At 70.9% G+C, this 57,671-nt stretch carries 41 protein-coding genes and 2 pseudogenes (1 of these 43 running past the window's edge); 21 read left to right on the plus strand and 22 right to left on the minus strand.

Translation table 11 applies throughout. From position 1 onward, the window contains the following. A partial coding sequence (locus tag ACTT8P_RS14880; protein WP_442832150.1) for an MFS transporter occupies window positions 1-1,532 on the minus strand: 1,532 nt, incomplete at its 3' end. Between the two features lie 337 nt (window positions 1,533-1,869). Between ACTT8P_RS14880 and ACTT8P_RS14885 the strand changes: the two genes are divergently transcribed. Continuing rightward, window positions 1,870-2,802 carry a LacI family DNA-binding transcriptional regulator gene (locus tag ACTT8P_RS14885; protein ID WP_442832099.1) on the plus strand — a complete coding sequence of 311 codons (933 nt, stop codon included), beginning with the start codon at window positions 1,870-1,872 and terminating at the stop codon, window positions 2,800-2,802. A gap of 234 nt (window positions 2,803-3,036) precedes the next feature. Here ACTT8P_RS14885 and ACTT8P_RS14890 read toward each other — a convergent pair whose 3' ends face one another. Next, entirely contained in the window at window positions 3,037-3,990 is a 954-nt protein-coding gene (locus ACTT8P_RS14890; RefSeq protein ID WP_442832100.1) for a LysR family transcriptional regulator, read from the minus strand. Window positions 3,991-4,189: 199 nt separating this feature from the next. Between ACTT8P_RS14890 and ACTT8P_RS14895 the strand changes: the two genes are divergently transcribed. Together ACTT8P_RS14895 and ACTT8P_RS14900 are read left to right on the plus strand one after the other, a co-directional pair. Next, window positions 4,190-6,526 carry an FdhF/YdeP family oxidoreductase gene (locus ACTT8P_RS14895; RefSeq protein ID WP_442832101.1) on the plus strand — a complete coding sequence of 779 codons (2,337 nt, stop codon included), beginning with the start codon at window positions 4,190-4,192 and terminating at the stop codon, window positions 6,524-6,526. A gap of 565 nt (window positions 6,527-7,091) precedes the next feature. Further along, complete coding sequence (locus tag ACTT8P_RS14900) at window positions 7,092-8,348, plus strand: NAD(P)/FAD-dependent oxidoreductase (RefSeq protein ID WP_442832102.1); 1,257 nt, start codon at window positions 7,092-7,094, stop codon at window positions 8,346-8,348. An 84-nt stretch (window positions 8,349-8,432) separates the two neighbouring features. Here ACTT8P_RS14900 and ACTT8P_RS14905 read toward each other — a convergent pair whose 3' ends face one another. From ACTT8P_RS14905 to ACTT8P_RS14920, 4 genes are all read right to left on the minus strand, one after another. Then, window positions 8,433-9,173: an SDR family NAD(P)-dependent oxidoreductase gene (locus ACTT8P_RS14905; protein WP_442832103.1), complete on the minus strand. Its 741-nt coding sequence runs from the start codon at window positions 9,171-9,173 to the stop codon at window positions 8,433-8,435. A gap of 219 nt (window positions 9,174-9,392) precedes the next feature. Continuing rightward, window positions 9,393-10,094: a Clp protease N-terminal domain-containing protein gene (locus tag ACTT8P_RS14910; RefSeq protein WP_442832104.1), complete on the minus strand. Its 702-nt coding sequence runs from the start codon at window positions 10,092-10,094 to the stop codon at window positions 9,393-9,395. A gap of 4 nt (window positions 10,095-10,098) precedes the next feature. Continuing rightward, window positions 10,099-11,301: a cytochrome P450 gene (locus tag ACTT8P_RS14915; RefSeq protein WP_442832105.1), complete on the minus strand. Its 1,203-nt coding sequence runs from the start codon at window positions 11,299-11,301 to the stop codon at window positions 10,099-10,101. Beyond that, window positions 11,298-11,975, minus strand: coding sequence for a TcmI family type II polyketide cyclase (locus tag ACTT8P_RS14920; RefSeq protein ID WP_442832106.1), 678 nt, complete (start codon window positions 11,973-11,975; stop codon window positions 11,298-11,300). The genes ACTT8P_RS14915 and ACTT8P_RS14920 overlap by 4 nt, the downstream gene beginning before the upstream one ends. Before the next feature lie 256 nt (window positions 11,976-12,231). On the opposite strand from ACTT8P_RS14920, the gene ACTT8P_RS14925 reads away from it, so the two are divergent. Together ACTT8P_RS14925 and ACTT8P_RS14930 are read left to right on the plus strand one after the other, a co-directional pair. Then, window positions 12,232-13,173 carry an aromatase/cyclase gene (locus tag ACTT8P_RS14925; RefSeq protein WP_442832107.1) on the plus strand — a complete coding sequence of 314 codons (942 nt, stop codon included), beginning with the start codon at window positions 12,232-12,234 and terminating at the stop codon, window positions 13,171-13,173. Between the two features lie 51 nt (window positions 13,174-13,224). Then, window positions 13,225-14,229 (plus strand): methyltransferase, encoded by a 1,005-nt coding sequence (locus tag ACTT8P_RS14930; RefSeq protein ID WP_442832108.1) that lies wholly within the window; start codon window positions 13,225-13,227, stop codon window positions 14,227-14,229. A gap of 51 nt (window positions 14,230-14,280) precedes the next feature. Here the strand turns inward: ACTT8P_RS14930 and ACTT8P_RS14935 are convergent, their stop codons facing one another. Beyond that, window positions 14,281-15,018, minus strand: coding sequence for a TetR/AcrR family transcriptional regulator (locus ACTT8P_RS14935; RefSeq protein WP_442832109.1), 738 nt, complete (start codon window positions 15,016-15,018; stop codon window positions 14,281-14,283). Window positions 15,019-15,233: 215 nt separating this feature from the next. Here ACTT8P_RS14935 and ACTT8P_RS14940 point away from each other — a divergent pair, with 215 nt between their 5' ends. The 7 genes from ACTT8P_RS14940 to ACTT8P_RS14970 all read left to right on the plus strand — a co-directional run bounded on the left by ACTT8P_RS14940 (window position 15,234) and on the right by ACTT8P_RS14970 (window position 25,027). After that, window positions 15,234-16,676, plus strand: a complete 1,443-nt coding sequence (locus tag ACTT8P_RS14940; protein WP_442832110.1) for an FAD-dependent oxidoreductase — start codon at window positions 15,234-15,236, stop codon at window positions 16,674-16,676. 195 nt (window positions 16,677-16,871) lie between these two features. Next, window positions 16,872-18,092 carry a cytochrome P450 family protein gene (locus tag ACTT8P_RS14945; RefSeq protein ID WP_442832111.1) on the plus strand — a complete coding sequence of 407 codons (1,221 nt, stop codon included), beginning with the start codon at window positions 16,872-16,874 and terminating at the stop codon, window positions 18,090-18,092. A 51-nt stretch (window positions 18,093-18,143) separates the two neighbouring features. Further along, window positions 18,144-19,403 carry a beta-ketoacyl-[acyl-carrier-protein] synthase family protein gene (locus ACTT8P_RS14950; RefSeq protein WP_442832112.1) on the plus strand — a complete coding sequence of 420 codons (1,260 nt, stop codon included), beginning with the start codon at window positions 18,144-18,146 and terminating at the stop codon, window positions 19,401-19,403. Continuing rightward, the gene (locus ACTT8P_RS14955) at window positions 19,403-20,653 is read left to right on the plus strand and encodes a ketosynthase chain-length factor (protein ID WP_442832113.1); all 1,251 of its coding nucleotides are present in this window, start codon (window positions 19,403-19,405) and stop codon (window positions 20,651-20,653) included. The genes ACTT8P_RS14950 and ACTT8P_RS14955 overlap by 1 nt, the downstream gene beginning before the upstream one ends. 203 nt (window positions 20,654-20,856) lie before the next feature. Continuing rightward, the gene (locus ACTT8P_RS14960; RefSeq protein WP_442832114.1) at window positions 20,857-21,321 is read left to right on the plus strand and encodes a MarR family winged helix-turn-helix transcriptional regulator; all 465 of its coding nucleotides are present in this window, start codon (window positions 20,857-20,859) and stop codon (window positions 21,319-21,321) included. Beyond that, on the plus strand, window positions 21,318-23,111 hold the full coding sequence (locus ACTT8P_RS14965; RefSeq protein ID WP_442832115.1) for an ABC transporter ATP-binding protein: 1,794 nt from the start codon (window positions 21,318-21,320) through the stop codon (window positions 23,109-23,111). Before ACTT8P_RS14960 ends, ACTT8P_RS14965 begins: the two co-directional genes overlap by 4 nt. Further along, window positions 23,108-25,027: an ABC transporter ATP-binding protein gene (locus ACTT8P_RS14970; RefSeq protein ID WP_442832116.1), complete on the plus strand. Its 1,920-nt coding sequence runs from the start codon at window positions 23,108-23,110 to the stop codon at window positions 25,025-25,027. Before ACTT8P_RS14965 ends, ACTT8P_RS14970 begins: the two co-directional genes overlap by 4 nt. Before the next feature lie 88 nt (window positions 25,028-25,115). Here the strand turns inward: ACTT8P_RS14970 and fabV are convergent, their stop codons facing one another. Both fabV and ACTT8P_RS14980 read right to left on the minus strand, forming a co-directional pair. Continuing rightward, the gene (fabV, locus tag ACTT8P_RS14975) at window positions 25,116-26,312 is read right to left on the minus strand and encodes an enoyl-[acyl-carrier-protein] reductase FabV (protein WP_442832117.1); all 1,197 of its coding nucleotides are present in this window, start codon (window positions 26,310-26,312) and stop codon (window positions 25,116-25,118) included. An 80-nt stretch (window positions 26,313-26,392) separates the two neighbouring features. After that, a complete protein-coding gene (locus ACTT8P_RS14980) occupies window positions 26,393-40,120 on the minus strand; it encodes an SDR family NAD(P)-dependent oxidoreductase (protein WP_442832118.1) in 13,728 nt (4,575 codons plus the stop codon). A 216-nt stretch (window positions 40,121-40,336) separates the two neighbouring features. Here ACTT8P_RS14980 and ACTT8P_RS14985 point away from each other — a divergent pair, with 216 nt between their 5' ends. Next, a complete protein-coding gene (locus tag ACTT8P_RS14985; RefSeq protein ID WP_442832119.1) occupies window positions 40,337-41,131 on the plus strand; it encodes an AfsR/SARP family transcriptional regulator in 795 nt (264 codons plus the stop codon). Window positions 41,132-41,198: 67 nt separating this feature from the next. Here ACTT8P_RS14985 and ACTT8P_RS14990 read toward each other — a convergent pair whose 3' ends face one another. From ACTT8P_RS14990 to ACTT8P_RS15005, 4 genes are all read right to left on the minus strand, one after another. Beyond that, window positions 41,199-41,948 carry an SDR family oxidoreductase gene (locus tag ACTT8P_RS14990; RefSeq protein ID WP_442832120.1) on the minus strand — a complete coding sequence of 250 codons (750 nt, stop codon included), beginning with the start codon at window positions 41,946-41,948 and terminating at the stop codon, window positions 41,199-41,201. A gap of 107 nt (window positions 41,949-42,055) precedes the next feature. Next, window positions 42,056-42,676 carry a response regulator gene (locus ACTT8P_RS14995; protein ID WP_442832121.1) on the minus strand — a complete coding sequence of 207 codons (621 nt, stop codon included), beginning with the start codon at window positions 42,674-42,676 and terminating at the stop codon, window positions 42,056-42,058. A 759-nt stretch (window positions 42,677-43,435) separates the two neighbouring features. Beyond that, a complete protein-coding gene (locus ACTT8P_RS15000) occupies window positions 43,436-44,245 on the minus strand; it encodes a methyltransferase domain-containing protein (RefSeq protein WP_442832122.1) in 810 nt (269 codons plus the stop codon). A gap of 69 nt (window positions 44,246-44,314) precedes the next feature. After that, window positions 44,315-44,578, minus strand: a complete 264-nt coding sequence (locus ACTT8P_RS15005; RefSeq protein ID WP_442832123.1) for a phosphopantetheine-binding protein — start codon at window positions 44,576-44,578, stop codon at window positions 44,315-44,317. A 176-nt stretch (window positions 44,579-44,754) separates the two neighbouring features. Between ACTT8P_RS15005 and ACTT8P_RS15010 the strand changes: the two genes are divergently transcribed. Next, window positions 44,755-45,762, plus strand: a complete 1,008-nt coding sequence (locus tag ACTT8P_RS15010; RefSeq protein WP_442832124.1) for a ketoacyl-ACP synthase III family protein — start codon at window positions 44,755-44,757, stop codon at window positions 45,760-45,762. Between the two features lie 305 nt (window positions 45,763-46,067). On the opposite strand, the pseudogene ACTT8P_RS15015 reads toward ACTT8P_RS15010, so the two are convergent. After that, window positions 46,068-46,208, minus strand: a pseudogene (locus ACTT8P_RS15015) (SDR family NAD(P)-dependent oxidoreductase); the annotation flags it as partial. A gap of 129 nt (window positions 46,209-46,337) precedes the next feature. Between ACTT8P_RS15015 and ACTT8P_RS15020 the strand changes: the two are divergent. The 3 genes and pseudogenes from ACTT8P_RS15020 to ACTT8P_RS15030 all read left to right on the plus strand — a co-directional run bounded on the left by ACTT8P_RS15020 (window position 46,338) and on the right by ACTT8P_RS15030 (window position 48,269). Next, window positions 46,338-46,637: a TetR-like C-terminal domain-containing protein gene (locus tag ACTT8P_RS15020; RefSeq protein ID WP_442832151.1), complete on the plus strand. Its 300-nt coding sequence runs from the start codon at window positions 46,338-46,340 to the stop codon at window positions 46,635-46,637. Between the two features lie 47 nt (window positions 46,638-46,684). Next, window positions 46,685-47,541 (plus strand): annotated as a pseudogene (locus ACTT8P_RS15025) (NmrA family NAD(P)-binding protein). Window positions 47,542-47,771: 230 nt separating this feature from the next. After that, window positions 47,772-48,269: an NUDIX domain-containing protein gene (locus tag ACTT8P_RS15030; protein ID WP_442832125.1), complete on the plus strand. Its 498-nt coding sequence runs from the start codon at window positions 47,772-47,774 to the stop codon at window positions 48,267-48,269. 306 nt (window positions 48,270-48,575) lie between these two features. Here ACTT8P_RS15030 and ACTT8P_RS15035 read toward each other — a convergent pair whose 3' ends face one another. Then, a complete protein-coding gene (locus ACTT8P_RS15035) occupies window positions 48,576-49,556 on the minus strand; it encodes a pirin family protein (protein WP_442832126.1) in 981 nt (326 codons plus the stop codon). 93 nt (window positions 49,557-49,649) lie between these two features. On the opposite strand from ACTT8P_RS15035, the gene ACTT8P_RS15040 reads away from it, so the two are divergent. Continuing rightward, on the plus strand, window positions 49,650-50,108 hold the full coding sequence (locus ACTT8P_RS15040) for a carboxymuconolactone decarboxylase family protein (protein ID WP_361165469.1): 459 nt from the start codon (window positions 49,650-49,652) through the stop codon (window positions 50,106-50,108). A gap of 31 nt (window positions 50,109-50,139) precedes the next feature. Here ACTT8P_RS15040 and pdxR read toward each other — a convergent pair whose 3' ends face one another. The 3 genes from pdxR to ACTT8P_RS15055 form a co-directional block, all read right to left on the minus strand. Further along, window positions 50,140-51,528 (minus strand): MocR-like pyridoxine biosynthesis transcription factor PdxR, encoded by a 1,389-nt coding sequence (gene pdxR, locus ACTT8P_RS15045; protein ID WP_442832152.1) that lies wholly within the window; start codon window positions 51,526-51,528, stop codon window positions 50,140-50,142. 300 nt (window positions 51,529-51,828) lie between these two features. Beyond that, window positions 51,829-52,431 (minus strand): LysE family translocator, encoded by a 603-nt coding sequence (locus tag ACTT8P_RS15050; RefSeq protein WP_442832127.1) that lies wholly within the window; start codon window positions 52,429-52,431, stop codon window positions 51,829-51,831. A 135-nt stretch (window positions 52,432-52,566) separates the two neighbouring features. Then, window positions 52,567-54,045 carry a glutamate--cysteine ligase gene (locus ACTT8P_RS15055; protein WP_442832128.1) on the minus strand — a complete coding sequence of 493 codons (1,479 nt, stop codon included), beginning with the start codon at window positions 54,043-54,045 and terminating at the stop codon, window positions 52,567-52,569. Window positions 54,046-54,307: 262 nt separating this feature from the next. Here ACTT8P_RS15055 and ACTT8P_RS15060 point away from each other — a divergent pair, with 262 nt between their 5' ends. Beyond that, complete coding sequence (locus tag ACTT8P_RS15060; protein ID WP_442832129.1) at window positions 54,308-54,658, plus strand: hypothetical protein; 351 nt, start codon at window positions 54,308-54,310, stop codon at window positions 54,656-54,658. A 49-nt stretch (window positions 54,659-54,707) separates the two neighbouring features. On the opposite strand, the gene ACTT8P_RS15065 is transcribed toward ACTT8P_RS15060, so the two are convergent. The 4 genes from ACTT8P_RS15065 to rpmG all read right to left on the minus strand — a co-directional run bounded on the left by ACTT8P_RS15065 (window position 54,708) and on the right by rpmG (window position 56,646). Then, the gene (locus ACTT8P_RS15065; protein WP_442832130.1) at window positions 54,708-55,151 is read right to left on the minus strand and encodes a DUF3093 domain-containing protein; all 444 of its coding nucleotides are present in this window, start codon (window positions 55,149-55,151) and stop codon (window positions 54,708-54,710) included. A 94-nt stretch (window positions 55,152-55,245) separates the two neighbouring features. After that, window positions 55,246-56,175: a GNAT family N-acetyltransferase gene (locus ACTT8P_RS15070; protein ID WP_442832131.1), complete on the minus strand. Its 930-nt coding sequence runs from the start codon at window positions 56,173-56,175 to the stop codon at window positions 55,246-55,248. Window positions 56,176-56,236: 61 nt separating this feature from the next. Beyond that, the gene (gene ykgO, locus ACTT8P_RS15075) at window positions 56,237-56,359 is read right to left on the minus strand and encodes a type B 50S ribosomal protein L36 (RefSeq protein ID WP_442832132.1); all 123 of its coding nucleotides are present in this window, start codon (window positions 56,357-56,359) and stop codon (window positions 56,237-56,239) included. 122 nt (window positions 56,360-56,481) lie between these two features. Continuing rightward, window positions 56,482-56,646 (minus strand): 50S ribosomal protein L33, encoded by a 165-nt coding sequence (gene rpmG / locus ACTT8P_RS15080; RefSeq protein ID WP_442832133.1) that lies wholly within the window; start codon window positions 56,644-56,646, stop codon window positions 56,482-56,484. A gap of 148 nt (window positions 56,647-56,794) precedes the next feature. Between rpmG and ACTT8P_RS15085 the strand changes: the two genes are divergently transcribed. Both ACTT8P_RS15085 and ACTT8P_RS15090 read left to right on the plus strand, forming a co-directional pair. Next, window positions 56,795-57,262: a MarR family winged helix-turn-helix transcriptional regulator gene (locus ACTT8P_RS15085; RefSeq protein ID WP_442832134.1), complete on the plus strand. Its 468-nt coding sequence runs from the start codon at window positions 56,795-56,797 to the stop codon at window positions 57,260-57,262. A 66-nt stretch (window positions 57,263-57,328) separates the two neighbouring features. Continuing rightward, window positions 57,329-57,671: the 5' end (the start) of an MFS transporter gene (locus ACTT8P_RS15090; protein WP_442832135.1), read on the plus strand. The gene runs 1,382 nt beyond the window's last position; 343 of the gene's 1,725 nt are visible here — the first part of the coding sequence; the start codon lies at window positions 57,329-57,331; the stop codon falls past the right edge of the window.

Here is a 57,671-nt window from a genome sequence, read left to right on the forward strand (position 1 = left end):
GTGCCGGCTCCGGGCCGGTCCGCCGCGGCCGGGTGGCCGCCGCCCGAGGCGACCGCGCGGCCGCCTGTCGTGGGCCGCAGCAGCAGGGCCGCCACCGCGGCGCCGCACAGCATGACGACGCCCGACACCACCAGGCACAGCTGGAGTCCGTCCAGGAAGGACTGGGAGAGCGCGTTCAGGGCCGGCCCGGTGGCCTCGCCCAGCGGCAGACCCGCGACGGCCCCGAGACCGTCGGCGTCCACCGCGTGCAGGATCGCGGCGTCGGTCGAGTCGGGCAGCCGCGCGGCGGCGAGGTGCTCGGGCAGGGTGCCGACCGCCCTCCCGGTCAGCAGCGCGCCCAGGATGGCGGGACCGAGGGCGCCGCCGACCTGCCGGAAGGCGTTGTTGCCGGCCGCCGCCATGCCCGCCTGGTGGTGCGGCACCGAGGAGACGGCGGTCGCGGTGATGCAGGGGAAGGCCAGTCCGAGGCCGAGGCCGAGCAGGGCCAGGCGCCAGGCGAGCGAGCCGAAGGACGTGTCGGTTCCGACGTTCGTCAGCGTGAAGAGGGCCACGGCCGTGAGGAGCAGACCGCCGGTGATCAGCACCCGCGGCGACAGGTACCGCATCAGCCGGCCCACGGCGGTGCCCAGGACCATCGGCAGGACGGTGACCATCAGCAGCCGCAGCCCCGCGTCCAGGGTGCTGAGCCGCTGCACCATGCCCAGGTACAGGCTGAGGACGAAGAAGAACCCGATCAGGCCGAGGAAGCTGATCATGACGACCAGCGCGGAGCCGGTGAACGCGGCGCTGCGGAACAGCGTCAGGTCCAGCATCGGGCTCGCGCTGCGCCGCTCGGACACGACGAACGCCACCCCGGCACAGACCGCGACGGCCAGGGCGACGAGCACCCGGGCGTCCCCGAAGGAGGCGGCCCCGCCCTCGATGACGCCGTAGACCAGCGCGGTGATCGCGAGCGCGGCGGTGAGCTGTCCCGGCCAGTCCAGCTTCCGTCCCGCCTCGGAGGTGGACTCCTTGAGCACGTGGGCCGCGACGGCCATCGTGCCGATCGACAACGGGATGGGCAGCAGGTAGATCCACCGCCAAGCGGCATGCTGCACGATGACGCCCGCGACGAGCGGGCCGACGGCCAGGGAAGCCATCATGGAGGTCGTCCACAGGCCGATGTACTTGCCCCGCTCCCGCGGATCGGGGACGGCGTGGCTGATGAGGGCCAGGGTCATCGGCAGCAGCGCGGCGGCGCCCACCCCCAGCAGCGCCTGGCCGATCCACACCTGGGCGATGGACTGCGCGCAGAGGGCGACCGCGGCGCCGGCCACGCAGAACCCGAGGCCGGCCTGGAAGACCTTCTTGCGTCCGTGGACGTCGCCGAAGACCCCGGCGGTCAGGATCAGTGCGGCCACCGGCAGCACGAACGCGTCGGACACCCACGCCAGGTCGGCCGTCGACGCGCCGAGGGCCTGCTGGATCACCGGCAGGCTGACCGAGACCGTGGTCACCGGGAGATAGCCGACGAACACCCCCAGACAGGCCATGACCAGCGTCGCCGTACGCCGGTCCCGGCGTTGTTCCACCACTGCTGTACTCACCCGGACTCCTTCGCGACCACGGACCTGCTTCCGCCGGTCGAACGACTCCGGAACTATGGAGTGCGCTCGGAGCGAGAAGCGAGCCGGAGGCCGTCGCGGGCCCGAATCCGACAGAAGCCGCGCCTTGCGGAGCGATAAATGCCACGGGTACGCGCCGGGCCGGACCGGGCTCGGGCCGCGCGCCGCGCGGTGGCTCGTGCGCCGGCGTCGGCCGGGTTCCCTAGAATGGCGGTGCGCCGCCCGCAGGGGTGTGCGGCGCACCGACCGCATCGGAGCAGGGGTGATGGGCAGTTCCGGCAGAGTCACGCTGAACGACGTGGCGGCGGCCAGCGGTGTCTCCCGCGCCACGGTGAGCTTCGTCCTCAACGACGACCCCCACCAGACGATCTCCGCCGCCACCCGGGACCGGGTCAAGCAGGCTGCCCGGGAGCTGGGTTACGTACCGCACGGGGTGGCCCGCGCGTTGCGCGAGGGCTCGTCCCGCGTGGTCGTTCTGAACATCGGCGCGGGTATGGAGGGGCACTACTCCCGCACCTACATCCAGGGCCTGGACGCCGAACTCGCCGCCCACGACCACGTGCTGCTCGTCCGGCACGGCCGGCACACCCCGCAGTCCACCCAGCAGATCCTCGACGTCATCGCGCCCCGCGCGGTCATCCACTTCGGCGAGACCTACCTCACCGGCCGCGAGCTCGACGACCTGGGCGGCGGCTGGCGCGACGGTCTGGCCGCCCACTCGGCGATGCAGTTGCGTCACCTGGTGGAGCACGGCCATGAGCACGTCGCCGTGGCCCTGCCCGAGACCGGGTCCCCGCTGGCCGCGGCCCGGCTGAAGTTCACCGGCCAGGCCGCCCGCGACCTGGGGGTGCCGGTGCCGGACCCCTTCGTCATGCCGCTCGACCGCACGGCCTGCGCCGAAGCCGTCGAGGCCGTCCTCGGCGGCGGGCCCGGGGTGACCGCGATCGCCGGGTTCAACGACGACGTCGCGCTGCGCGTCCTCACGGCGCTGCGCGACCTGGGCCGCCGGGTGCCGGACGACGTCGCCGTCATCGGCTTCGACGACAACGGTTACGGCGCCCACACCACCCCCGCGCTGACCACCGTCCACGTCGACGCCGAGGCACACGGCCGGCTCAGCGCCCGTCTCGCCCTGAACCTCGACACCGGCGGGCTGCGCCCACCGCCCGCGCACGTCGTCGTCCGCCAGTCGGTCTGACCCGCGGCACCCGGGGTGAGCCGTGCGGGTTCCTGAAGCCGGCGCCCGGCCGCACCTGGAGAGCGGTACGGCGATGGCGGCTCGCGGTGCGGGGCCGGACCCGCGTCTCCCCCGACGGCCCGGCCACCGCGCCCCGGTGTGAACCGGCCAACGGCCGCCGGTCCGCCGGCTACCCCGCGTACCGGCCGGCGGGGAACCGCGGGCGCGTGGCCCCGCCGGGACCGGCAGGCGGGGCTACCCCTCGACCGCCCCGGCGGCGGCCGTGGTTCCCGGTACTCGTTCCAGTTCACCGGCCATGTCCGTCCGGGCCGCGGCCGCGAGCAGTGCCTGCGCGGCGACGGCGGCGGGTTCGCGCCGCAGGAGCAGTACGCCGATCTGCTCGGTGTGCACGGGGTTCACCAGCGGCAGTGCCCGCATGCCCGCCGGGACCCCGAAGACGTGCAGCCAGGCGTGCGGCACCACACTGGCGAAGTGCCCGGTGCGCACGTGCGCGAAGAGCGAGGCCACGGAGTCCGTCTCCACGCGCGGCCGCACGGCGGCGCCGGCCCGGGCGAACACCGCGTCCAGCACCCGGCGTCCGAACATCCTGGAGTGCAGCAGGCACAACGGCTGCCGGGCCGCCTCCGCCCACGTCGCCTGCGCGCGCTGCCCCTGACCGACGCCGGAGCCGGCCCGGACGAGCAGCACGAAACGCTCCCGGTACAGCGGTACGAATGTGAAGGCGTCCGCGTCGTCCCCGGCCGGCCGGTACGTGACCGCCGCGTCCAGCTCGTACGCCTTCAGCCGGGCCGTGATGTCGTCGGTCTGGAGGTCGGCGAGCACCTCCACCCGGGCCAGCGGGTTCTCCGCGCAGAACACCTGGGTCAGCAGGGAGACGGCGGTGGACGCGGTCGGCACCGAGCCGAGGCGGAGCTGCCCGGTCATGCCGCCGCGCAGGGCCCGGACCTCCTCCTCCAGCGCCTCGCGGTCGGCGAGGATGCGCTTGGCCCACAGGACGATCCGCTCGCCCTCCGGGGTGAGCCCCTCGTACTTGCGGCTGCGGCGCACCAACGGCACCCGCAGTTCCTCCTCCAGCTTGCGGATCGCGCCGGACAGGGCGGGCTGCGAGACGTAGCACTCCTCGGCGGCCCGGGCGAAATGGCGGGTGCGGGAGAGGGCGACCAGGTACTCCAGTTGGCGAAACAGCACGTCTCATTGTGGCGGCACGCCCGGCGAGCGGATAAGCCGCGGTTATCAAGTGATCGGCAAGAGGTCTTTGACCGCCGGGCCGGACCGGCCGGAAGGTGGTACGTCGGGTGACGCGGCACGCCCGCCCTGTCATCCGGTGGCCGCGTCCCCGCCCGAGCGGGCCCGTTTCTCATGGGCGACCGAAGCACTGAGGGGAATCATGGGCACGATCGAGGAGCCGACCGAGGACGACCTGTCGGTGTCGTCCCCGAAAACCTGGGCCACCGGTGCGCCCGCCGTCGCCCACGCCCTGCGGTACGCGCTGGGGCAGACCTCGCCGCGCCGCACGGCGCTCACCCTGCTCAACATCAACCAGCCGAAGGGCTTCGACTGCCCCGGCTGCGCCTGGCCGGAGCCGGCGCCGGGCAAGCGGCACGCCAACGAGTACTGCGAGAACGGCGCCAAGCACATCAGCGACGAGGCCACCTCGCGGCGGGTGACGGCGGACTTCTTCCGTACGCACCCGGTGTCCGAGCTGGCCGGCCGGTCGGACTACTGGCTGAACCAGCAGGGCCGGCTGACCGAGCCCATGGTCAAGCGGCCCGGCAGCGATCACTACGAGCCGATCGGCTGGGACGAGGCGCTCGGTCTGCTGGCGGACGGGCTGCGCGCCCTGGACCACCCCGACGAGGCCCTCTTCTACACCTCCGGCCGGCTCGCCAACGAACCGGCGTTCCTGCTCCAGCTGTTCGCCCGCGCCTTCGGCACCAACAACCTGCCGGACTGCTCGAACATGTGCCACGAGTCGAGCGGCTCGGCGCTCGGCGAGACGCTGGGCATCGGCAAGGGCAGTGTCAGCCTGGACGACCTCTACGACGCCGATCTGGTCTTCGTCGTCGGTCAGAACCCGGGCACCAACCACCCGCGCATGCTGTCCGCGCTGGAGGAGACCAAGCGGCGCGGCGGACAGGTGGTCGCGGTCAATCCGCTGCCGGAGGCCGGGCTGCTGCGGTTCAAGCATCCACAGAAGGCGCGCGGCATCGTGGGCCGTGGCACGGCCATCGCCGACCAGTTCCTCCAGATCCGGCCCGGCGGGGACCTGGCCCTGTTCCAGGCCCTGAACCGGCTGCTGCTCGAGGCGGAGGACGCGGCGCCCGGCACCGTGCTGGACCGCGAGTTCATCGCCGCGCACACCACCGGCTTCGACGACTTCGCCGCGCATGCCCGGACCATCGGCTGGGCGGCGGTGACGGAGGCCACCGGACTGACCCGCGAGGAGATCGAGCAGGTGCACCGGCGCGTGCTCGGCGCCGGGCGGGTCATCGTGTGCTGGGCGATGGGCCTGACCCAGCACAAGCACGGGGTGCCCACCATCCGCGAGGTGGTCAACTTCCTGCTGCTGCGCGGCAACATCGGCCGCCCGGGCGCGGGTGTCTGCCCGGTGCGCGGACACAGCAACGTCCAGGGCGACCGCACCATGGGCATCTGGGAGCGGATGCCGCAGGCGTTCCTCGACGCGCTGGAGAAGGAGTTCTCCTTCACTCCGCCCACCGCGCCGGGCCTGGACTCGGTGGACGCGATCCGGGCCATGCGGGACGGCCACGCGCGGGTCTTCCTCGGGGTGGCCGGCAACTTCGTGCGGGCCACCCCCGACAGCGAGGTCACCGAGCGGGCGATGCGCAACTGCCGTCTCACCGCGCACATCTCCACCAAGCTGAACCGCTCCCACACCGTGTGCGGCGAGACTGCGCTCATCCTGCCGACGCTGGGCCGCAGCGACCGCGACGTCCAGGCGGGCGGGGAGCAGTTCATGTCGGTGGAGGACTCGATGAGCGAGGTGCACGCCACCCGCGGCCGGCTGGCCCCGGCCGCGCCGCGGCTCCTGAGCGAGGTGGCCATCATCGGCCGCCTGGCCCGCCGCACCCTCGGCGACAAGCCGGACATCCCGTGGGAGGACTTCACCTCCGACTACGACGCCGTGCGCGACCGGATCGCCCGCGTCGTGCCCGGGTTCGAGGACTACAACGTCCGGGTACGGCAGCCGGGCGGGTTCCGCCTGCCCAACCCGGTCAACCGGCGCGAGTTCCGCACGCCCAGCGGCAAGGCGGTCTTCACCCGCAACGACTTCACGGCCCTGCGCGCCCCGGACGGACACCTGATCCTCCAGACGCTCCGCTCCCACGACCAGTGGAACACCGTCCCGTACGCCATGGACGACCGCTACCGCGGCATCACCGGCGGGCGGCGCGTGGTGCTGGTCAACGGCGCCGACCTGACCCGGCTGGGGCTGGCGGAGCGGGATCTGGTCGACCTGGTGAGTGTCTGGGAGGACGGAAGGGAGCGGCGGGCCCCCGGCTTCCGGGTCGTGTCCTATCCGACCCCGGTGGGGTCGGCCGCCGCGTACTACCCGGAGACCAACGTCCTGGTGCCCCTGGACAGTGTCGCCGACATCAGTAACACCCCGACCTCCAAGTCCGTCGTGGTACGGCTGGAGCCGGCCCGGGACAGGACGGCCGACGGGCAAGTCACGGCCCGCGGCTCGCAGCCGAAGAGCTAGACGCCGCCCTCTCCCCCGGGCCCTTCGCCACCGACGGACACTGCCGACTGCCGACTGCGCCCCGGTCGAAGCAGGTCGGGCCGGCCGACAGCCGGCCCGCCCGGTGAACTCGGCCGTGCCGAGCCGGTCCGCGTCCGCGTTCCCGGACGCCACGTCACGAGGTGGAGAACAGCCGCGCTCGACCCGGTCCCGACCGGCTCCCGACGACGGGACCGCAAGGTGAGACGCATGACCGACACCAGCGCGGACATCCCGCCGGGCCACCTGCCGCGGCGCTCGCCTCCTGACGCGGTCCCGGGCGGGTACCGGCCGGTCCGGACGTGCGGCCGCTCTGTCCCGAGCGGTGCCGGCAGGGCGCCGCGGCCGGTGCTCGCCGACCGGGACGGCAGCGTGTCCGCGCGCCGACGAGCCGCGCCCGCCGCGCGACGGCCCGGCGTCCGCTCAACGCTGTCGGCGGGCTCCCGTCCCCGCGGCTTGCCGTGGACGAGGAGTACCTGAGCCGCGTCACTCACCGCGGGCCATCGGCTCGGCGGAGCTGTCGCCGTCCATCGAGGAGGGATTTCGCATGTCCGACATCCGGGATTACGACGTTGTGGTGGTCGGCGGCGGGCCGGCGGGTTCGACCACCGCCGCCCTGCTGGGCAAGAACGGCCGGAACGTCCTGCTGCTGGAGCGGGAGAAGTTCCCCCGCTACCACATCGGCGAGTCGATGATCACCGGGGTGATCCCGACCCTGGAACAGCTCGGCCTGGTCGACGAACTGGACAAGCGCTTCCAGCCGAAGTACGGCATCAGCCTGGTGTGGGGCCTCGACGCGGAGCCGTGGCGTGCCTCGTTCGACCAGACCGGCCGATACGACCACTCGTGGCACGTGGTCCGCAGCGAGTTCGACGAGTTGCTGCTGAACACCGCGCGCGGATTCGGCGTGCAGGTCGAGGAGCAGGCCCACGTCACCGCGGTGCTGTCCGACGACAACGGCAAGGTCACCGGTGTGACGTACCGCCGAGGCGGCGAGACGCACCACGTCACCGCCCGTTTCGTGGTGGACGCGTCGGGGCAGGCCCGGGCCATCTCGCGGAAGCTGACCGAGGTGTCCTGGCAGGAGGACCTGCGCAACGTCGCCATCTGGAACTACTTCACACCGTACGAGCCGCTCTCCGACGGCCGGCAGGGCGGCGACATCCTGGTGGAGTCGGTCAGGACCGGCGGCTGGATCTGGGGCATTCCGGTGACCGAGGACAACGTCAGCCTGGGCCATGTGCTCCCGGCCGCGATGGTGGCGGAGGCGACCGCCCAGGGCCTTTCGCACCAGGACGTCTTCGACCGGGCGGTGGCGAACAGCGTGGTCGCCAAGACCATGATCGCCAAGGGTGCCCCGGTGGACCAACTGCACACCGCCCGTGACTGGTCGCACGTGTGCAAGAGTTTCCACGGTCCGGGCTGGCTGTCGGTGGGCGACGCGGCCGGGTTCATCGACCCGCTGTTCTCGCAGGGCGTGTGGCTGGGCACCTCGGGCGCTTCGATGGCCGCCCGGGCTCTGGAGGCCGCGCTGAAGAACCCGGCCGACACCGAGCGCGCGCTGGACCGGTACGAGCTGGTCTACCGCGTGCTGTACGACGAGTTCCTGTCCTTCATCCGGTTCTTCTACGACCCGAACAAGCTGCGGGAGATCTACTTGGAGCGGGCGCAGCAGGATGTCTGGCATCCGGACGGCAACCTGAAGGTCGGCTTCATCACGCTGATCTCCGGCATCAAGGCGCTCCCGAACATCACCGGCTTCGACCCGCTCGCCACCGACCTCCCCAAGACCGTCCGGATGTGACGGGCATCCGGCCCTTCCTGCTGTGCGGTCGGGCCGGGCCGCGGCTCGGTGACTTCGTGGGTACGGATGCGGCTGCCGGCCGGGTTACGAGATCGACATCCCGCCGTCGACGCACAGCACCTGGCCGGTCATGTAGTCGGCGTCCAGCAGCAGTTCGATGCCGCGGGCCACCTCGTCGGGGGTGCCCATGCGGCCGAACGCGGTCCGGGCCACGAGCGCGGCGCTGACCTCGGCCGGCACCTGCTCGGTGAGGGTGGAGGCCATGAGCCCGGGTGACAGCGCGTTGACCGTCACTTTGTACCGCCCGCATTCCAGGGCCAGGCTTCTCGTCATCCCCATCACGCCGGCTTTGGCCGCCGAGTACGCCGTCTGCCCCCGGCTGCCGATGAGACCGGCGGGTGAGACGACGTTGACCACACGCCCCCATCGGGCCCGCACCATGTCCGGGAGCACCGCGCGGCAGGTGTGGTAAGTGCCGATGAGATTGACGGCGATGGTCCGTGTCCAGTCGTCGACGGACTGGGTGGCCATGAGTCCGTCGCGGCGGATCGCGCCCGCGTTGACGAGCACGCTGACGGCGCCCAGTTCGGCGTGCACCCGGTCCACCATGGACTGGGTGGCGGTCCAGTCCGCGACATCGGCCCGCACGACGGCACTGGGCCGGCTGAGTTCGGCCGCGACCTGGCGGGCCCGGTCCTCACCGGTGGCGCAGTGCAGGGCCAGCCGGTAGCCCCGCTGGTCGAGGACGCGTGCCACGGCGGCGCCGAGCGCCCCCGAGGCGCCGGTGACCAGGGCGACCGGGCCGGCGGTGTCCGGCGCCGCCATCAGGCCCGCGCTCCCTCAGTCTGGTACCGGCCGTGCGCGTACCGCGCCGGGGGGAAGCACTCGACAGCCATGGCAGCTCTCTCTCCGCATCCGCGGCGTAGGGGAAGGTCGGGACCGGCCCGGTCCCCGGCAGGCCGGGCCGGCGTCGATCCGGAGCCGCACGGAACCTCCTGACGCGGCGGGTGACCTCGCCTGGTCGGGAGGTTCCGTGCGGCTTCGCTACCGACTGACGGGCGGTTCCTCGCCGGCGTCCGTGACGAACCGTTCGGTCGTCTCCCTGTCGGCCCCGAGCGAGTGCAGCAGCCCGGTGCCGTTCTCCTCCTCCAGCAGTCCAAGCAGCACGTGGCCGGTGCCGACACCGTCGTCGTCGAGCAGCACAGCCGCCTGGAAGGTCCGTTCGAGCGCCGTCTTCGCGCGGGCATTGTACGGAACCGTCGCCGGATGGGCGTCGCCGCGCGCCGGCAGGGCCGTCACCGCCGCGTCTCGCAGCCGACCGAGGTCGACACCCTGCGTCCGCAGCGCGGCGACCGCGGTGCCATCGGCGCCGAGCAGCCCGAGGACGAGGTGCGCGGGCTCGATCTCCGCGCTGCCGCCCTGCTTGGCCTCGTTCATGGCCGCGACGACCGCGTTGTGGGCGGGCTGGGTGAGCTTGTCGAAAGCGGGGCGCGCGGCGGCCGGCCCGCCGACGAATTTCGTGCGCGCGGCCTGCTCGGTGGCGCCCGTCCTGCGGCCGATGTCGGTCCAGGACGCCCCGGAGTGCCGGGCCCTGTCGACGAAGTGACCGATGAGCTGGTCGGCGGCCGCTCCGATGCGGTCGGCCGTCGCCACGGCCTCGGTCAGCTGGTCGAGGGCGTCGGTGCGGCGCCCGGTGATCGCCGCGATCAGGTCGTCGAGCCCGACCGGTGGCGTCGGCCGGGTCATGTCGTCACCAGGTCACCGGCAGTTCGGCCGGACCGAACGCCTGGATGGAGTGGTATTTGTAGGTCAGCTCCGCCTCGGGCACGGCCAGCGTCAGCGAGGGAGCCCGCTCGAACAGAGTCGTGTACACCATTTTCAGCAGCTCCGGCACCAGGCGCTCCGCCGGGCACTTGTGCGGCCCGTGGCCGAACGCCATGTGTCGGGGGGCCTTCTCCCGCTGGAGATCGAGCTCGTTGGGGAAAGGACACACCGCCGGGTCGCGGTTGACGGGCATCGTCGGCACTGCCATGCCGTCACCGGCCTGCACCAGCGTGTCGCCGATCCGTACGTCTTCCAGGGCCAGCCGCATGGGGGTGCCGTCGTTGATCGAGAAGTACCGGAGCATCTCCTCCACCGCGACGGCCAGCCGGTCGGGCCGGGCCAGCAGCGCCGCCCGCTGCTGCGGACGGCTCAGCAGAGTGAGTACGCCCAACGAGATCATCGTGCCCGAGGTGTTGTGGGTGCCCTGGGCGTTCGACATCATCAGGGGCGCCAGCTTGAACCAGTCGACCTCGCCGTGCTCCTCGCGTTCGTGCAGGATCAGGTGGCTCATCAAGTCGTCGCCGAGGTTGTCCGCCTTCTCCTTCAGGAGCTGTATCGCGTGGCCGTTCATCACCGCGGCCGCTTCCTTTTCCTCCTCCTCTCCCTTGGAAAGCATCAAGTTCCATACGTTGTCCCGCAGTTGCTGCAACTCGGTCTCGGGGACGCCGATGAACATCGACTGCAACCGCCGGCCGATCGGGTACGACAGTCGCGACGCCAGGTCGACCGGCCGCACCGCCGAGCCCAGCATCGCGTCGATCTTCTCGTGCACGGCGACCCGCAGCCGTGGCAGCAGCCGGGCCAGTGCTTCCGGGGTGAACTCCCGCAGCACCAGCTTCTTCCGCGCCATGTGTTCCGGGCCGTCGAGATTGATCATGAACGGGGCGCAGTACTTCAGTTTGTCCATCCCGGTCGGCGTCAACCTGGGGAACGCGGCGTTCGTCTTGTCCGAGCTGAACCGGGGATCGGAGAGTACGAACCGGGCGTACTCGGGCCGCACCACCATCCAGGCCAATACGCCGGTGGGCAGTGTCACCCGGCCGATGCCGCGCTCCCGCAGGGTCTCGTACTCGGCCGGCAGCACGCCGGGCAGCTGTCGCCGGATCGGGAAGGTCGGTAGCTCGGTCATGCTGACACCTCCGCGGCCCAGTGGTAAAAGCGGTGGGCCAATGAATGGCCGTTCGGGTCGTACGGCGGAATGATCCGCGTCAGGTCGTCTACGAGCTGGAGGAAGCGGGGATCGCCGTCCGCCCACACCTTGCTGATCGCCTTGCTGGGGTCGGCGTCGGCGAAGTCCTGGATGTGCAGGTAGATCCCGCGCCAGAGATAGATCTGGCGGCGCAGTGTGCCCATGCTCTGCGGGATGTCGGTCGCATCAGAGGCGGCGAACAGCCGCGCCGCTTCGGGGATGTGCTCCTGGCGCTGGGTGTTCACGATCACCGCGCTGTACGTCCGCTCCAGGTTCTCCAACTGCTCGGCCGGCCACAGGTAGAAGCGCTCGGCCGCCGGCCGGTCGACCGGGCCGTCCCAGCCCTCGGCCGCGGTGTACTCACCGAAGTAGGCCGCGAGGCGTTCGTTCAGGCGTACACAGCGGGGGTCGGTGGTCGCCGTCCGGTGGGCCTCGGCCGCGTCCGCGACGTCCCAGTCCTGCATGTGCACGTAGAGATCGCTGTAACTGAAGACCTGTCTGCGGCGCAGCCGGGGCAGCTCGGGCGCAACCTCGCCGTCGAACTCCCGGAAGATCTTCGTGACGTCCGCGATGTCATCACTGTCGAACGTGCCGACGGTGACGGTGCTCGGCATGTGCCTCTCCTTACGGTTGGCGGTCAGGAACTGTGCCGCGCCACCGACGGATCCTCAACGGATGTCGGTTCGGGGTCGCACCCGAAGGCTGCGCGCTCGCCTTCGACGTCGGTTCGACGACGAGTAGACGACCGGCCGTCACCGCGGGCGGCCCGGTGTGGCGGACTCGACGGGTTCTCGAATCGAGGTCGAAGGACGGCGGACATGGTCGACTTCGATGGTCCGGAACACTACGGCGCTTGCGAGGTGTCTGATTGTGTCGAGCACGCAGCAGCGAGTTGATCACAGCGTGGACGTCGACGCCGACTACGGGACGGTGTTCGACCTGGTCGCGGATGTCGCGCGGCGGCCGCGGTTCCAATGGTCAGCCGTGCACGCGGAGGTGCTGCACAGCAACGAGAAGGGCGACCTGGTCCAGCACTGGTCGCTGGCCGGTGACTGTGCCGTCCGCACCTGGCGCAGTGTGCGCCGCGCCGACCGGCCGGGACACCGCATCACGTTCGCGGACCTGGACGTCGACCCGCCGGCCACCAGGATCCGCGCCGACTGGGTGTTCACCGAACTGGCACCCGGCCGGACCCGGATCGAGCTGAGCAACGTCGTCGAGGCGCCGAGCGACGCCGACCTCGGTCCGCTGCTGGACAGGCTCCGTCTGGAAGGCAAGGAACACCTCGACACGCTGCGTGACACGGCGGAACGGCGGGCCGAACTGGACGACCTCGTCGTGTCCTTCACCGACTCGCTGTTCGTCGCGGGTTCCGTCGAGGACGCCTACGACTATCTCTACCGGGCCGACCTGTGGCCCGAGCGCATCCCGCACGTGGTGGGACTCGCCTTGACCGAGGACGTGCCGAACATCCAGTTCTTCGACATGGACACCCAGGGCCCGGACGGCAGTACGCACTCCGTCCGCTCGGTGCGGATCTGCCGGCCGCCGCACCTGATCGTCTACAAGCAGATCACGTTGCCCACCATGCTGGACGCGCACACCGGCCACTGGCGGTTCACCGAGACGCGGGAAGGCGTCGTCGTCGAAGCCCGGCACACCAGCACGATCAAGCGCTCGGCGCTGTCGCAGTTCGGCGGCGCGACGACCATCGACGAGGCACGCCGGTACCTGCGGCGGCTGCTGAGCGGCCACAGCATGATCAACCTTCGCCTTGCCAAGACCTTCGCGGAGGAGCGCGCCGGTTTCTGAGCCGGGCACGCGTCGTCGAGTGAGCAGAGAACCGTCGAGTCAGGAGGAGCCATGGCCGAGGTGAAGCCCGCCAGGGGCGGGGGAATATGGGCAGCTGCCGATCTGCTGACGCCGATGGCCATTCGGGTGGCGGCGACGTTGCGGCTGGCCGACCACATCGCCGCGGGCACCCGGACGACCAAAGCGCTGGCCGCGGCCGTGCTCGCCGACCAGGACGTGCTGGGACGGCTGCTGGACCATCTGGTGAGCGCCGGTGTGCTGTCGCGCACCGGGACCGCCGGCTACGACCTGACGGACATGGGACGCCATCTGTGCGACGGGGAGCCCGAAGGGATGCGAGCGGTGCTCGACATCGAGGGTGCCCTCGGGCACGCGGAGCTGAGCCTCGTCCACCTGTTGCACACGGTGCGCACCGGCGAGCCGGCCTTCGCGCAGCAGTACGGCCTGACGTTCTGGGACGACCTGTCCGCCAACGACGGGCGCGCCGAGTCGTTCGACGCGTTGATGGGCGCCCGGCTGCGGGCGCACGCACCCGCCGTGGCCGCCGCCTACCCGTGGGGACAGCTGCGGCACCTCGTCGATGTCGGCGGTGGCGACGGCAGCATGCTGATCACCATCCTCCAGGACCACGGCGAGCTGCGCGGGACGGTCGTCGACCTGCCCGGCCCGGTGCGCCGGGCCGGGAAAGCGATCGCCGCGGCCGGTCTCGACCACCGGGCGGGCGCCGTGGCCGGCAGCTTCTTCGACGAGCTGCCGGCCGGAGCGGACGCCTATCTGCTGTCGAGCATCCTGCACAACTGGGACGACTCGGCGGCCGCTCGCATCATGCGGCGCTGCGCCGAGGCGGCGTCGACCACCGGACGGGTGCTCGTCGTCGACTACTTCACGGACCAGAGCATCATGACCGAAGGCGACCTCCGCATGCTCTGCTACTTCGGAGGCCGGCAGCACAGCCTCGAGCAGCTGGGCGAAATGGCCGGATCGGCCGGCTTCGAGATCACCTCGGTCACGCCGGCCGGCCGGCTCGCCGTCGTCGAACTGCGCGCGTCCCAGTAGGCGCAGCAAGGGAAGGGCATTGCCGTCGAAAGCGGTCCGCCGTCGGTGCGGTTACTGGACCGGGCCCGAGCCGTCGTCGGCGGTGTCCGCCAGGAACCGGGCCGTGATGCCGTCCAGGATGGTCGTCAGGCCGTTCTCGAACCGTTCGTCGCCTTCGCCGATCTCGGACACCTGGATCATCTTGCTCAGATACGGGAATTCACCGGTCGCGAGCATGGACATCAGATACGGCTGCATGTGCCGCCGCCAGGCGTCACGATCGACGCCGGAGCGCTGGGCGACCGCCCGCTCGGTCAGCTCGGCCTGCACGGTGCCGCTGACCCAGGAGTGGATCAGGTCGAGTACGGCCAGTGTCTCCTCCATGTCGAGGTCGCAGCCGGCCAGCAGGGCGAGATCGCGTTCCATGCCGCGCAGGAAGTTGGGGCCCATGACCGGGCGGGTGCCGAGCAGCGGAGCGAGCCAGGGGTGCCGCAGGAAGATCTGCCTGCGGCGGCGCGCCAAGGTCGTCAGGTCGGCGCGCACGTCACCGGTCGGCTCCTGCGGCTCGAAGCCGGTCGCCTGGTCGATCATCACCGCGTACAGGTCTTCCTTGGTGGGCAGGTACCGGTACGGGGTCATCGTGCCGGTGCCCAGTCGCTTGGCGATGTTCCGCACCGACGCGGCTTCGATGCCTTCGGCGTCCGCGATCTCGATCGCCACCTCGGCGATCTGTTCTCGACTGTACTGCGGAGCCGGACCTCGGGTGGATTTCTCCGCTCGCATCCAGATGACGGGTTTCGGTTTCGGCACGCCGACCATCGTACGCGCGTACCCTGGCCAGGCGCGTACGCCGCCCGAGGTTGGTCACGCGTGAAATCGCGTACGCCGTACTCGGTGGGGAGGTGTGTCGGTGAGGTGTGTCACCGCGGGACCGGACGTGCCGAGCCTCGGATCGGACAAGGGAGGACGACGATGGACGGACGGACGTTGCGGGGAGCACTGTTCCCGGTGTCGGAGGGACCGTCATGCGAGTGGTGATCATCGGGGGCGGCACCGTCGGGCTGTGCACCGCCGTCCTGCTCGCTCGGCACGGGGTTTCGGTCCAGGTACTGGAGCGCAGGACGCGGGTCAACGACCATCCGAGGGCGTTCGGCCTCACCGACAGATCGGCGGAGATCCTGCGCGAGGCCGGCCTCGCCATCGAGACGGAAGACCGCGCCAGGGGCCTGATGTCGGGGCCCAGCCTGGCCGAACTGAACACCGTCACCTCCCGGTTCGAGCCACCGGAGATCGGTCCGGCCAAGCTGGGCAGCTGCCCGCAGGACCGGATCGACCGGGCCGCGCTGGCACGGCTGCGGGAGCTGGGCGGTGAGGTGGACTTCGACAGCGAGGTGGTCGCGGTGGCCGACGGCGGTGTCACGACCGCGGACGGCAGGACCGTCACGGGGGATTACGTGATCGCCGCCGACGGCGGCCGCGGCCGGACCCGGGAACTACTGGGTATCGGCGTGACCGGCCCGGGGCGCATCGGCACCAACCACATGCTCAACGTGTTGTTCCGCGCCGAACTGCCGACCCCGCCGCTCTCCATGACGTTCCTGCGCAACGACCGGGCGTCCGGCACCCTGTTGAAGGTCGACACGGACCGCTGGCTCTTCCTCATCCCGAACGGCGATCCGAGCGCCCCCGCCGAGCGGATCCAGCAGCAGATCAGGGACGCCACCGGAGTCAGTGGCATCGAGCCGGAGATCATCAGCCTGCTGCCCTGGGCGCCCAGGGCACAGGTGGCCGACAGGTTCCGGCAGGGAAACGTCTTCCTCGTCGGTGACGCGGCACACGTGGTGCCGCCGGTCGGCGGTCAGGGACTGAACATGGGGATCGCCGACGCCCACAACCTGGCGTGGAAACTGGCCGCGGGGGGTGACACCCTGCTCGACACCTACGAGGTCGAGCGCCGGGCCGTCGCGCTGTTCACCATGGAACAGATCGTGCTCCGTACCCAGAACCGGGACCTGCACTGGGACCACGGTCCGAGCCGGGCCGCCGACCGCGCGGCCGTCGGCATGGCGGACATCATGATCCCCGTGATCGGGTACCGGTACGCATCGCGCGCGGTGGTCGACCCGGAACCGTTGGCGGACTTGCAGCATCTCAGGCTGGACGGCGCGCCGGGCAGCCGTCTGCCCCATCGGTGGCTGCCGGACGGACGGTCCACCGTGGACCTGGTGGACGGCTTCACGCTGCTCACCGGGACCGCGGCCGGTCACTGGCTGGACGCCGCGCGGAAACTGGGGATCACGGCCCACGCGGTCGAGGGGTGGGCCGAGGCGGCCCACATCAAGGAGGACGGCGCCGTGCTCGTCCGTCCGGACGGCTTCGTCGGCTTCCGCGCGGTCACCCGCGAGGCCGTGGCGAGCAGCGAACAGCGGCTGCGGGACGCTCTCGACCAGATCCTGGGCCGGCGGTAGCGGAGCCGGCGCCGGACAGCGGAAGCCGGCGCGGCGCGCCCCTCGGTCGAACCGGACGCGAATCCACCTCGAACCGGTGCCGCGAAGATCGGCGCAGCGTCTCTCGCCCCGCACCTCGCGAAGACACCTCGCGAAGCCGACGGACACCGTCACCGCGGCGGGGGGACGGGACGCTCACCGAAGCGGAGGAGGCGCATGGTGGACTTCGGCGACGATCCCTATCCCGAGTACGCGTGCCTGCGTGCGAAAGAGCCGGTCCGGCACGTCCTGGAGGGCGAAGGTCTGTACGGCGTGCTGGTGACCCGGGACGAGGACGTGCGCATGCTGCTGTCCGATCCCCGGATGAGCAAGGACCCGCGCACCGCACCGGCCGACTGGCAGGAGGCGGGCCGGGGACGGCCGCTGGAGGACCGGACGGGGCTCGGGACACATCTGCTGACCACGGACGGGGCCGAACACGCGCGGCTGCGCCGGCTGGTCTCGACCGCGTTCACCGCCCGCCGGATCGAGGGCCTGCGTGGCCAGGTGCAGCGGATCACGGACGGACTGCTGGACGAGATCGTGCCGCGCGGCCGGGTCGACCTGGTCACCGAGTTCGGGTTCCCGTTGGCGATCACGGTGATCTGCGAGCTGCTGGGAGTGCCGGCGGCGGACCAGGAGGTGTTCCTCCGCTGGACCAGGGATTTCCGCCGGTGGACGAACAAGACCGCCGCCGACCCCGGCGGCGAGGAAGGCGCGCGGCCGGTCGGGCTGCGCGACCTCCTCGGATATCTGACCGAGCTGGTCGCGAGGCGCCGCCGTGAGCCGGCCGACGGTCTGGTCGACGCCCTGATCGCGGCCCGGGACGCCGGCGACAGGCTGGACGAGACAGAGCTGCTGTCCATGCTGTCCCTGCTGCTGGTCGGGGGGTTCGAGACGACGGTCAATCTGATCGGCAACGGCATCCTCACGCTGCTGCGCCACCCCGGCCAACTGGCGCTGCTGCGGGAGCGGCCGGAGCTGCTGGACTCGGCGCTGGAGGAGATGATCCGGTATGACGGATCGTTCGAGACGGCGACGTGGCGCTTCCCGCTGGAACCCATCGAGATCGCCGGCACCCGCATCGAGAAGGGCTACCCGGTGCTCCTGTCACTGGCGTCGGCCAACCGGGATCCGGCGCGGTTCACGGCACCGGACCGATTCGATGTCACCCGCGCCGAGAACGGACACGTGGGGTTCGGACGCGGTGCGCACTTCTGCCTCGGGGCTCCGCTGGCCAGGCTGGAGACCCGGATCGCCTTCGAGGCGCTGCTGCGCAGGCTGCCCGGTCTCGCCCTGGCGGTACCGGTCGAGCAGTTGCGGTGGATGCGGAGCCTCACGATCCGCGGCCTGGAAGCGCTGCCGGTCACGTTCGACGCGTGCCCGCCACATCAGTGAAGGGAATGACATGCCAAACGCTGTGTTCACGGTGCGGGCGGTGAGGTCACGATGAAGCGCCGGGTAGTCATCACCGGCCTCGGCGTGCGCGCCCCCGGGAGCAGGAACGCCAAGGAGTTCTGGGAGCTGATCTCGTCCGGCACCTCCGCCGTCCGCGCCATCACGCTGTTCGACGCGTCGGGATTCCGCTCCCGGATCGCGGGCGAGTGCGACTTCGACCCGGTGGCGGAGGGCTTCTCCGCGCAGGAGATCCGGCGGTTGGACCGGGGCGCGCAACTCGCTGTCGCGGCGGCCAGGGAAGCGGTCGCGGACGCCGGCCTGGACATGGACCGGATCGACCCGCATCGCACCGGGACCAGTGTCGGCAGCGCCATCGGTGGCACGATGAGTGTGGCCCAGGAGTACGGGGTGCTGTCCGACAACGGCCGCAAGTGGCTCCTCGACCACGAGTACGCGGTGCCGCACATGTACAACTACCTGATCCCGACGTCCCTGGCCGCCGAGGTGGCCTGGGAGATCGGTGCGGAAGGCCCCGTGGCGCTGGTGTCCACGGGGTGCACCGCGGGCATCGAGTCGGTGTCCCACGCGGCGCAGCTCATTCGCGAGGGCGCTGCCGACGTGATGCTGGCCGGCGCCTCGGACGCGCCCATCTCACCGATCTGTGTCGCGTCCTTCGACGCGGTCAAGGCGACGACGCCCCGCAACGACCAGCCGGCCACCGCGTCCCGCCCGTTCGACCGCACCCGCAACGGGTTCGTGCTCGCGGAAGGCAGTGCGATGCTGGTGCTGGAGGAGCTGGACCACGCCAGAGAGCGGGGCGCGCACGTCTACGCGGAGATCGGCGGGTGGGACGTGCGCGCGAACGCGTTCCACATGACCGGGCTGCGGGCCGAGGGTCCGGAGTTGGCGAAGGCCATCGAGGTGGCGCTGCGCATGGCCGAGCGGACCCCCGAGCAGGTGGACTACGTGAACGCGCACGGCTCCGGCACCGACCAGAACGACCGGCACGAGACCGACGCGTTCAAGCGGAGTCTGGGTGAGCACGCGTACCGGACGCCGGTGAGTTCGATCAAGTCGATGATCGGCCACTCGTTGGGCTCGGTCGGCTCGGTCGAGATCGCGGCGTGTGCGCTGGCCATCGAGAACGGGGTGATTCCGCCGACGGCCAACCTGCGGGAACCGGACCCGGAGCTGGACCTCGACTACGTGCCGCTGACGGCGCGGCCCGCTCAGCTGCGCACGGTGCTGAAGGTCGGCAGCGGGTTCGGCGGTTTCCAGAGCGCCATGGTGCTGACCGAAGGGGAGCGCTGATGGGTACCGCGGTCGCGGGCCGGGAACACCGCACGGCGTCCAGGCTCCGCCGTGCGGTGATCACCGGTATCGGCGCGGTCGCGCCGAACGGGTTCGACACCGACGCGTACTGGGACGCCGTACTGCACGGGCGATGCGGCATCGACCGGATCACCCGGTTCGATCCGGCGCGGTACCCGGTCAAGCTGGCGGGCGAGGTGCCCGACTACGACGTCCGCCGGCACGTCCCCGGCCGGCTGGTGCCGCAGACCGATCAGGCGACCCGGCTGGCGCTGATCGCGATGGACGCCGCGGTCGGCGACTCCGGACTCGAACTGGCCGCCCTGCCGGGTGACCGGATCGGTGTCGTCACCGGCATCTCCGTCGGCGGACTCGAGTACAGCCAGCGCGAGTTGGAGAAGCTGTGGCGCCTCGGCAGTGATCATGTGAGTGCGTACCTGTCGTTCTCCTGGTTCTACGCGGTGAATACGGGGCAGATCTCGATCCGGCACGGGGTGTACGGTCCCGGCGGGGTCCTGACCGGGCAGACGAGCGGGCTGGACGCCATCGCGCAGGCCCGCAGGTTCGTCACCGACGGTCTGCCGGTGGTGCTGTGCGGTGCCGTGGACAGCGCGATGTGCCCGCTCGGCTGGGTGATCGAGCTGGCCGCCGGCCGGATGAGCACGGTGGCCGACCGGACCCGGGCCTATCTGCCGTTCGACACCGCCGCGTCCGGCTACCTGCTCGGTGAGGGCGGCGCGATGTTCACCGTCGAGGACGCGGAACACGCACGTGAGCGAGGGGTCCGGCCGTACGGCGAGATCGCCGGGTACGCCACGGCCTTCGACCCGCGGCCGGGTTCGGCACGGGAGCCCGGGCTGCGCCGGGCGATCGAGTCCGCGCTCTCGGATGCCGGCGTGACGCCGGGCGAAGTGGACGTGGTGTTCGCGGACGCGGCCGGCGTGGCGGAGCTGGACCGCGCCGAAGCCACCGCCCTCACCCACGTGTTCGGTCCGCGGGGGGTTCCGGTGACCGCTCCCAAGACGATGACCGGCCGGCTCTACTCCGGTGGCCCGGCGCTCGACGTGGCGACCGTGTCGTTGAGCATGCGGCACAACATCATCCCGCCCATGATCAACGTGACCGACCCGGTCCGGTCCGATCAGCTCGACCTGGTGCGGGACCGGCCGCGGGAGACCACCGTGTCCACCGCTTTGCTGCTGGCCCGCGGTGAAGGCGTCAACTCCGCGATGGTGCTGACGGCGATGTGACCGGCGCCTGACGGACCATTCGCGGACCTGCGTCGTTACCGGCTCGCTGCCGCCTGACCGCGGCAGCGAGCCGCCGCGTTTTCCTGCCGCACGTCCCGCACCCGCCCTTCCCGTGCGTGGCGGCCCGCTGGTCGCACTCCCCCGTGCCGCTCGCCGCGACGTTACTGCGGACACCGTACGATGTTTGATAGCCTAAATGTGTGATGCCCGAAACAGTCACGCCGGGCGCCGTCGTGGCCGCCCTGGCGAAGATCGTCGAACACGCCTTGCTGCGCGTGGAGTTGACGCTGCCGCAGTACCGGATGCTGTCCGTGCTGACCCGGCCGGATCCGCCGACGGCATCGCGGGTGGCGTCGATGCTGTCCGTGACACCGGCGACGGTCACCGCGGTCGTGGACGGCCTGGTGGCCGGCAAGTACGTGCGGCGGGAGCCCGATCCGGACGACCGGCGCAAGGCCACGCTCGTGGTCACCGGCTCCGGCCGGCATCTGCTCACCACCGCCGACCAGGAGATCAGCCGGAAGCTGGCCGAGGTGGCCGCGTTCCTCGACGAGGAGCGGGCCGAGCGGGCGATGGCCGCGCTGGCGCTGTGGCATGAGGCGATGAAGAGCGAGAAACAAGGCGAGTGGATCGTCCACGAGGGCGCAGAGAAGGGAAGGACCAGGTGAGCGAGACGTATCCGCCGCCGAGCGCGGCCATCGACCCCGATTCGAGCCGTTCCTGGTTACGGCGGGCCTGGCCGCTGGTCCGGGCGCACCGGTGGATGTTCGGCACGGCGCTGGTGTCGTCCGGGATCAGCCTGCTGGTGTCCGTCCAGGTACCGAAACTGATCCAGGACGCGGTGGACAACTCGATCGTGTCGGACCGGGTGCCGCTGTCGCACTACCTGTGGTGGCTGCTCGCGCTGACGGTGGTCATGCTGGTCGTCGGCTTCCTGTCCCGGCAGTTGCTGTTCCGCACCGCGGCCAAGATCGAGTACGACTTGCGCAACATCACGTACGGGCACCTGACCGCCATGTCGTTCCCGTTCTACGACCGGGTGCAGACCGGGCAGTTGCTCTCCCGCGCCAACTCCGACATCCGCGCGGTGCAGATGTATCTGGCGTTCGCGCCGTACCTGCTGGTGCAGTGCAGCATCTCGCTGGTGGCGTTCGGGTACATGCTGGCGATCAACGTGCCGCTGGCCGTTCTGGCCATGCTGCCGATGCCACTGCTGTACGTGACCAGCCGGCGCATGCAGCGCTCCTTGTTCCCGGTGTCGTGGCTGATCCAGTCCCGGCTGGCCGAAGTCGCGACCGTGGTGGACGAGAACGTCAACGGCGTGCGCGTGGTCAAGTCGTTCGCGGCCGAACGCAGGCAGCTGTCCCTGCTTCAGAAGGCCGCGGCAAACGTCCGCTGGGCCAATGTGAAGGACGCGGACCTGCGCGCACGGTACACACCGGCGGTGCAGAACCTGCCCCGTGTCGGCATGGCGATCGTGCTGCTGTACGGCGGCCACCTCGTCATCCAGGGGCGGCTGGGCGTCGGCGCGATCCTGGCCTTCAACGCGTATCTGCTGATGCTCCAGGTGCCGTTCCAGGTGATCGGCAACCTGATCACGCTGGGGCAGCGGTCCTCGGCCGCGGCCAAGCGGCTGTACCAGATCCTGGACGAGCAGCCGGAGATCGTGGACACCGCGCAGGCACGGGAGATCACCGGGGCGCGCGGTGACGTCCGGTTCGAGGACGTCACCTTCGGCTACGGCGACGGCCCCGACGTGCTGCACGGGCTGTCGCTGAGGTTGGGCGGCGGCGAGACGGTGGCGCTGGTCGGCCGGTCCGGCAGCGGCAAGTCCACCGTGGCCAGGCTGCTGCCGCGGTTCTACGACGTGCGGGGCGGTTCCGTCACCGTGGACGGACACGACGTGCGGGACCTGACCCTGCACAGCCTGCGGGACACCGTCGGCATCGTGCTGGACGAGCCGTTCCTGTTCTCGGCGTCGGTCCGCGACAACATCGCCTACGGACGGCCGGACGCGGACATCACCGACATCGAGCGGGTGGCCCGGCTGGCCGGGGCACATGAGTTCATCACCGAGCTGTCCGAGGGTTACGACACCGTCATCGGCGAACGCGGCTACACACTGTCCGGCGGGCAGCGGCAGCGCATCGCCATCGCCCGGACGCTGCTGGTCAATCCGCCGGTGCTGGTGCTCGACGACGCCACCAGTGCCATCGACGTCCAGGTGGAGCAGGAGATCCACGCCGGGCTGCGGGCCCTGTTCGCCGGCCGGACGACGCTGATCGTCGCACACCGGCCGTCCACGATCAGCCTGGCCGACCGCGTGGTGCTGCTGGACGGCGGACGGATCGTCGCCGACGGCACCCACACGGAACTGCTGGCGAGCACACCGCTGTACGCGGAAGTGCTGGCCCAGGCGGACGAGAGCATCGAGGAACTGGGAGGTGTGGCGCGATGACGGTCACCGGAGGTGGTGGCGGCGCGGCGTTCAACGGCGGCGGCCGGGCCACCGCGTCGGCCCACCCGTTCGCCGGCGTTCCGCCCGAGATGCGGGCGAGCGTCGACAAGCTGCTGAAGACCGAGCCGGACCACGCCGAGCTCGACGTCGTCTTCGAGCACTCCCGGCCCGATCCGGACGGCGCCAGGCTGAATCTGCGCCGGCTGGTCCGGCCGTACTGGCCGATGGCGCTGCTGGCCGGCGTGTTCGTGGGCGCCGAGGCGCTGATGTTGCAGGCCGGGCCGAAGCTGACCCAGATCGGCATCGACGACGGCGTCATGGGCAAGGACACCGGCACGTTGGCGCTGGTCGCGGGCCTGTACCTGGTCAGTCTGGTGGTCACCGGTCTGGCCCAGGCGGCGCGGGTCAAGGTGACCGGGCGGATCGCCGCGTCGGTGATGAACGACCTGCGGGTCCGGGTCTTCACCCAGTTGCAGCGGCTGTCGCTGAACTTCTACACCGGTGAGAAGACCGGCGTGATCATGACCCGGATGACCGGCGACATCGAGAACCTCCAGGCGCTGCTCCAGGAGGGCCTGGTGCAGCTGGCCGTCCAGGGCCTGACCATCGTCATCGTCACCGTCATCCTGTTCACCTACGACGTGCAGCTGGCGCTCATCACCATCGTGCTGGTGGTGCCCGTCCTGACCGTGCTGTCCCTGTGGTTCCGCCGGGCGTCCGGCAAGGGTTACCTGCGGGTGCGGGACACCGTCGCCGATGTGGTCGCCGACCTTTCCGAGAGCCTTCAGGGGGTGCGCATCGTCACCGCGCACAACCGGCAGCGGCGCAACACCGAACACCACCGGCAGGTCACCGGCAAGTACTACGACGCCAACGTGCGCACCGGCCGGATCAACTCGATCTACACGCCCAGCACCCAGGTCCTCGGCGTCGCCGGCCAGCTGGCGCTGCTCGCCATCGGCGCCGGCATGGTCGCCGACGGGGACCTGACGATCGGCGAGCTGGTGGCGTTCCTGCTCTACCTGGGCACCTTCTTCCAGCCCATCCAGCAGCTGGTGCAGATGTACAACACCTACCAGCAGGGCCAGTCGTCGATCGTGAAGCTGAGGGAGCTGTTGAGCACCCGGCCGGAGGTCGAGGAGAAGCCGGGGGCCGTCGATCTGCCGAAGATCGAGGGCGAGATCGTCTTCGACGACGTGACGTTCGGCTATCTTCCCGGCCGGCCGGTGATCGCCGGCGTGTCGCTGCACATCCCGGCCGGTGAGACCGTGGCGTTCGTCGGTCCGACCGGCGCCGGCAAGTCCACCCTCGCCAAACTGGTCAGCCGGTTCTACGACCCGACCGCCGGCCGGATCCTCATCGACGGCCGGGACCTGCGGGAGGTACGGATCGAGTCCCTGCGCCGGCAGCTCGGCGTCGTGCCGCAGGAACCCTTCCTGTTCGCCGGGCCGCTCCGGGACAACATCCGGTTCGCCGCCCCGGATGTCTCCGACGACCAGGTCGGGGAGGCGTTGCGGGCGGTCGGTCTGGTGGACGTGGTCGAGCGGCTGCCCGCCGGTCTCGACACCGTCGTCCAGGAACGCGGCCAGTCCCTGTCCTCCGGCGAACGGCAACTAGTCGCCCTGGCCAGGGCTTTCCTGGCCCAGCCCCGGGTGCTGGTGCTGGACGAGGCCACGTCCAATCTGGACCTCCAGTCCGAGGCCAAGATCGAGGCCGCGCTGGACGTGCTGCTGGAAGGCCGCACCGCGATCCTGATCGCGCACCGGCTCTCCACCGCCATGAAGGCCGACCGCATCGTCGTCGTCGACGAGGGCCGGATCGTCGAGGTCGGCTCGCACGACCAGCTCGTCACCGCCGGCGGCAAGTACAGCCAGATGTACGCCACCTGGACCAGCCAGACCGCCGAGGTCCACTGAGTCACCTCGCGGGTCCCGCTTCCGGACACGGGGCGGGACCCGCGGGCCGCTTGGCACGTACCCTCTCAGCCGGACGTGTCCGAGGGGATCAACTCGGTTCCGGCCAGGGCAGGTCGGTCTCGACCGGGGTGTCGTACCGGACGCCGGGCACGTCGAAGCCGTACAGGGCACGGGACTGGCCGCGGAACCACTCGACGTCGGCCAACTCGGTGACGGTCTCGGGGGTGAGCGACCGCCAGCGTTCGGTCACGGCGGCCTGGACCGGCTCGGACAGCTCCCAGCGGTCGAGCCGGATGCGGCCGGACTCGTCGAGGTCGGGCCGGTCCGCGGTGAGCTGGTCCCAGAGCTGGACCGACTGCTGGACGGGGGACGGAAAGCGGTCGCCCAGGACGCCGCGCAGCAGGCCGGCGTAGAGCGGGATGCCGGGGGTGCCGGTCAGCGCCTGGCTGACGGCGGCCCCGTTCACCGAGGTGTACGCGCGGCCGCCCACCGCGGCCAACCGCCTGTTCAGGGCGTTCGCGGTGTTCTCCAGGTCCACCTTGGCCGCGCCGATCGTGCCCTTGCGATAGATCGCCGAGGTCAACGGCGAGCCGATGTAGCTGAGGGCGACCGTGCGGAAACCCTCGCGCAGCAAGCCGCGGCCGGCCAGCGCGGTGATCCAGCGGGACCAGTCCTCGCCGCCCATGACACGCACGGTCGCGGCGGTCTCGGCGCTGGTTGCCGGAGCCAGGACGGCCTCGCGCAGCAGCGCGGCGCCGTCGTCGGCGAACTCCAGGTTCCAGGTGGAGTACGGCGCGCCGAGCGGTTTGATCACCGACCGGTGGGTGACGCCGCTCCGAGGATCGGTGCGCCGGGGCGCGGCCACGCTGTACATCAGGTAGTCCACACCGCCGAACCGTTTGGCCAGCAGGTCCAGCGTCTCGGTCTTGGTGGTGTCCGCGAACGCGTCGGCGTTGCGGAACGAGAAGTCCGACCCCGACTCGCGGGCGATCGCCGCGGTGGCGATGGTGCGGTACCACCCGGCCGTCGCGCTGCGGTGTCCGGCCGGTCGCTCCAGGCTGATGCCCACGCCGTCGATGCCGTACCGCATCAGGCCCGCGATCGTGATCGCCAGACCGTAGCCCCCGCTGGCGCCGATCACCAGGGCCGTCGGGCGCCGCCGCGGCGGCCGCTCGGGCACCGGTACTTCGGCCCGGGTCAGCGCGACGCTGCGAAAGCAACCGGCCGGATGCGAGTCGAGCAGCAGATACCCATGTCCCGTCGGGCTAACGACTCGCTCGGACATCGGCACCTCCGGTCAGCCGTCCACCACGAGCTGTCAGGGGTCGCATCCGCGTCTCCTCGGGTGTTGAGGTTCCTGCCGCGTCAGTTGTCGAGCAGTGACTGCTTGAGGTGCCGGGCCAGATCGCTCGGTGTCGACTGGTGGGACACCGATGACGGATCCAGGTGCAGACCGGTCGCCGACTTCAGGCGGTTCCGCAGGGTCAGCATGGACAGCGAGTCGAACCCGAGCTCGCTGAAGATCTGGTTCGGCTGCACGACGTCCGTCGAGTCGAGCCCGAGTATCGCCGAGATATGTGTGCAGACCAGACCGGACAGCAGGTCGTCCTGGTCGGCTTCCACCATCGCCGCGAACCGTTGCCGCAACGACGTCGTCGAGACAGCGCCTCGACCCACGGTGCGTTTGCCGGTGGTCCTGACCAGTGCTCTGAACACCGGTGGAAGCGGCTTGCCGGTCCTGGCCCGCCTGGCCAGCTCGGCCAGATCCAGCCGGGCCGGGATCAGCACGGGTTCGCTCGCGCGAGAGGCGACGTCGAACAGCGCGACGGCCTCCGACGTCCCCAGTACGCCGAGTCCCGCTATCCGGGTACTGGTCGGTTCGTCGCCCGGCGCCCAGGGCCCCCAGGCCAGCGAGACCGCCGGAGCGCCCTGTGCCCGGCGCCGTCGGGCGACCGCGTCCAGCGCGACCGCCGTCGCGGCGTCGACAGCGCTGCCGCCGCCCACGGTCTCCGCGAACGACGAGCACAGGACCAGGGTGGCGGCGCCGGCCACCCGTTCGAGGTTCGTCGCGGCCGTGACCCTCGCGCGGACCGCCTCGGCGAGCGCGTCCGGTGTCGGCGAGGCCGCCTGATCGTTCGGCGGCGCCTCCGGTATGTGGACGATCATGCTCAGCGGCTGCTCTGCGGAGAGCCCGTCGATCAGCTCGCGCAGCGCCGCGGAGTTCTCCGGGTCGCATGCCGCGGTGGTGACGGTGGCGTCCGGCGCGGGGGCTTCTGCGCCGGTGAGTACGACCCGGTGTGCGCCAGGGCCGGAACCCAGGTGCCGGGCCAGTCGTTCGCCGAACGCCGTGCTTCCCCCCGTGACCAGTATCGTGCTCGGGGAGTCGTCGCACCGCTCCGGGGCACTGGCCGGCTTGACCGGTGCGAGCCGCGGAACCCTGACTTTCCCCCCGCGCAGAGCCAGGTGCGGCTCGCCGATTGTCACGGCCCTCGGCAGTGCCCGCCACGACTCATGGTCGGCGTCCACGTCGACGAGCACGAACCTGCCGGGGTTCTCCGCCTGTGCGGACCGGAGCAGCCCGGAGACCGCGGCGCCCGCGAGGTCGACGGCGGCGGCACTGAACGCGGGGGCCGCGGAGGTGGTCAGGAACACCGCGGTCGCGGAGGCGAGCGCCTCGGTCCCCAGGAAGTCCTGCAACTGGTGCCACGCCTCCCTCGTGGCGGCGGCAGCCTCCCCGCCCGCCGCCACGGTGAAGACCAGGTAGTCCGGCGCCGCCTCGCCGGCTTCGGTCAGGGCACCGAGTTCCGGGTACGCCCGGGTGGGCACACCGGCGGCTGTCAGTCCCGCACCGGCCAGTAGCGTGTCCGCGCCCACGACGGCCCAGTCGGCCTTGCGTGGCAAGGACTTCGTGGCGATGTGGTCGACCCACTCCTCTCGGTACAGCGCGTGCAGTTGCGCGGCCTTCGCCGCCTGCAACTGCCCCGCGGTGATCGAGGTGGTGCCGACTCCACCGACCTCGGCGACCGGGTCGCCCACGTCGTCGGCCAGCAGGATCGACACCGACCCGGCGCGGTTCGGGCTGATCCGCACCCGCAGGACGGTCGCGCCGATGCCGTGCACGGCGACACCGCGCCAGGTCGTCGCCAGGCCGAGGCCATCCCCGCGAGCGGCGTGGAGTGTGGCGTCGAGCAGGGCGGGGTGGAGGTTGTAGGTGTCGGGGTCGGTGGGGAGGCTGACCTCGGCGTAGAGGTGGTCGTTGTGCTGCCACATCTTCCGCAAGCCCTGGAATGCGGGGCCGTAGTGGTATCCATGGGCGGCGAGACCGTCGTAGGAGACTTCGAGAGGCTGCGCGCCGGCGGGCGGCCAGTTGGTCAGGTCCCAGTCTGCGGACGGTGTGCCGGACTCGAGGATGCCGGTGGCGTGGCACGTCCAGGACGCGCCGGTGCCGGTGTCGGGGCGGGCATCGACCCGGATCGGCCGCGCCCCCTCACCACCGTCACCGGTGGGCTCACCGACCTCGACGCGGAGCCGCAGGGCACCGCGCTCCGGCAGCAGAAGCGGTGCCCGCACGGTCAGTTCACGGACAGTCCCGCAGCCGGCCTGGTCAGCGGCGTGCAGCGCCAGTTCCACGAAAGCGGCACCGGGCAGCACCGTGATGCCGGCCACCTTGTGGTCGGCCAGCCAGGGATGCGTGTCCAGGGAGATCCGGCCGGTCAGGACCGTACTCGCCGCCCCCTCGATGACCGCACCGAGCAGCGGATGATCAGCCGCCGTGAGCCCCGCACCGCTGACATCACTGCGTCCGGTGCCGGGCTTGAGCCAGTACCGCTCCCGCTGGAACGGATAACCGGGCAGCTTGACATGGCGACCACCGTGCTGGTGCGCGCGGACGGCACCGGCGGTGAAAGCGTGCGCGGCAGCGAGCAGGAAACCGGCCAGGCCACCGCCGTCCCGCCGCAACGTCCCGAAGTTCGTGGCCGCCACACCCTCGGCGTCGATGGTCTCCTGAACGCCGGTGACCAGAACGGGATGGGGACTGCACTCGACGAACGTGTCGTGACCATCGGCCAGCAGCAGCCGCGTGGTGGCCTCGAACTCCACCGGACTGCGCAGATTACGGAACCAGTAACCGGCATCCAGTGCGGTGGTGTCGATCCGTTCCGCCGTCACGGTCGAGTAGAAGTGGATGTCACTGGGCCGCGGACTGACCGACGCCAGCAACTCCACCAACTGCTCGCCGATCTGCTCGACATGCGGAGAATGCGAAGCATAATCGACCGGAATCCGCCGGGTGCGGAAACCATCGGCCTCGAAAACGGCCTGCACCTCATCGAGAGCTTTCGCACCACCGGAGACCACGGTGGCCCTGGGCCCGTTGATCGCGGCGACGGTGACTTCGCCGTGCCACTGGTCGAGGCGGGCCCGCACCTGGTCGGCCGGCAGCGCGACGGACACCATCCCGCCCTGCCCGGCCAGCGCACGAATCGCCTGACTCCGCAACGTCACCACCCGGACAGCGTCCTGCAGCGACAACGCCCCCGCGACACACGCCGCAGCGATCTCCCCCTGCGAATGCCCCACCACCGCCGACGGACGCAGACCATACGACTCCCACAACGCCGCCAACGACACCATCACCGCGAACAACGCCGGCTGCACCACATCCACCCGCGCCAACAGACGAGCACCCTCATCCGTCAGCAGAACCTCCCGCAAATCCCACTCCACATGCGCGGACATGGCACGGGCGCACTCATCCAGACGATCCCGGAACACCGCAGCCGACCCATACAGATCACGGGCCATCGCATCCCACTGCGACCCCTGCCCCGGAAACACCAGCACCACCTTGCCCACACCAGCGGTCCCGGTCACCACATCATCCGACGGAACACCCCCGGCAAGAGAGACCAGCCCCGCACACAACCGCTCACGACTGGCACCCACCACCACCGCGCGGTGCTCGAACGCCGTACGCGCCGCCAACGTCGCGGCGACATCCACCACCGGCACATCGGAACCGGCAGCCGCCGCGATCCGCCGCGCGTACGCCCGCAGTGCTTCCTCGGACCGCGCCGACAGTGCCCAGCCCACCGGACCGTCGTCCACCGAAGGCGACTGCGGCTCTTCGGCCGGTGGTGCCTGTTCCAGGATTACGTGGGCGTTGGTGCCACTGATACCGAACGACGACACCCCCGCCCGCCGCGGCCGCCCCGTAACAGGCCACTCCCGCGCCTCGGTGAGCAACCGCACCCCACCACCACTCCAGTCCACATGCGGCGTCGGCTCATCCACATGCAACGTCGCAGGCAGCACACCACGCCGCAACGCCTCCACCATCTTGATGACACCACCCACCCCCGCCGCCGCCATCGTGTGCCCAATATTCGACTTCACCGACCCCAACCACAACGGCCAACCCCGCCCACGCCCACACCCATACGACGCCAGCAACGCCTGCGCCTCAATCGGATCCCCCAACCTCGTCCCCGTCCCATGCCCCTCAACCGCATCAACCTCCACCCCCGACAACCCCGCACTCGCCAACGCCTGACCAATCACCCGCTGCTGCGACGGACCATTCGGAGCAGTCAACCCATTCGACGCACCATCCTGATTCACCGCCGAACCCCGCACCACCGCCAACACCCGATGCCCCCGCGCACGCGCCACCGACAACCGCTCAAGCACCACCACCCCCGCACCCTCACCCCACCCAGTACCATCAGCCGACGCCCCAAAAGCCTTGCACCGCCCATCCGGCGACAACCCACGCTGCCGCGAAAACTCCACCAAAATCCCCGGCGACGACATCACCGTCACCCCACCCGCCAACGCCAGCCCACACTCCCCACCACGCACCGCATGCACCGCCTGATGCAACGCCACCAACGACGACGAACACGCCGTGTCCACCGTCACCGCCGCCCCCTCCAAACCCAGGAAATACGCCACCCGACCAGACAGCACACTCCCACTCGAACCCGTCAGCAGATACCCGTCCACCCCACCATGCGGCGCATCCAACCGCGGACCATAATCACCAGCCATCGCCCCGACGAACACCCCCGTGTCACTCCCCCGCAACGACCCCGGCTCAATCCCCGCATCCTCCAACGACTCCCACACCGTCTCCAACAACAACCGCTGCTGCGGATCCATCGCCAACGCCTCCCGCGGCGAAATCCCGAAAAACCCCGCATCAAAACCCGCCACATCATCAAGGAAATAGCCCTTGTTGACGTAGCTCTTGCCGGTGCGCCTCGGGTCGGCGTCGAACAGGTTGCCCAAGTCCCAGCCCCGGTCCCGTGGCAGCCCACCTATGACATCCCGGCCCGACAAGGTCAGGTCCCACAGGTCGCCCGGTGACCGGACACCGCCGGGATACCGGCAGCCCATGCCGACGATCGCGACCAGGTCGTCGTCTCCCGCTGAGACGGGTGCCGCCGGAGTGGCGACGTGGGCGGTCTCGCCCAGCAGCTGCGCGCGCAACAGGGTGACGAGGGCGGACGGGGTCGGGTGGTCGAACACCACGGTGGACGGCAATCGCAGTCCGGTGACGTCGTTCAGCCGGTTCCGGAGTTCCATCCCGGACAGCGAGTCGACGCCGAGTTCCCTGAACGCGACGTCCGGTTGCACGGATCCGGCGCCGGCATGGCCGAGTACGGTGGCGGTGTGCGAGCGCACCAGCTCGAGCAGCTCGCGGTCGACGTCCTCGGCCGGGCGGCCGGCCAGCCGGCCGGCGAACGTCGAGCCGACCGCTGTGGCCGTGCCGGCCGCGCGGCGCGCCCGGACCAGACCACGGAACACCTCGGGCAGTCCCGTCTCCTTCGCCCGCAGGCGCAGCCGGTCCAGGTCGAGCGCGGCCGGGATCGCGGTGACCTCACCGGCGGCGAACGCCGCGTCGAACAGCGCGACGCCTTCGTCCGACGGCAGCGGTTTCAACCCGGTGCGTGCTATCCGAGCGATGTCCGCGTCGTCCAGGTCACCGGTCAGCTCGCTGCGCTCGCCCCAGAAACCCCACGCGAGCGAGGTGGCCGGCAACCCGGTGGCGCGGCGGTGCTGGGCGAGCGCGTCGAGGAAGGTGTTCGCGGCGGCGTAGTTTCCCTGGCCCGCGTTGCCGATCGTGCCCATGATCGAGGAGAACAGCACGAACGCGGAAAGCCCGAGGTCGCTGGTCAGGTCGTGCAGGTTCCACGCCGCGTCCAGCTTCGGCCGCAGTACCGCGTCGAGTTTTTCCGGCGTCATCCCGGAGATCAGCCCGTCCTCCAGGATGCCTGCCGCGTGCACCACACCGGTGAGGGGCCGGTCGGCCGGTATCCGTGCGATCAACGCGGAGAGCGCGATCCGGTCGGCGGCGTCGCACGCGGCGACCGACACCTCGGCGCCCAGCCCGGACAGTTCGGCGACCAGGTCCGCGGCTCCTGGACTGGCTGCTCCGTGCCGGGAGACCAGCACCAGGTTCCGCACCCCGTGCTTCGCGACCAGGTGGGTGGCGATCAGTCTGCCGAGGGTGCCGCTGCCGCCGGTGATCAGCACGGTGCCGTCGACGTCCCATGAGGGCGGCATGGTCAGGACGTTCCGGCCGGTGTTCCCGCCCTGGCTGAGGAAACGGAACGCCTCGGGTGCCTCGCGGATGTCCCAGGCTCGGATCGGCGACGGGCGCGGCGCGTCCGAGGCACACCGCGACGCCGCTTCGGCGATCATCGACTGGTATCGGTCCGGGTCCTCCGGTGCCCCGGCGGCTTCGGCGGCCCTTCCGATGTCGAGGGGGATCACGGCAGCCTGCTCGAACGTCAGGTTCGACGGGATACGTGTCACCCATCGGTGGTCGGCCGTCGCGGTGGACGCGAACGCGCCGGACAGCATGCCCAGTACCCGGTCACCGGGTCGTACCGCGGTCACCTCCGAGCCGACTTCGAGGACCACACCGGCTCCCGCGCCCACGTTCGCGTCGGGGAGCCCGGTCCGTACCTCACGGCGGTCCAGCCCGCACGCCCGTACCGCGACCCGAATCCACTCCGGCCGCAGCGGCACGCCGGCCTCTTCGCACGGCACCAGCGACAGCGACTCCGGCTCGCCCTGGTCTCCCACGTCCAATCGCCACGGCACGCCTTCGGGTATCCGCAGCCGTGTCCTGGAACTCGCCCTGACCAGTCTCGGCACCAGGACATGCCCACCACGCAACGCGCATTGGTCGAGGTGACCGGCCAATACGGACGGCAGCGCGGCGAGCGAGCGAGCGTCGTCGTCGACATCGACCAGGACGAGCCGACCGGGGTTCTCGGTCTGCGCGGAGCGGAGCAGTCCCCAGACGGGTGCGGCGGTGAGATCCGGGGCGGGCTCTCGGTCCCCGGTCATCACCGCGTGTCGGGTCAGCACGACCAAGCGCGCGTCCGCGAACCGGCTGTCGGCCAGCCACTCCCGGACCAGATCGAGCGCGCCGTACAGTACGGTGCGGGTGGCTCCGGGAATCTCCCGGACGTCGTTGCCCGCGATGCACGCGACCACGTCGTGCGCGTCGTCGGGTACGCCGGACAGATCGGTGAACTCCTGCCGGTCAACGGTTCCGGTCGCCGAGCGCAAGCCGAACGTATCCGGGCCGACCAGTGAGATCCGGGCGGGTGGCGCGGTGGGGCCCGACGGGGCGGGTACCCATTCCAGGCGCAGCAGGGAGTCGTGGTTCGCTGGCTGGGCACCGAGGTCGGTGGCCTCGGCCGGGAGCATGGCCAGAGACGTCACTTCGACGACGGGCAGGCCGGCCCCGTCCGCCGCGCGCAGCCGCAGCGCGTTGTTCTCCACGGGTGTCACCGACACCCGCAGCGCGGATGCGCTGGACGCGTGCATCGTCACGCCTGCCCAGGTGTAGGGCAGCAGCGTCCTGCCGTCGTCGGGCAGGACCTGACCCATCAGGGCGGCGTGGAGTGTGGCGTCGAGCAGGGCGGGGTGGAGGTTGTAGGTGTCGGGGTCGGTGGGGAGGCTGACCTCGGCGTAGAGGTGGTCGTTGTGCTGCCACATCTTCCGCAAGCCCTGGAATGCGGGGCCGTAGTGGTATCCATGGGCGGCGAGACCGTCGTAGGAGACTTCGAGAGGCTGCGCGCCGGCGGGCGGCCAGTTGGTCAGGTCCCAGTCTGCGGACGGTGTGCCGGACTCGAGGATGCCGGTGGCGTGGCACGTCCAGGACGCGCCGGTGCCGGTGTCGGGGCGGGCATCGACCCGGATCGGCCGCGCCCCCTCACCACCGTCACCGGTGGGCTCACCGACCTCGACGCGGAGCCGCAGGGCACCGCGCTCCGGCAGCAGAAGCGGTGCCCGCACGGTCAGTTCACGGACAGTCCCGCAGCCGGCCTGGTCAGCGGCGTGCAGCGCCAGTTCCACGAAAGCGGCACCGGGCAGCACCGTGATGCCGGCCACCTTGTGGTCGGCCAGCCAGGGATGCGTGTCCAGGGAGATCCGGCCGGTCAGGACCGTACTCGCCGCCCCCTCGATGACCGCACCGAGCAGCGGATGATCAGCCGCCGTGAGCCCCGCACCGCTGACATCACTGCGTCCGGTGCCGGGCTTGAGCCAGTACCGCTCCCGCTGGAACGGATAACCGGGCAGCTTGACATGGCGACCACCGTGCTGGTGCGCGCGGACGGCACCGGCGGTGAAAGCGTGCGCGGCAGCGAGCAGGAAACCGGCCAGGCCACCGCCGTCCCGCCGCAACGTCCCGAAGTTCGTGGCCGCCACACCCTCGGCGTCGATGGTCTCCTGAACGCCGGTGACCAGAACGGGATGGGGACTGCACTCGACGAACGTGTCGTGACCATCGGCCAGCAGCAGCCGCGTGGTGGCCTCGAACTCCACCGGACTGCGCAGATTACGGAACCAGTAACCGGCATCCAGTGCGGTGGTGTCGATCCGTTCCGCCGTCACGGTCGAGTAGAAGTGGATGTCACTGGGCCGCGGACTGACCGACGCCAGCAACTCCACCAACTGCTCGCCGATCTGCTCGACATGCGGAGAATGCGAAGCATAATCGACCGGAATCCGCCGGGTGCGGAAACCATCGGCCTCGAAAACGGCCTGCACCTCATCGAGAGCTTTCGCACCACCGGAGACCACGGTGGCCCTGGGCCCGTTGATCGCGGCGACGGTGACTTCGCCGTGCCACTGGTCGAGGCGGGCCCGCACCTGGTCGGCCGGCAGCGCGACGGACACCATCCCGCCCTGCCCGGCCAGCGCACGAATCGCCTGACTCCGCAACGTCACCACCCGGACAGCGTCCTGCAGCGACAACGCCCCCGCGACACACGCCGCAGCGATCTCCCCCTGCGAATGCCCCACCACCGCCGACGGACGCAGACCATACGACTCCCACAACGCCGCCAACGACACCATCACCGCGAACAACGCCGGCTGCACCACATCCACCCGCGCCAACAGACGAGCACCCTCATCCGTCAGCAGAACCTCCCGCAAATCCCACTCCACATGCGCGGACATGGCACGGGCGCACTCATCCAGACGATCCCGGAACACCGCAGCCGACCCATACAGATCACGGGCCATCGCATCCCACTGCGACCCCTGCCCCGGAAACACCAGCACCACCTTGCCCACACCAGCGGTCCCGGTCACCACATCATCCGACGGAACACCCCCGGCAAGAGAGACCAGCCCCGCACACAACCGCTCACGACTGGCACCCACCACCACCGCGCGGTGCTCGAACGCCGTACGCGCCGCCAACGTCGCGGCGACATCCACCACCGGCACATCGGAACCGGCAGCCGCCGCGATCCGCCGCGCGTACGCCCGCAGTGCTTCCTCGGACCGCGCCGACAGTGCCCAGCCCACCGGACCGTCGTCCACCGAAGGCGACTGCGGCTCTTCGGCCGGTGGTGCCTGTTCCAGGATTACGTGGGCGTTGGTGCCACTGATACCGAACGACGACACCCCCGCCCGCCGCGGCCGCCCCGTAACAGGCCACTCCCGCGCCTCGGTGAGCAACCGCACCCCACCACCACTCCAGTCCACATGCGGCGTCGGCTCATCCACATGCAACGTCGCAGGCAGCACACCACGCCGCAACGCCTCCACCATCTTGATGACACCACCCACCCCCGCCGCCGCCATCGTGTGCCCAATATTCGACTTCACCGACCCCAACCACAACGGCCAACCCCGCCCACGCCCACACCCATACGACGCCAGCAACGCCTGCGCCTCAATCGGATCCCCCAACCTCGTCCCCGTCCCATGCCCCTCAACCGCATCAACCTCCACCCCCGACAACCCCGCACTCGCCAACGCCTGACCAATCACCCGCTGCTGCGACGGACCATTCGGAGCAGTCAACCCATTCGACGCACCATCCTGATTCACCGCCGAACCCCGCACCACCGCCAACACCCGATGCCCCCGCGCACGCGCCACCGACAACCGCTCAAGCACCACCACCCCCGCACCCTCACCCCACCCAGTACCATCAGCCGACGCCCCAAAAGCCTTGCACCGCCCATCCGGCGACAACCCACGCTGCCGCGAAAACTCCACCAAAATCCCCGGCGACGACATCACCGTCACCCCACCCGCCAACGCCAGCCCACACTCCCCACCACGCACCGCATGCACCGCCTGATGCAACGCCACCAACGACGACGAACACGCCGTGTCCACCGTCACCGCCGCCCCCTCCAAACCCAGGAAATACGCCACCCGACCAGACAGCACACTCCCACTCGAACCCGTCAGCAGATACCCGTCCACCCCACCATGCGGCGCATCCAACCGCGGACCATAATCACCAGCCATCGCCCCGACGAACACCCCCGTGTCACTCCCCCGCAACGACCCCGGCTCAATCCCCGCATCCTCCAACGACTCCCACACCGTCTCCAACAACAACCGCTGCTGCGGATCCATCGCCAACGCCTCCCGCGGCGAAATCCCGAAAAACCCCGCATCAAAACCCGCCACATCATCAAGGAAGTAGCCATGCCGGGCGTAGGTCCGGCCGGAGGCCGACGGATCCGCGTCGAACAGGTTGCCCAGCTCCCAGCCCCGGTCCCGCGGCAGGTCCGATATGGCGTCACGCCCCGACAAGGTCAGGTCCCACAGGTCACCGGAGGACCGGACACCGCCGGGATACCGGCAGCCCATGCCGACGATCGCGACCGGCTCGTCGGTGATCCGCTCGGCCGGTGTCTGGATGCTCACCCCGGCACCGCGTCCGGTGAGTTCCGCGTGGAGGTACGTCGCGAGCCGATCGGGCGTGGGGTGGTCGAAGACCAGCGATCCGGACAGGACCAGTCCCAGTGCGCCGGAGAGCCCGTCGGTCAGCTCGACCGCGGTCAAGGAGGTCAGTCCGAGGTCCTTGAACGACGCCGTGGTGTCGGCCGCGTCGTGTCCGAGGACAGCTGCGAGATGGCCGCGCACCACGTCGAGCACGCCGGCACGGTCGTGGGAGGGCGGTGCCGGTTTCGCGGTGTGTCCGGCCGCGCGCGTCTCACCGGTCCAGTGCCGGCGGCGCTGGAAGGCGTAGGTGGGCAACGTGGTTCTGCGGCCACCGTTCAGCAACGGCGTCCAGTCCACAACCGCCCCCGTGACATGCATGGTCCCGAGTGCCCGCAGCAGCGTACGGGCCTCGGCCTGCCCGGTCCGCAGCGTGGACAGCGCCGCCGAGGTGCTGTCGGCGAGGGTCTCCCGGGCCATGCCGGCGAGTACCGGGTCGGGGCCGAGTTCGAGGTAGCGGGAGACACCCGCGTCGCGCAGGGTGCGGATGCCGTCGGCGAAGCGGACGGCACCACGTATGTGGCGGCTCCAATAGCCGGGGTCGGTCAGCTCTCCCGGGCCGGCGAGGTGTCCGGTGAGGTTCGAGACGATCGGGATGCGAGGGGCGTGGAACTCCAGAGCGGCGATGGCGTCGGTGAACTCGGCCAGGACCGGGTCGAGGTGGTGGGAGTGGAAGGCATGGCTGACGTTCAGCCGCTTGGCCTTGACTCCCTTGGCACGGAAGGACTCCGCCAGGGCGAGCACCTCGTCCGTGTCGCCGGAGATCACCACCGAGCCGGGGCCGTTGACGGCGGCGATGCTCACCCCGGAATCGGGGAGCAGCGCCCGCACGTCGCCCTCGGCCGCGTTGATCGCCACCATCGCCCCACCGGAGGGCGCGGATTGCATCAGCCGTCCGCGGGCCGCGACGAGCGCGCAGGCGTCCGGCAGTGACAGCACCCCCGCGACATGCGCCGCGGTGACCTCGCCGATCGAATGACCGATCAGGTGATCCGGGAGTACTCCGCATGACTCGATCAGCCGGAACAGGGCCGTCTCCAGTGCGAACAACGAGGCCTGCGTGTACCGGGTCTGGCCGAGCAGTTCCGCGTCGGACCACATGATCTCCCGCAACCCGCCGCCCAGCAACGGGTCCAGCTCCGTGAGCACCGCGTCGAGAGCCTCGGCGAACACCGGGAACTCGGCGTACAGCTCCCGGCCCATGCCCGTTCGCTGCGCGCCCTGCCCGGTGAACATGAACGCTGTGCCGCCCTCCGCGGCCGCACCGGACACGACGTTCGACGCGGGCCGGTCCGCCGCGAGCGCGGTCAGGCCGACGAGCAGTTCGGCCGCATCGGTGCCGATCACGACGGCGCGGTGCGCGAACGTGGCGCGGGTGGTGGCCAGTGAGAATCCGATGTCGAGCACATCCGGGTGGTCCCCGGCGGCGACCTGCCCGGCCAGCCGGTCGGCCTGGGCGCGCAACGCCGCCGCGGTGCCGCCGGACACCTGCCAGGGGATCGTGCCCGTGTGCTCGGGGCGGCTTCGCCCGGCCGGCCGCGGGTCCGGGGCCTGCGCGAGCAGCAGATGGCAGTTGGTCCCGCCCATCCCGAACGACGACACCCCGGCCACCCGCGGCCCGTCGCCCGGCCACGCGCGCAGCTCGGTGGCGACCTCGATACCCAGCTCGGTCAGCGGAACGTCCGCCGGCGGGGCCGTGAAGTGCACGCTCGCGGGCACCTGACCGCGTTGAACCGCCAGCGCCGCCTTGATGAAACCGGCGGCCCCCGCCGCCCCCTCCAGATGCCCCAGGTTGGTCTTCGCCGACCCCACCAGGAGCGGCCGGTCCCGGTCGGCGAAGACCGCGCCCAGCGCCGCCGACTCGACCCGGTCCCCCACCGGTGTGCCGGTGCCGTGCAGCTCCACATATCCCACCGCGCCGGCGTCCAGTCCGGCGTCGGACAGGGCCAGCCGCAGTACTTGCTCCTGACCCGGCCGGCTCGGCCGGGTCAGCTGTTCGCCTCCGCCGTCGTTGTTCACGGCGCCGCCGCGGATCACGCACAGCACGTCGTGGCCGTGGGCTCTGGCGTCCGCCAGCCGCATCAGGACCGCCAGGCCGGCGCCCTCGCCGCGCACGTACCCGTTGGCGCGTGCGTCGAACGTGTAGCACCGGCCGTCCGGCGACAAGGCACCGAACTCGCGCGCGGTCGCCGTCGACTCCGGCGTAAGGATCAGGTTCACCCCGCCCGCCAGCGCCCAGACGGACTCACCGCGACGGACGCTCTCGTACGCCTGGTGCACGGCGACCAGCGCCGAGGACTGTGCCGAGTCCACCACCACGCTCGGGCCGGTCAGCCCCAGGAAGAACGAGATCCGGTTCGCGAGGATGCCGCGCTGAAGCGCCGACAGGGTGAAACTGTCGACCGCTGCCGCACCTTGGTCGTGCACCAGCGTGGCGTAGTCGTCCCCCATCGCGCCGACGAAGACCCCCACCCGGTCGCCACGCACCGCCGACGGTTCGATTCCCGCGCGTTCGAGGGCTTCCCAGGCCAGTTCCAGCACCAGCCGCTGCCGCGGGTCCATCGCCGCGGCCTCGCGTGGCGACAGCCCGAAGAAGCCCGCGTCGAAGTCCCCGACCCCGTCGATCAGTCCGGCCCGGCCGGCCAGCGGGCCGACGTGCCCGGCACGGTCGGCGGGAACCTCGGCGACGGCCTCCTGGCCGGCCGTGAGCAGGTTCCAGTACTCCTCGGGCGAGTTGGCGCCCGGGAAGCGGCACGACAGACCGACCACCGCGACGTCGTCGTCACCACTCGGTACAGGGAAGTTCTTCGACATGGCAGCGGGTCCTCACTCTGCTCTCAGGAACGGGCCGGCCCGGCTGGACACGCCTTCTTCGTCCACGGGCGGTGAGACGAAAGTTGTAGTTGAGGCGCTCCGACATGGTCACCGGTGCTGGACCTTCGCCCCGCAGCGTTGCAAGCCGGGCAAAGGGACCGGCAGAGTCTGGATCGAGGCCCCGGTCCAACGATCATCAGGTGGAGGGATTCACTCGTGTTGCGATTCCAGGTACTCGGCCGTCTCAGCGTCACCAACGATCTCGGTGAGTGCACGCCGACCGCGCCGATGGTGCGGCGGGTGCTGGGGCAGCTTCTCCTGTGCACGAACAGCATCGTGACGCTCGACGCGATCATCGACGAACTGTGGGGTGACCGGCCGCCGAAGAGCGCCGTCCCCACCGCGCAGACCTACATCTACCAGTTGCGGCGCCAGTTCGAACCGTGGGTGCCCGCCGACATGGTCGAGCAGACCCTCGCCACCTGCGGGACCGGCTACATACTCCGGGTGAACCCGGACCAGCTCGACTTGACGGCGTTTCTCCGGCTGGCCAGACAGGGGCGCACCGCGCTCGCCGCCGGTGATCCGGCCGCGGCGGCGCGACTGCTGCGGCAGGCACTCGACCTCTGGTCGGGATCGGCGCTCGCCGATGTGACGGCCGGCCCGGCCATCGAGGCGCACGTCGTCCATCTCCAGGAGCAGCGTGCGCACACCTTGGAACTGCGGATCCAGGCCGACGCGATGCTCGGCAGGCACCGGGAGCTCGTCGGCGAGCTGAAGGCGATGCTGCTGACCAATCCGCTCAACGAGTGGTACCACGCGCAGCTCATCAAGGCGCTGGCCAGCATCGGCCGCCGGTACGAATCGCTGCTCGCCTATCAGGACCTGCGCAAAACGCTGTCCACCGAGCTCGGGCTCGAACCGTCCGAAGCGTTGAAGGAGTTGCACCAGGAGGTCCTTGCCGGGCGCTCCTGCTGGTTGGACCGGCCCGCTCCGGGGGTCGGCGGCTGAAACGGTTCCGCGGCCGGCGGCCGGGCGCGGCGGCCGAATCCGTGGGTCGGGTCCGGCCGCCCGGACACTACCGGCTGTGCAGCAGCCGACCGCCGTCGACGACGAGGGTGTGCCCGGTGATCCAGGATGCTTCGTTCGAGAGCAGGAACGCGACGGCGGCACCGACATCAGCGGGTGCACCGAGCCGCTTCAGCGGTATGGAGCCGGTCACCTTGTCCTCTCTGCCTTCGATGTTCGCCCTGGTGAAGTCGGTGAGCACGGTCCCGGACGCGACACCGTTCACCCGGACCGCGGGCGCGAGCTCGACAGCCAGTTGCCGGGTGAAGTGGTTGAGTGCGGCCTTGGCCGTCCCATAGGCGCTGCCGTCGGGAACGGCGAGCTTGCTGCCGATCGAGGAGATGTTGACGACGGCGCCGCCGTGCTCGCCGAGCCAGCCGCGCCAGGCCGCCTGGACCCAGGTCAACGCCGACACCAGGTTGAGCTCGATGGTGCTCCGGTACGCCGTCACGTCGGTCTCGACCAGACGGCGACCCGACCGCACCGCACCGCCGACGTTGTTCACCAGCAGATCGAGTGACCCGAAGTGATCCACCGCGGCCGCCACCGCGGTCCGCTGGTGCTCGGGATCGGCGGTGTCACCGGCGACGGCGAGGACCCGGTCCTCGCCGAGTTCGGCCGCCGCCGCGCGCAGCTTGTCCTCGCTGCGCGCGGTGATCACCACCTTCGCGCCCCGCTCGACCAGCGCGGTGGCGATGCCGAAGCCGATGCCGGTCCGGCCGCCGGTCACGAGCGCGGTCTTGCCTTTTAAGCTTGTCATGGCCTGTGAGCCCCTTTTGTGGTGTCGTCATGTGTCGGTTTCCGCGGGCAGGACGGTCTGACCCGAGCGGTCGGCATTTCATTGGCCGGCCGGGACCCATTGGGTTCTTATCCGGCAGGGCGAATGATGCCGCTGGCTATGGCCTTGCTGACCGCGTCCAGCCTCGTACGGGCGCCCAGTTTGCTGAAGATGGTGCCCAGATGGCGTTTCACCGTGCCCTCGGCAATGGCCAGCCGCCGGGAGATCTGCCGATTGCTCATCGCTTTGCTCACCAAGGTCAGGATTTCCAGCTCGCGTTTGGTGAGCGTCTCCGCGCAGTTCGCCGCCGCGGCGATATGGCTCAGCGCCTCGGCGGACACATGCAGCACGATACGGCTGTCGTCGGCGCACACCGCGCGAATACTGGACACCACATCGGTCCTGCTCACCGATTTGATGAGATAGCCGCGGACACCGCAGTCGAGCAACTGACGCAACAACACCGGATCGTCGACCATGCTGATGATCAAAACTCTGGCCATCGGCGACACGGTGCGAATGGCATGCACTGTCTCGGTGACCGACTCGCCGCGAATATCCGCGTCAAGCAGGACGACGTCGGGTTGTTCGGACTGGCACGGCACAATGCCGGACGCACCGCTGGCGGCGTCGCCGACCACGACCATGTCCGGTTCCACCTCGAGCGCCTCGCGCAGCACTTCGCGCAGCAGTGCGTGGTCGTCGATCACTACTATCCGTAGCTGACCGTCGTAGCCCTTCGAAACCATCTGTTTCCCCCGCGGACGACGATTCCTACGACGATGCAATCCTCGCAAGACCATCTACGGAGGGTTCTCTGTCGAGCAACCGAATTCGCGCCGGGCCGGATGTGAACTCGTCGCCATTCGTCATCGCGGAGGCCGGGCAGTCCTTCCCGGTGACTCCGGTGGCCACGACCTCGGTGGTCGGATCGGGATGTCCCTGGTCGAAGCAGGTCCACAGGGGTTTCCGCAGGGGTTGTCGGACGGTGCCGTGCCGGGGGGCGCGCACGTGTCGGCGACGTTCGGCGACAAAGACACCCGCCGACGCACGCTCATCGAGCGGCCGCAGGCAGTTTAACTTGATTAGCCGAAGTCTTTGTGCTAATTTTACAGTCGCAGAACCTTTCACGCTGCCCCCAGACACCACGCCGAACGCTCACTTACGGTATTTCCGCTCCGATTCCGCCGTGATCGATGCCGATCGCGCCATTTGTATGCTGCACGCTACCGCAACTCAGGGACCCGAGCAATAATGCAAACCTCTCAATCCGTTCGGATTCCCCAAGCAACTCTATTCGGGTAATTCGGGCGACTCAGGCTTCGGCGTGAGGTTCTCACCAAAGGGAAGTTCCGACCAAAAACGCGGGGACCTCGCAGCCAGCCCGTCGGCGCCGGACTCCCGCGCACCGGCCGGCCCACCGCCCACGCGGGCGCCCCAGGTCGCGTCCGCCCGGGTGCCCCGGTCAGTCACTCCGGCATCCGGACGACGGTCGTGTACAGGTGGTTGGTGTCCATCTCGAAATCCGGATCGAGAAGCGTCTCCCGGATGACAGCGAGGTCGGCCTCGGTCAGGCAGGTCTGGCCCAGGAGGAAGGGCTCCAGCATGAAGGTGTGCAGCCGGGCCAGCCTCGCGGTCGGCGCTCCGCCCTGCCCCGACGCCTGATGGTCCCGCACGGTGATGTCCCGGTAACCGGCGGCGGACAGCACCTTGGGGGTACGCGATGCCCAGGTGAAGTCCATACCCGTCTGCTCGCCCAGTCTGTGCACCCCGCGGTGGTACTCGGTGAAGACGCGCGCCGTGTACTCGTCGACCGGTGACTTGACCAGACTTTCGGTCGTGCAGGGGCAGGACCAGTCCGCGATCACCAGTGCGCCGCCCGGACGCAGATGCCCGGCCAGCTTCACCGCGAGAGCGTCCCGGTCGGCCAGGTGCATCAACAGCAGCCGGGCGTGGATCAGATCGAACTTCGGCTCCGGCCAGGGGTCACTGGTGAGGTCATGGCGGATCGCCTCGATCCGTGGGTGCTCGGGCACGTGATGCGGCTTGAGGTCACTGGCCACCACCCGCCCGGTCAGCCCTCCCCGGGCGGCCAGCCAGCGAGCGACCGAACCGTCCCCGGTGCCCACGTCCCAGCAGCGCCAGCCGTGACCGACCCCCACCTCCTCACTCAGGGTGCTGAACGTCTCCCGGTTGAGGATCTGGGCGAGCAGACTCAGTTGCTCGGGCGCCGCCGGTGCCTCATTGTCGAAGCGTTGTTTGTGCTCGGTGTTGTACATGGGCGTCTCCTGTCGTTCGCGGGCGCCGAACTTCCCGCATTACTCGACTGCCGAGCCTCCGGGCCGGACTTACGGCTGGACCGACGCCGGCAACAACTCATTGACCAATTCGACGAATTCCTTCGGTGTGGCGTCCTTGCCCGTACCTTCGCCCGGCAGCTTGATCCCGAGTTCCCGCTCGACCAGCACGACTACCTCCACCATCGCGATGGAGTCGTAGCCGAGATCGACGAACGTGGTCTCGCCGACGTCACCGTCCAGGGCTCCCTCTTCGTCCTCGCCCGCCGCCCGCCGGACATAATCCACCAGGTCCGCCTGAGTGAAATTCGCCATGGGTTGGTACGCCCTTTCTGCTCGTCCGGAAACCCCAACATTGCCGGGCCCCTTAAACACTCGATCGAGTCCCGGTCGACGGTGCCGACGCATGGCCCGAGCCTCGAACAGGCCCCCATCGGACCCGGTGACGCTGGCCGGATGCGAGCCCCTGAGCCAACCTGTGGGAGACGCCGATGAACCGCGAACTCTACGTCGCGGGCGCCAGTTCATGGCTGCCCGAGCGCATGACCCTCGACCAGGCGGACCGAGCCGGTCTCGCGGACCGGGCACGAGTCTGGAACACCGGCATCGAGTCGGTCTGTGTCTCGGCAAAGAAGTCGGCGCCGGAGATGGCGGTGCTGGCCGCACGCTCCGCGCTCGAACGCGCCGGGACCAAACCGGAGGACCTCCACCTGCTGCTGCATGCCTGCGCGTACCACCAGGGCCACGACGTCTGGCCGTCGGCGGCGTACGTCCAACGGTTCTCCGGCGCCGGCGCGTGCCCGGCCATCGAGGTCCGCCAGATGTCCAACGGCGGCATGGTGGCTCTGGAACTCGCGGCGGGCTACTTGATCGCACATGGCCGGTCGACCGCGTTGGTCACCACGGCCGACAGATTCTGCCTGCCCGGATTCGATCGGTGGCGCAGCGACCCCAGTTCCCCCTTCGGCGACGGTGCCACCGCGGTGGTGCTGTCCGCCCGCGCCGGATTCGCCAGGGTCCGCGGCCTCGCCACGGTGTCCGACCCGGGGCTGGAGCGTGGCAGCCGGAGTGACGGGTTCAGCGACGCACCGCTGGCCGAGGGAGCGCCGATCGACTTGCAGCTGAACGGCGACTTCCTGCGCGACCTGGGCCTGGAGGCCCTGCTCCAGCGCATCGAGGCGGGGCAGCGGGAGGCGTTCGACCGGGCTTGCGCCCAGGCGGAGGTGAAACTCAGCGACGTCGACTGGTACGTGTTGCCGAACCTGGGCCGTACCCGGATGCGGGCGCAGTTCTTCGACCCGTTCGGCATCGACCCGCAGCGATCCACCTGGTCGTGGGGCAGACAGGTCGGCCACCTGGGCGCGGGCGACCAGTTCGGCGGACTGGCCCACCTCGTCTCCGAAGGCGTCCTGAAGCCCGGCCAGACATGCGTACTGGCCGGCGCCGGCGCCGGATTCACCTGGACGGTCGGCGTCTTGGAGATCACCGGCGCGCCATGACCGCGGGGTGGCGTTCCGTGTCGCGCCCGGCCGACCCGCCACCAGCGCTGCGGACGGCCACGAGCCGCGTTGACGCCTCGACGCACCCGGCCCGCCACGTGGCCGGAAGGGTGGGGGGGTGTTGCGTGACGCCTGCTCAGACCTCGGGGAAGTCCGTGGTGGGGGCGGAAGCGGCGGTGGCGTCGAGGTTGGCACGCAGGCGTCGACCTTGGCGGTGGCGTGGGCGTGCGCGTCGGAGCCGAGCAGTTGGCGCAGGGGGAAGTGCGGAAGTAACCGGGTTCGACGACGGTGACCTTGATGCCGAGGTCCGCGACTTCGGCGGCGAGCGCCTCGCTCAGCCCTTCGAGCGCGAACTCGCCCGCGCAGTACAGGGCCCAGCCGGGCATCGTGGTCAGCCCCAGGATCGAGGAGACGTTGATGACGCGGCCCGCGCGCTGTTCCCGCATGACCGGCAGCGCCGCGCGCAGCACGTTCCACACCCCGCCGACCTCCGCTCGCACGCCGTACCTCCCGAGCCCGTCGCGGATGATCTGCGAGGAGACCTCCTCGGGCTGGTCACCTGGCTGGGGCGGCAGATCGCCGAACAGCAGATCGGCCTGCTGGGGGCGCTGTTCGCCGGGATGCGCAGCGACCCGCGCCTCGCCCAGGAGATGCGGCGCATCCTGCGTCGGGACGAGGCGGCCATGACCGACGAACCCCTACGCAAGGCCATCCGGCAGGGAGAACAGCTGAAGCCCCGGGCTGCCGAACTGTTCGCCGAGGTCGCTCCGGCCGTGATCGTCCACCGCATCGTGATCGCCGGCGAGCCGTGCGACGAACCCTTCGTCGAGCATCTCGTCGACGACATCCTCCTGCCGCTCCTGCGCGGTCACTGACGCCAACCGCGTGCCTCCAGCGCACCGGGGAAATGAAAGGAACCCTCATGATCGTCGTCACCGGAGCGACCGGCGCCCTGAACGGTGCCACCGTTGAACACCTCCTCAAGCGGATGCCCGCCGACCGGATCGGTGTCAGCGTCCGCGATGTCACCAAGGCACAGCACTTCGCCGACCGCGGCGTGCGGGTACGCCACGGCTCCTACGAGGACCCTGCCGCGCTGCGGCACTCCTTCGAGGGCGCCGAGCAGGTCCTGCTCGTCTCCTCCAACGACCCGCACGCCGATGCCGTTGCACTGCATCGCGTCGGCATCGAGGCCGCGGTCGCAGCCGGGGCCCGGCGCATCCTCTACACCAGCCACCAGGGCGCCGGAGCGGACAGCCCCTTCCACCCGGCACGCGACCATGCCGCCACCGAGCGGCTCCTGGCCGACTCGGGAGTCGCGTGGACCGCGCTGCGCAACGGCTTCTACGCACACACCCTTGCCTGGCTGCTGGGCCCTTGGCGGCAGACCGGCACCATCAGCGCCCCGGCGGACGGACCGGTCTCCTGGACCGACCGGGCGGATGCCGCCGAAGCGGCAGCGGTCATCCTGGCCGGCGACCGCGCCTTCGACGGCCCCATCACGCTCACCGCGCGCGAGCCGTGACGTTCGACGACGTCGCCGCGATGGCATCGGCGGCCAGTGGCCGTGAGGTCACGCGCGTCACGCCGGACGACGAGGCGTGGATCGCGGACAAAGTCGCCGCCGGCACTCCGGAGGGGATGGCGCGGATGACCCTCACCACCTTCCAGGCGGCGCGACAGGGCCGCTTCGCGGGGGTCGACCCGTTGCTCGCCGAGTTGCTGGGCCGGGAGCCCCGCAGCGTCGCCGACCAGCTCGCGGGCACGAACCCCGGCTGAAAGAGCTGCAAGAGAGGCAGGGCCGTCCCCGGAATCGGGCTGGGCCGCCCACGCGCCCGCTCTCCGACAAGGATCGTCCAGGAAGGCAGATACGCCCAGCTCACCCAGCGGCCGGCTCCCTTCCATACCCTGGGGTAGCTGGAGCGCCGGATGAGCGGTGCCCCCCTGATCACCCCTGGTCGTTCCGCGCTGCCCACTCGCCCGTGCACCGTCTCGGAAGGCAGAGATACATGACCTCTCCCGTCTCCCCTTCGGATCACGTCTCACCTGGTACCGCTCCGCCCGCAGCGCAGTACGCCGCATCCCGGCATGCGGCGTGGCTCGGCGCCGCCGCGATCATCACCGACGAGGCCAGCCGGATCCTGCTGGTGCACCCCACCTACCGCACGGACAGCTCATGGCTGCTTCCCGGAGGCGTCGTCGAATCCGGCGAGCACCCGCACGTCACCTGCCGGCGCGGGATCACCGAGGAACTGGGCCTGGATCTGCCCCTGTCGGCCGGACCCCACTGGCCGCTCGGCAAGGTCGGCTTCATCTTCGACGGCGGTCAGGTCGACGCCGCCCAGTCGCGCCGCATCCGTCTCGACCCGGCCGAACACGACCTGTGTGCCGCCCACGACCTCGCCCAGTGGCGACGGCTCATGGGCGGGAAACCCTTCGCCCGCCTCGCCGCCGTCGAACGCGCACGCCGAGGACTTGGCCCCCACTACCTCGTGACCGGCCCCTGACCCCCGCGCCGGACGGGGCAGACGCCCCCTTCCTCGGTGACCTCGCCGGCGAACGCGTCCTGGACATCGGCTCCGGCGCCGGTCACCACGCCGTCCACCTGGCACAGACCCACCAGGCACGGGTCACCGCCGCAGAACTCTCCGCCACCCAGTACGAACGCGCCACCACCGCTCACGCCGGCACCCCGGCGTCCGGTTCGTCCACGGCGACGTGATCGACCACCTGCGCACCAGCGAACCGCGGCATCCGGTGCGAGCTGTGGATCCTTACCTCGCCAGTTACCGCTCAGCGCACGTCCTGGCTGATCAACGCCGGTTTCTCCGAGGTTTCAGGGGGACCGTGGGCAGCGTGGGCGCAGGCAGCGGATCCCCGTCGTACCCCTTCACCACCCCGAACCGCCGGCCCTCCGTCCAGTCCTCGCGGGCCTGCGCGATCTCTTCCGAGGACCGTCCGACGAAGTTCCACCACATGATGATCTCCTCCCCGAAGGGAGTTCCCCCGAGCAGCACCGCGCGGGACGGTTCGGTGGTGGCGTTGCGGAGGGTCAGGGTGTCGGTGCCGGTGGGGACGTAGCCCAGTTCCGCGCTGTGTACGGGGCTGTCGTTCAGGTGGATCTCGCCCTGGTCGACGAGGAGGCCGTGCTCGAAGGCGGGGTCGACCGGCAAGGTGACCGTGGTGTGTGGGGGGAGGGTGAGTTCGGCGCCGAGCAGGGGGGTGAAGGTCTCCACCGGGGAGACGGAACCGGCCAGTGAGCCGAGGAAGACCCTGAGGTCCGCGCCGGCCACCTGGACGGGTTCGGGCACGTAGTGCTGGAAGTCCCGGTCGGTGTCGCGATGTTCGGAGGGGAGGGCCACCCACAGCTGGACGCCGTGCAGGACGGTGGTGGCCGGCGTGGACACCTCCGAGTGGCAGATGCCGTGGCCGCCGGTCATCAGGTTGAGCTCGCCGGGGCGGACGCGGGCGTGGGTGCCGAGGCTGTCGCGGTGCTCGATCTCGCCGCTGAACAGCCAGCTCACCGTCTGGAGACCGATATGGGGGTGGGGTGCCACGTCCATGCCGCCGGTGCGGGTGACGTCGTCGGGGCCGTAGTGGTCGGCGAAGCACCAGGCGCCGACCAGGGTCCGGGCCCGCTGCGGCAGGGTGCGGCGGACCCGCATGGCCCGCGGGCCGCCCAGCGGAACGTCACGCGGGGTGAGGACCTCGACCTGGCCCGCGGCCGGCTGCGGGCCTTCGTTCTGCGTGGGTCCGCAGCGCTTCTGCGCGGGCTCCGTCTCGACATTGCTCATCGGGGACCACCTCCGCCCCTCATGCTACTTTCACATTCAATCACCTGCCTGCTCGCCCCGGCGGCGGCGCGTTCCGTCCGAAGGAGTCCCGAGTTGAGCAGCCGCGTCTTCATCGACAAGCAGAGCCCCGAGGCGTACCGGGCGCTGGTGCGGACGTCGGAGGCGGTGCGGGCGGTGGCCGCCGACGCGGGGCTGGACCGGGCCCTGGTGGAGCTGGTCAACCTGCGGGTGTCGCAGATCAACGGCTGCGCCTTCTGCCTGCACGTCCACACTCGTGCGGCGGTGCGCGCCGGCGAGACGGCGCAGCGGCTCGGGGTACTGGCCGCCTGGCGGGAGGCCGGGCTGTTCAGTGAGGTGGAGCGGGCCGCGCTGGCGCTCGCGGAGGCGACCACCGCGCCGGCCGACCTCGGTGCGCAGGAAGCCGCCTACGCGGCGGCCCGCGCGGTGTTCGACGAGGCGCAGATCTCGGCGGTGATCTGGATCGCGGTCACGATCAACGCGTTCAACCGGGTCTCGGTCATGAGCCGGCATCCGGTGCCGTCGGAGGGGTGAGTACGCCGGCCGGCCCGGCGCCGGCGGCGAGTCAGGTCAGGTCGCGCAGTGCCCGGCCGAGGGCGGCGACCCCTTCCTCGATGACACCGGGCGAGTCGGCGGCGTAACCGAGGACCAGGCCGGGGCGGCCGGGCAGTTGCCGGTGCCAGGACAGGGGCTGGCACTTCACACCGCGGGCGAGCGCGGCGGCGGCCAGCTCCGTGTCGGGCACTTCGGGTGGGTACGTGACGGTCACGTGCAGGCCGGCCGCCGCGCCGTGCACCACCGCGCCCGGCAGATGGGCGGCGAGGGCGGTGACCATCGCGTCGCGACGGCGGCGGTGGCGGCCGCGCAGCAGCCGCAGGTGCCGTTCCAGCAGGCCCGAGTCCATCAGCCGGGCGAGGACCAGTTGCGGCAGGACGGCGTTGCCCAGGTCGCTGAAGCGTTTGGCGCCGGTCAGCGCCTGCCGGTAGCGCGGCGGGGGCACCAGCCAGCCGATCCGCAGCGCGGGGGCGAGCAGTTTGGAGACGCTGCCCATGTAGCAGATGCGGTCGGGGAGTTGGGCGTGCAGCGCGGGTACGGGTGGCCGGTCGTAGCGGTGTTCCGCGTCGTAGTCGTCCTCCAGGACCAGTCCGCCGTCGGCCGCCCAGCGCAGCAGCTCACGGCGGCGTTCCCCGCTGGTCACGACGCCGGTGGGGAACTGGTGGGCGGGGGTGATCAGTACCGCGGGGGCGCCGGTGGCGCGCAGCGCGTCGACTCGCAGGCCCTCGTCGTCGACGGGTACCGGCGGGGTGGTGAGGCCCCCGCCGCGCAGGTGCTGGCGGGCGCCGAGCGAGCCGGGGTCCTCCACGGCGACGTCGGCGATGCCGTCCGCCCGCAGGACGGGATGCAGCAGGGTGAGTGCCTGTGCGATGCCGGCGACGATCAGTATGTCGTCCGGCTCGACGCGGATGCCGCGGCCGCGCGCCAGCCAGCCGGCGACGGCGCGGCGCAGCCGTGGGTCGCCGCGCGGGTCGCCGTAGCCGAGGTCCTTGGCGGAGAGCTCGGCGAGTACCGTCCGTTCGGCGCGCAGCCAGGCGGCGCGGGGGAAGGCGGACAGGTCGGGCCGGCCGGGGGTGAGGTCGACGCGGGCGGGGGCGGCGCGCAGCGCGTCGAAGACGTCGGCGCCCGGTTCGCCGGTGAACGGCTCGCCCGGTGCGGGCCGGCCCGGGTGCTCCCGGGGCGCGGTGTCCGGGTGCCGCCCGGTCCCGGAGGGCGCGGGCGGCGGCGCGGCGGGGGTCGCGACCACCACGGTGCCGGCCCGTCGGCGTCCTTCGACCTGGCCGTCCTCGGTCAGCCGCCGGTACGCCTCGGTGACCACTCCTCGGGAGACGCGGAGTTCGGCGGCCAGGACCCGGGTGGGCGGCAGCCGGCTGCCCACCGCCAGCCGGCCGTCGGCCATCGCCTGCCGCAGCCGCCGGGCCAGCCAGTCCGCCTTGCCGACCGCGGGCGCCTCCCCCGCGTCCAGTTGCAGGAAGTCGGAGCCGTGCGTGCCCGGTCCGGGCGCCGCGGCCGTGTCACTCGTCACCCGGTTCCCCCCTCCTCCACCGGGTCATGGTGCCATCCGCCGCCTGCGGCTCAGCCGTTCAGGTCGGACTCCGGTGCGGTCGCGGTGATCACGGTGGTTCTGGGGCGTACCGGCCAATGGGCGACGAGTCGGGGGTGGTCCGGCCAGATCGCGTTCGCGTGCCACAGCGCGTCGTCATGACACCGCCAGCCATGCGCTCAGGCCCACGAAGCAGGCGGCGGAGGCGTGGCGGATGCCCGTCATCACCCGTGGCCGGGCGAGGACGCGGTCCCGGACGGCCGCGGCGCACACGCCGTACGCGGCGAAGACGACGAAGGTCAGGGCCGTGAAGACGGCGCCGAGCCGGAACATCGTGCCGAGGGAGTCCGGTTCACCGGCGGGCACGAACTGCGGGAGGAACGCCACGAAGAACACGGTGAGCTTCGGGTTGAGCAGGTTGATCAGTACCGCGGAGGTGATCACGCGGGCGGCCGGCCGCGGCCCGTCGCTGTCGACGGCCGGGGCATCGGTGGCGCGCAGTGTGGTCCAGGCCAGGTACAGCAGGTAGCCGGCGCCGAGGTACTTCAGCGCTTCGAAGGCGAGGGTGCTGGTGCGCAGCAGCGCGGCGAGACCGGTGAGGGTCGCGGCCAGGTGCGGCAGTACCCCGAGGGTGCAGCCGAGCGCGGCCACCAGGCCGGCCCGGCGGCCGTGCGAGAGGCCGGCCGCGAGGGTGTACAGCACACCGGTGCCGGGGGTGGCCACCACGGCCAGGGTGGTCAGCAGGAACGTCGGGCTCAACAGGACCTCCGTGCGGTGGGAAGTCCTCTCACCCTGGTGCCGTCATGGTCCTGGGGACAGGGCCAAAGTCCGTCGGTCCGCATGGTCCAAAGGGGGTGTTGTGCGTCGGGGCGGCGGGGCGGCGGGGCGGCGGGGTCAGTCGACCGGCCAGGTGTGCACCGGGGCGTTGAGGTGCATGTAGTCGATGTACTGGCGGGTCATGCGGCGCAGCGCTTCGTGCCGGTCGCAGTGGCCCGCGGCGCGGATGTGGTGGAACATCTCCTTCTGCCAGGTCGCGCCGTTGCGGCCGGTGACACAGCGCTGCTCGATGACGCCGAGCAGCGGCTCGCGCCAGGCCGCGTCCAGGCCGGAGCGTTCGAGGCCGCGGTGGGCCAGCGGCAGCAGTCGGCGCAGCACCAGTTCGGCGGCGGGCAGCTCGCCGGCGCCGGGCCAGTACAGCCGGGCCTCGATGCCGTGCCGGGCCGCGGTGTGCAGGTTGTCCTCGGCCGCGGCGAACGACATCCGGGACCACACCGGGCGTTCCTCCTCGGCCAGGGCGCGGGTCAGCCCGTAGTAGAAGGCGCCGTTGGCGAGGGTGTCGGCGACGGTGGGGCCGGCCGGCAGGACCCGGTTCTCCACCCGGACGTGCGGGCGGTCGCCGGCGACGGCGTAGACCGGGCGGTTCCAGCGGTAGATGGTGCCGTTGTGCAGGGTGAGTTCGCCCAGTTCGGGGATGTCGCCGCGGTCCAGGGTCTCGGCCGGGCTCTGGTCGTCGCACAGCGGGAGCAGGGCCGGGAAGTAGCGCAGGTTCTCCTCGAAGAGGTCGAAGACGCTGGTGATCCAGCGTTCGCCGAACCAGACCCGGGGCCGCACGCCCTGCGCCTTGATCTCCTCGGGGCGGGTGTCGGTGGCCTGCTCGAAGAGCGGGATACGGGTCTCGTGCCAGAGTTCCTTGCCGAACAGGAAGGGCGAGTTGGCGGCCAGCGCGACCTGGACGCCGGCGATGGCCTGCGCGGCGTTCCAGTACCCGGCGAACTCCTCCGGTGACACCTGGAGGTGGAACTGGGTGCTGGTGCAGGCGGCCTCGGGGGTGATGGTGTCGGCGTAGGTGCGCAGCCGGTCCACGCCGTCCACCTCGATGCGCAGGTCCTCGCCGCGGGCCGCGAAGATCTGGTCGTTGAGCAGGCGGTAGCGCGGGTTCTCCGACAGGGCGGCGGCGCCGGCGTCCCGCTGCCGCAGGGTGGGCAGGATGCCGGTCATGATCAGCTGGGTGCCGACCGACCTGGCCCGCTGGTCGGCGTGGTTGAGCGCGGCCCGGATCTCGGACTCCCAGGCGTCGGGGCCGCCGGCCGTCAGACTGCGCGGCGGGATGTTGAGCTCCAGGTTGAAACGGCCCAGCTCGGTGTCCCAGGCGGGGTCCGCGATCGCCGCCAGCGCGTCGCTGTTGCGCATCGCGGGCTCGGCCCGGTCGTCGACCAGGTTCAGCTCGATCTCCAGCCCGACCTGGGGCCGCTCCGACTCGAACCGTGACTCGCGCAGCATCTGCGCGAACGAGTCGAGGCACTCCTGCATCTTCACGCGGTAGCGGCGGCGGTCTTCTCGGGTGAAGACCAGAGCCGGCACATCCCGTCCCATCGGCTTCCTCCCGGGTTCTCCCCTCAGCCTGGCACTCCCGGGCGGCTCCCACCAGGCGGGACCGGCCCCGCCCGGTGGGCGACGGACCTCCCACGGTCCGGTGCCGTACGCCGTCCGGGTGACCGGCGGCCCGGGGGGCGCGTCGACGGACACCTCGGTGGCTGTGACGTACGCGTCCGTGGCCGGTGGGCATCAGGACCGTTTCCGGGGGCACTCTCACCGCCGGAGACACCGGCGTGAACGGTGGGGATCGGAGGCTGCCATGCTGTCGTACCGTCTGGAGCACGAGGTGCTGGTCATCACGGTGGAGGAGGACCCCGGGATCGGTGGCCGGGCCGCGCTGGCGAGCCGGATCACGGATCTGGTCGACGCCCACCGGCCGAGCCCGGTCGTCGTCGTCATCGGCGAGCGGGCGGCGGGCAGCGCGGCGGTCAGTGCCGTGCTGCGGGCCCACCAGTTCTGCGGCCGGCTCGGTGTCCTGATGTCCGTGGTCACCCACAGCGCGCCACTGCGCCGGCTGCTGGAGGCGGACGCGGACAGCCGCGGGCTGCGGCTGGTGGTGCACGCCCGCATGGACACGGCGATCAGCAGCAGCTTCGCCGCGGCGGCCTGATCCGCCGGTCGGTCCCGGGCGAGGGACCCGCACGTGGTTTCCGATGTCGTCAGCGGCGGGCGAAGGACAGGACCGCGAGGAGCGTGGCGGGGCTGCGGGTGGACAGGTAGAGGTAGGGCGCGGGGCGGTCCGGGCCGGCGAGTTCGATGCGCACGGCGGTCGGGACGTAGCTGCGCAGCACCATCGCCGCGGACACGTCGGCCCGCCGGGTGCGCCACAGGAAAGCCTCCTCGGCGTCCAGGATCTCCACCATGCCGAGGGACGTCAGGGGGTAGCGCAGCGGGCCCGCCGTGAGGTGACCGCCGGTCACCACGATGCCGGCGGAACCGTAGACGTACAGTCCGAGGGCGGTCAGCAGCACCGTGGCCGCCAGCCCGCCGGCCGCGACGGCGGGACCGAACGGCAGCAGGACCGCGGCGGCCATCGCGCCCGGCAGGGCGCTGAGCCAGAACCAGGTTCTCGGTACGGCGAGGCGTTCTTCGTACAGACGCATGCCACCAGCTTGTCAGGACGGCACGGCACGTCTCAGTCACCCCCGGGGGCGTGGCGAGCCCCCGGAGCGCGCCGGGGGCGTGCCGGTGCCGTCGTCAGGTGAGGACGGTCTCCCAGGTGTCGACGGCGTAGTGGAGTGTCATGCCGTGCCGGCCGTACAGCCGGGGCGCGCCGGTGGCGTTGGCCGTGTCGACGCCGAGGCCGACGGTGTCCCGGCCGCGCGCGGCGAACCGGGCGAAGGCGTGCCGCAGCAGGAGTCCGCCCAGGCCGCGGCCGCGTGCCTCGCGCAGGACGCCGACGTTGCGGATCCAGCCCATCGCCTCCCGGTCGTCCCGGGCCAGCAGGAACCCGGCGTCCCCCGTCTCGTCGGTGCCGGCGATCCACACCAGGGACCAGTCCAGCCGCTCGGCGTCGACGGCGTCCAGCCACTGCCGGTAGCCGCGCGGCCGGAAGCCGAAGTGCTCGGCGAACGACGCCTGGTGGAGCTCGTGCACCCGGACCCGGTCCGCCTCGGTGGCGCAGGCCCGCAGCCGCACCCCGGGCGGCGGCTCGGGGGCGTGGTCCCGCGCCGGGTCGAGCGGGCGGTGCAGCACGTGGTGGCGCCGCACGGTGCGCCAGCCGCGGGCCGTGAGCAGCGCGGTGTCGGTGGTGGGCACGGCGTTGAGGTGCAGGTGGACCACGGCGTGCCCGGCACCGCCCGCGCGTGCCGTGGCCAGGGCGCGCGCCTCCATCGCGGCCAGCAGCCGCAGTCCGGCCGGCTGGTGGTCGGGCAGCACGTAGTGGTCGATGTCGACGTGTTCCCCGCCGGAGTCGTTCCACAGCAGTCCGTACGCCACCGGCCGGCCGTCCTCGACGGCGACCCAGGAGTCGTGCGCCAGGTCCGTCCCGGGACGCTTCAGGTCGGCTTCGACGGTGTGCTGGTCGGTCTCGGGGCGGCCGATCTCGAGCACGTCGATCTCGTTGAGCAGCGCGGTGACGGCGGGGGCGTCCTCGAGGGAGACCGGCCGCAGGAAGGCAGCGGGCATGGGAGCAGGGTCGGTGGTGACGGCTCGTGACCGCAACGGCTTTTCGCCGGCCGCGAGCCGGTCAGCCCTGGCGGGCCTTGGCGCGCGGGTCCTTCTTGTTGATGACGAACGCGCGGCCCCGGCGGCGCACCACCTGCGCGCCGGGCCGGGCCTTCAGCGCCCGCAGGGAATTACGTACCTTCATGAGGGGTCTCCTTACTTCCGGCTCCGTCAGCTCTTCCGGCTCCGTCAGCTCTTCCGGCTCCGTCAGCTCTTCCGGCTCCGTCAGCTCTTCCGGCTCCGTCAGCTCTTCCGGCTCCGTCAGCGTCAGCGCTCTTCGCGGAAGGGGACGTGCTGGCCGGCGACCGGGTCGTACTTGCGCAGGACCAGCCGGTCGGGGTCGTTGAGCCGGTTCTTGCGCGTCACGTAGGTGACGCCGGTGCCCGCCGTCGACCTCAGCTTGACGACGGGACGTACGGTGCTGCGTGCCACGGTGATCCTTTCCTTGAGCCGGCCTCAGTGACCCGCTCATGTCATTCCGTGTCGCACAACAGTGGCCCGTGCCCAGGCATTCCCGCGGGGTCTCCCACCGTCCCCGGCAGACCTTGATGCAAGGTACACGTAGATGCATAATCGCCTTATGCAGAAGCCGGTCGTGGGCGAGGACGCCGACCCGGACGGCGAGGTGTCGTCCGAAGAGCTGATGATCGCCATGGAACTCATGGTCCGCCACGTACGCCGCAGCGCGGTCGCCGGCGGGCTCAGCACCGCCGCCTCCGCCGCCCTCGGGCGGCTGACCCGCGAGGGCCCGCAGCGGCTCACCGACCTGGCCCGGGACGAGGGCGTGTCCCAGCCGAACATGACCCAGCTCGTCACCCGCCTGGAGCGGGACGGCCTGGTCCGCCGGGTCGCCGACGCGCGGGACGGCCGCGGGGTGCTGGTGGAGGTCACCGACCCGGGCCGGGAGGTCTTCGGCCGGCGCCGCGCGCAGCGTTCGCGGGCCCTTCAGTCGCTGATCGACACCCTCGGGGAAGCGGAGCAGCGGGCCGTGCGGATCGCGCTGCCCGCCCTGGCCCGCGCCATCGAGGAGCACCGGGCCGGCCCCTGACCCGCACTCTGCTCCGCCGCCTGCCAGCCGTTCCCGTACAGCCTCGTACCAGGGAGAACACCGCGCATGAGCACCGCTTCGCACGACAAGGCCGCGAGTCCGTTCAAACAGCCCAGGGCCGTCTGGGCCGTCGCCTTCGCCTGTGTCATCTCGTTCATGGGCATCGGGCTCGTCGACCCGATCCTGCCCGCCCTCGCGGACAGCCTGCACGCCTCACCGAGCCAGGTCTCACTGCTGTTCAGCAGCTATCTCATCGTCACCGCCGTCGCCATGCTCTTCGTCGGCTGGGTCTCCAGCCGGATCGGCGCCAAGCGCACCCTGGTGACCGGGCTCGCGGTCATCGTGGTCTTCGCCGCGCTGGCCGGCACCACCGGCTCCATCAACGGCATAGTCGGTTTCCGGGCCGGCT

The sequence above is a fragment of the Streptomyces sp. JW3 genome (assembly GCF_052216785.1).
GTDB lineage: Bacteria > Actinomycetota > Actinomycetes > Streptomycetales > Streptomycetaceae > Streptomyces.

What these genes read in the sequence shown, in the direction of transcription:
- pdxR (WP_442832152.1), bottom strand. Translation starts at nt 51,528, where the DNA reads ATGGCCGACGGCCGGCTGGCGGTGGGCAGCCGGCTGCCGCCCACCCGG.
- ACTT8P_RS15085 (WP_442832134.1), top strand. Translation starts at nt 56,795, where the DNA reads ATGCAGAAGCCGGTCGTGGGCGAGGACGCCGACCCGGACGGCGAGGTG.
- ACTT8P_RS15005 (WP_442832123.1), bottom strand. Translation starts at nt 44,578, where the DNA reads ATGGCGAATTTCACTCAGGCGGACCTGGTGGATTATGTCCGGCGGGCG.
- ACTT8P_RS15065 (WP_442832130.1), bottom strand. Translation starts at nt 55,151, where the DNA reads ATGCGTCTGTACGAAGAACGCCTCGCCGTACCGAGAACCTGGTTCTGG.
- ACTT8P_RS14960 (WP_442832114.1), top strand. Translation starts at nt 20,857, where the DNA reads ATGCCCGAAACAGTCACGCCGGGCGCCGTCGTGGCCGCCCTGGCGAAG.
- ACTT8P_RS14990 (WP_442832120.1), bottom strand. Translation starts at nt 41,948, where the DNA reads ATGACAAGCTTAAAAGGCAAGACCGCGCTCGTGACCGGCGGCCGGACC.
- ACTT8P_RS15030 (WP_442832125.1), top strand. Translation starts at nt 47,772, where the DNA reads ATGACCTCTCCCGTCTCCCCTTCGGATCACGTCTCACCTGGTACCGCT.
- ACTT8P_RS14915 (WP_442832105.1), bottom strand. Translation starts at nt 11,301, where the DNA reads ATGACCGAGCTACCGACCTTCCCGATCCGGCGACAGCTGCCCGGCGTG.
- ACTT8P_RS14930 (WP_442832108.1), top strand. Translation starts at nt 13,225, where the DNA reads ATGGCCGAGGTGAAGCCCGCCAGGGGCGGGGGAATATGGGCAGCTGCC.
- ACTT8P_RS14920 (WP_442832106.1), bottom strand. Translation starts at nt 11,975, where the DNA reads ATGCCGAGCACCGTCACCGTCGGCACGTTCGACAGTGATGACATCGCG.
- ACTT8P_RS15000 (WP_442832122.1), bottom strand. Translation starts at nt 44,245, where the DNA reads ATGTACAACACCGAGCACAAACAACGCTTCGACAATGAGGCACCGGCG.
- ACTT8P_RS14885 (WP_442832099.1), top strand. Translation starts at nt 1,870, where the DNA reads ATGGGCAGTTCCGGCAGAGTCACGCTGAACGACGTGGCGGCGGCCAGC.
- ACTT8P_RS14955 (WP_442832113.1), top strand. Translation starts at nt 19,403, where the DNA reads ATGGGTACCGCGGTCGCGGGCCGGGAACACCGCACGGCGTCCAGGCTC.
- ACTT8P_RS14950 (WP_442832112.1), top strand. Translation starts at nt 18,144, where the DNA reads ATGAAGCGCCGGGTAGTCATCACCGGCCTCGGCGTGCGCGCCCCCGGG.
- ACTT8P_RS15070 (WP_442832131.1), bottom strand. Translation starts at nt 56,175, where the DNA reads ATGCCCGCTGCCTTCCTGCGGCCGGTCTCCCTCGAGGACGCCCCCGCC.
- ACTT8P_RS14945 (WP_442832111.1), top strand. Translation starts at nt 16,872, where the DNA reads ATGGTGGACTTCGGCGACGATCCCTATCCCGAGTACGCGTGCCTGCGT.
- ACTT8P_RS15035 (WP_442832126.1), bottom strand. Translation starts at nt 49,556, where the DNA reads ATGAGCAATGTCGAGACGGAGCCCGCGCAGAAGCGCTGCGGACCCACG.
- ACTT8P_RS14940 (WP_442832110.1), top strand. Translation starts at nt 15,234, where the DNA reads ATGCGAGTGGTGATCATCGGGGGCGGCACCGTCGGGCTGTGCACCGCC.
- ACTT8P_RS15010 (WP_442832124.1), top strand. Translation starts at nt 44,755, where the DNA reads ATGAACCGCGAACTCTACGTCGCGGGCGCCAGTTCATGGCTGCCCGAG.
- ACTT8P_RS14970 (WP_442832116.1), top strand. Translation starts at nt 23,108, where the DNA reads ATGACGGTCACCGGAGGTGGTGGCGGCGCGGCGTTCAACGGCGGCGGC.
- ACTT8P_RS14980 (WP_442832118.1), bottom strand. Translation starts at nt 40,120, where the DNA reads ATGTCGAAGAACTTCCCTGTACCGAGTGGTGACGACGACGTCGCGGTG.
- ACTT8P_RS14900 (WP_442832102.1), top strand. Translation starts at nt 7,092, where the DNA reads ATGTCCGACATCCGGGATTACGACGTTGTGGTGGTCGGCGGCGGGCCG.
- ACTT8P_RS14895 (WP_442832101.1), top strand. Translation starts at nt 4,190, where the DNA reads ATGGGCACGATCGAGGAGCCGACCGAGGACGACCTGTCGGTGTCGTCC.
- ACTT8P_RS15055 (WP_442832128.1), bottom strand. Translation starts at nt 54,045, where the DNA reads ATGGGACGGGATGTGCCGGCTCTGGTCTTCACCCGAGAAGACCGCCGC.
- fabV (WP_442832117.1), bottom strand. Translation starts at nt 26,312, where the DNA reads ATGTCCGAGCGAGTCGTTAGCCCGACGGGACATGGGTATCTGCTGCTC.
- ACTT8P_RS14905 (WP_442832103.1), bottom strand. Translation starts at nt 9,173, where the DNA reads ATGGCGGCGCCGGACACCGCCGGCCCGGTCGCCCTGGTCACCGGCGCC.
- ACTT8P_RS15060 (WP_442832129.1), top strand. Translation starts at nt 54,308, where the DNA reads ATGCTGTCGTACCGTCTGGAGCACGAGGTGCTGGTCATCACGGTGGAG.
- ACTT8P_RS14910 (WP_442832104.1), bottom strand. Translation starts at nt 10,094, where the DNA reads ATGACCCGGCCGACGCCACCGGTCGGGCTCGACGACCTGATCGCGGCG.
- ykgO (WP_442832132.1), bottom strand. Translation starts at nt 56,359, where the DNA reads ATGAAGGTACGTAATTCCCTGCGGGCGCTGAAGGCCCGGCCCGGCGCG.